A 56014-nucleotide genomic window follows, 5' to 3' on the forward strand; every position below is an offset into this window, starting at 1 on the left:
GGGCGACCCTGCCCCAGCCCGTGGCGACGGCGCTGTCGGCCGCGGCGGTCCGGTACGGCGTGCACCCCGCGGCGGGGCCGGTGTTCGGCACCGACGGCACTCTGGAGCGCTATCTGCGCCTGGCCTACACCCAGCCGCCCGACGTGCTGACCGACGCCGTGGACCGGCTGGCCCGCGCCTACGCCGAGACCCTGGCCCACCCGGCCCAGCCGCGCGGCCAGCTCTACGTCTGAGCCGTCGCTCGGCACACCCGGGTCAGCCGCGCGGTCCGCTCCACGTTTGAGCGGGCGCACGGCCCCCTGGGCCCAGCCGCGCGGTCCGCTCCACGTCTGAGCAGTCGCTCGGCCCGCCGGGCCCGCCGGGCGACCGGTCCTCCGTCCGACCGGGTTCTGGAGCCGCCAGAACCGTCGGACGTGCCGCACCGCCCGGTCCCGCTGGTCCCGCCGGACCCGGCCGTCCGGCCCACGCCGTCCTCGGGACGTCCGCGTGCCCGCTCTCCGTTCCGACCGGACTGCGGCCCTACGAGGTGACGCGGTAGGCGAAGCGGACGACCTCCGCCAGGACCTCGTCGCGGTTGGTCTCGTTGAAGATCTCGTGCCGGGCTCCGGGGAAGACCCGTGCGGCGAAGTCACGGCCCGCGAGGTGCTCGATACCCGTCCTGGTCCCGCTGATCGGCACGAGCGCGTCGTCCGAGCCGTGCAGCCACAGCAGCGGCAGCGACTCCAGGCTCCCCGCCTCGCGGACGCGGTCCAGCTCCCGGAGCATGGCCAGCACGGTGGGCCGCCGGAACGGGCCGTGCCACACGAGGGGGTCGGCCACGTAGGCCGCGCCCACGGCCGGATCGCGCGACAGGGTGTCGGGGTCGATGGGGACGTCGGGGATCTCCTCGGCGGCGGCCAGGTCCTCCAGGGCCTGCCAGTGCCCCAGCACGGGGCCCGACAGCGCCAGCCCGGCCAGGTCCCCCGGATGGGTCTGTGCGTAGCGGGAGGCGATGAGGCCGCCCATGGAGTGGCCGACCAGGACCAGGGGCAGCGTCCGGTAGGCCGTGCGCGCCTGGGTGATGACCCGGTGCACGTCCTCGACCACGCCCGCGAAGTCGTCGATGAGCACCCGCTCACCGGAGGAGCGCCCGTGCCCGCGGTGGTCGGCGCCGTAGACGACCGCTCCCGCGGCGACCAGGTCCGCCGCCACCTGCTCGTAGCGGCCCAGGTGCTCGCCGTACCCGTGGACGAGGACGGCCAGCCAGGTCGGTTCGACGTCGGGGGAGACCCAGGCGCGCGCCGCGAGCCGTTCCGATCCGTCCGGTCCGCCCGCCAGGGCCCACTCACGAGTCGTGATCACCGTGTCCCGCCTCCGCTTCCGTGCCGCCGCCGCGACGGCGTCGAGGGTCCGCTTGTTCCAGGACGGTCACCCTACGGGGCGGCGGCCGCCTCGCGCATGTGTGATGGGTGCGTCAGCCGGGACTCCTGGTCATCGAGGTGCGATCGTCGAACCCGTGCATCGGTGGCATAACGATCACGTGGGAGGTTCGTGCAGGTCGTCCAGACACCACGGCCAACTCTCGTGTTTAGCCACGAAATACGGCATAAGGTGTGATTAAGGCTACTCATTGTGAAAGGGGATCTTTTACGCTTACCAGTGGGTATCCCTCGGGTGGGAACCTCGCGTACAACCCACCCGGCAACTCGGACTGGAGAGGGTGACGCCCGTGCTGGCCGACTCCTATGGGCGACGTGCGACCGACCTGCGTGTGTCGCTCACGGACCGCTGCAACCTCAGATGCACCTACTGCATGCCCCCCGAAGGGTTGGAGTGGCTGCCCAAGCCGGAACTCCTCACCGACGAGGAACTCCTCCGCCTCATCGGTGTGGGCGTGACCCGCCTCGGCATCACCGAGGTCCGCTTCACCGGCGGCGAACCGCTCCTGCGCCGGGGCCTGCCGGGCCTCATCGCCGGTACCACCGCGCTCGAACCCCGGCCCCACACCGCCCTGACCACGAACGGGATCGGGCTCGCCCGCATGGCGCCCGCGCTCGCCGAGGCCGGGCTGGACCGCGTGAACGTCTCCCTCGACACCCTGCGCCACGACGTGTTCGAGAAGCTCGCCCGCCGCCGCAGGCTCGACGACGTCCTCGAAGGGCTCGAAGGAGCCGCCCGGGCCGGGCTCACCCCGGTCAAGGTGAACGCCGTCCTGATGCGCGACACCAACGAGCACGAGGCCGCCGACCTCCTGCGCTACTGCGTCGAGCGCGGCTACGAGCTGCGGTTCATCGAGCAGATGCCGCTGGACGCCCAGCACGGGTGGCGGCGCGACACCATGATCACCGCCGACGAGATCCTCGCGCTGCTGGAGACGGAGTTCGAACTGGACCCCGCCGACGCCGACACGCGTGGCAGCGCGCCCGCCGAACTGTTCCACCTCCGCGGTACGCGTTTCCCGAACGGGGAGCAGGCCACCGTGGGCGTCATCGGCTCGGTCACCAGGCCCTTCTGCGGGGCGTGCGACCGCGTGCGGCTCACCGCCGACGGCCAGGTGCGCAACTGCCTGTTCGCCCGGGAGGAGTCCGACCTGCGCACCCTGCTGCGGGAGGGCGCCGACGACGACGCGCTCGTGGCGCAGTGGGAGGCGGCGGTGGCGAGCAAGCTGCCGGGCCACGGGATCAACGACCCCTCGTTCCTGCAGCCCGCCCGCCCGATGTCGGCGATCGGCGGCTGAGGGGCCGGGCGGCCGAACGGCAGAGCGACCCGGGGACCGAAAACCCGTTGCCACCGCCGATCGGGATCTGGGTTCATGTAGCGCGACGAGCCGGGATCACGGAGCAGGGAGGTGGCTCGACATGCCGTACACCGAAGTGGCGGGGGACCGCGTACCGATCCGGATGTGGGCCGACCCGGAGCGGGTCGAGGGCGCCGCGATGGAGCAGCTGCGCAACGTCACCCGCGTCCCGTGGGTGCACGGCCTGGCCGTGATGCCCGACGTCCACTTCGGCAAGGGCGCCACGGTCGGGTCGGTGATCGCCATGCGCGACGCCGTCAGCCCGGCGGCGGTGGGAGTGGACATCGGCTGCGGCATGACCGCGGTGCGCACCGACCTGACGGCGTCCCGTCTGCCCGATGACCTGCGCGGCCTGCGCCACGCGCTGGAGGCGGCGATCCCCGTCGGCTTCCACGCCCACGACGAGCCGGTCGACCCCGCGCGCGTCCCCGGTCTGCGCAGCCGGAGGTGGGACGCGTTCTGGCGGGGGTTCGACGACCTCGCCGACGCCGTCCACCCGCGCCGGGAGCGGGCCCTGCGCCAGATGGGCACCCTCGGGGGAGGCAACCACTTCCTGGAGGTGTGCCTGGACGACGAGGGGACCGTGTGGCTCGTCCTGCACTCGGGCTCGCGCAACATCGGCAAGGAACTCGCCGACCACCACATCGGCCGGGCCAGGGACCTGCCGCACAACCAGGACCTGCCCGACCGGGACCTCGCCGTCTTCCTCAGCGGTACTCCGGAGATGGACGCCTACCGCCGCGACCTGTTCTGGGCCCAGGACTACGCGCGGCGCAACCGCGACGTCATGATGGGGCTGGCGTGCGCGGCCGTGGCCGAGCGGATCCCCGGCACGGGTTTCGTGCAGTGGATCTCCTGCCACCACAACTACGTGGCGGAGGAGACCTACGACGGCGTCGACGTGCTCGTCACCCGCAAGGGCGCCATCCGCGCGGGCCGCGGCGAGTGGGGGATCATCCCCGGCTCCATGGCGACGGGGACCTACATCGTCAAGGGGCTGGGCAACCCGGAGTCGTTCAACTCCGCCTCGCACGGGGCTGGTCGGCGGATGAGCCGGAACAAGGCCCGCAGGACCTTCACCAAGGCGGACCTGGAGGAGCAGACCAAGGGCGTGGAGTGCCGCAAGGACCTGGGCGTCGTGGACGAGATCCCCGGCGCCTACAAGGATCTGGAGTCGGTGATCGAGGCCCAGACGGACCTGGTCGAGGTGGCCGCCCACCTGCGCCAGGTGATCTGCGTCAAGGGCTGAGCGGAGCCGTTCGCCCGCCGCCCCCCGGGCGGCGGGCGCCACCGTGGTCCATGCTGGGGACGTGAACGAGCGAGAGAACAGCACGCGCCCCGGCCTGGACGCGGTGATCCTGGCCGGCGGTGAGGGGCGCCGGATGGGCGGCGTCGACAAGCCCGGCCTGGCGGTGGGCGGGAGCACGCTGGTGGAGCGGGTCGCCGACGTGGTCAGGGCCCACAGTCCGGACGCCGGTGTGACGGTCGTCGGGCCGCCGCGCGAGAGCCCCCGCGCGCGCTACGTCCGTGAGGATCCGCCCGGCTCGGGCCCCGTCCCGGCTCTGCGCGCGGGTCTCCCGCACGTGGAGCGCGCCTGTTTCGCGCTGCTGGCCGCCGACCTGCCGCACCTGACCGTGGGGCATTTCGACGCCCTGGCCGACGCCCTCCGGGACGGGGACGCGGGCGCGGTGTTCGTGGACGCCGACGGGCGTGAGCAGTGGCTGACCGGGATCTGGCGCACCGCGGCCGTGCGGGAGGCCCTGGCGGACTACCAGGGGAGGTCGCTGTACGGCCTGCTCGGCCCGCTCTCACCTCGACGCGTCCCGCTGGCCGAAGACCACGCCGCGTTCGACGTCGACACCCCCGACGACCTCGCCCGCGCCCGCCGCGATGTCGAAGGGGATTAGCGGAAGACACCTGACACCCGCCCCTCGAAGGGACTCGGAGCGCTAGGTCCCGCGTCGGCGCCGGTCGGAGTTGCGGCGCGGCAGCCGTGGCGGGACGGGCGGGGCCGGTCGCGGGGGTTCCGGCGAGCGAGGACGTACGAGCCGGGCGAACTCTTCGAGGGTCAGCACGCGAGGTACTCCGCCGCGTGGGGCCTGGCGGTCGTCGTCACGGCCGGTCACGTCGCACCCCTCCCGAGGTGCAGCCCGGCGTACTGGTCGATGACCTGGTCGACGGTCGGCCCGGGAGCGTGGATGTCGCTGTGCCGGGGTGTGCCGTCCGGGCCGGTCCACCGGTACCAGTGGCCGTACGCGGTGATCTCGACGGGTTGGCGAAGGTAGGGATCGTTGACGACGAGCGTGTCGCCCCGCCGGTAGTTGAGTAGCTGCCGGTGCGCGAACGCCGCGCCGAGGTTCCTGAGAGCTTCCATGGTCACCACGGTGCGCTCTGCCTGGGGGTTTCCTCTACTCGTCGTTGGTTTTCCGGATTCGTGGGACAAGGAGGGGAACGCTGCTGGATGATGCTTCCATGAGTTTCCCCCGGCACCTCCGGAAGTCCCTCGACCTGTCCGGGCTCACCCAGTCCGCTCTGTCCCGCCGCACGGGCATATCTCAGGCGTCGCTTTCCCGATACCTGAACGGGCATGTGATGCCCAGCCGCGATGTGGTGGTGGCGCTGGGTGAGGCGTTGGGGGTGGGTGAGGACGTTGTGACGGCGTGGGAGAACCACATCAACGGCGGCGAGTTGCCACATTTCCTCAGGGACATCGGACGTCTGGAGGAGATGGCCGCGCGTGTGGACCTGATCGGGCCTGTCGCCGTTCCCGGGCTGCTGTGGTGCTTGGAATACGCGCGCCTGGTCTTCCGGAGTGGTCAGCCCCTGCTGAGTGAAGATCATGTGGAGCGCCTCGCGCGCCTGAGGAGCGCACGGCTGGAACAGTTGACCGCCCACGTCTCGGCAGTGTTCCCCATGACGGCGCTGACGGGTGTGCCCGACGACGTGGGCAGGGCGCAGGCGCAACACCTTCTGGACCTTCCGGAACGCGTCAGCCTGCACTTGGTGCCAGAGGGGTCCATCCTTTTGGGCGTGACGTCGCCGCTGATGATGTTCCGGTTGGTGGACGGCCGTCAGGTGGCGACTTCGGACCATGTCGACGGGAACGCCATCTACTCCGACTCGGTGCTTCCCCGCATCTCAGAGCTGGTGCGCAACGCGCTCGCGCTATCCTTGCCGCACATGGCCACGCGTGATGTTCTGGAAGGTCTCGCCCGATGATTTCCGATTGGCACAAGAGCAGTTACAGCGCGAACGGTGCCAACTGCGTCGAGGTGCGGGAACACGTCCACGGCGCTGACGTGCGCGACACCGTGAACCGTGACGCCGGGCACCTGTCCGTGCCCGGTGGTGAGTGGGTGGCCCTGCTCGCCGGGGTGCGCGACCACGGCTGACACCCGCCTCGCAGTCGCTGGCGATCCTGGAAGGTCTCCAATGAAGTCGGATTGGTCCAAGAGCTCGTACTCCCCGAATGGCGGCAACTGCGTGGAAGCTCGAAGTGTCACCGGTGGTGCGCAGCTGCGCGACTCCAAGCACCCCCACCACGCGATTTTGGCGCTCTCGGCCTCAGAGTGGACGTCCCTCCTGGCCACGGTCGCCCCCCGCGATCGGAGCTGACCGCCTCACTGCAGTCCCTCGCGATCCTGGAAGGGTCTCGCTCGATGATGTCCGATTGGCACAAGTCCAGCTACAGCCCGAACGGGTCGAATTGCGTCGAGGTGCGGGAACACGTCCACGGCGCTGACGTGCGCGACACCGTGAACCGTGACGCCGGGCACCTGTCCGTACCCGGTGGTGAGTGGGTGGCCCTGCTCGCCGGGGTCCGCAACCAGGTGTGACACCCCGTGAGCGCCTCACAATCCCTCTAGGCTGACACGAACCCCGGGCCGATGGTCCGGGGTTCGGTGTGCGCCGAACGACCGGACGGCCCCTGACGTCCGGCTTGCGGAATACCGGGCCGTGGGCCATGATGTCCGCCATGACGATCAGGAAGGGCGGAATCCGCCCGGGCCGTTGAGCCCCACCGCGCCGACGCACGCGTCGGCCACCCAGCTCCTGTCCTCCCTCGCCGACCTCTCCTCCGCCCAGCGGATGACACGTCTGGCGCTCTACGCCCGCGACCACGCGGGAACACCCCACCTCGCCGGGATCCTCCGGCAGCTCGAAACCGGCGGCCACGGGTACCTCGCCGTGCACATGGCCACGGCCGCGCGCGACACCGCCGCCCTCACCCGCTACCTGGCCGGACCCGATACGGCCCTGCGCCGGTGCGCCCTGCGCGGGGTCCGCCTGGTCCCCGACGACGCCGTCACACCCCTGCTCGCGGACGCCCCGACCGGTCTGCGGCGCGCCCTGTACCGGACGCTCTACCACTGCGGGCGTACAGCGCTCGCCGACGGCCTCCTGGCCCGTGTCCGCGACGAGTACGGCGACGCCGAGGCCGCCGCACTGCTGCCCGCCTGCTCGACCGAGCGGGTCGCCGACCACCTGCCCGGCCTCGCGCACGCCGTGCGCTCCTGGCGCCGGCTCGCCCGGCGCCACCCGGACGCGGTCCTCGACCACGTCCGCCGTCAGGACGCGGACGAGAGGAGGCGGTTCCCGCTGTGCCGGGCGCTCCAGGCCCTTGACCCGGTGCGCCCCCAGGAGGTGGCCGGGGCGCTGAGCGAGCGCGACTTCAACCGGGTCACGTTCCCGCACGCGCACCGCGTCCGGCACGGTGAGGGCGGACCCCACCACTACCCCGTGCGCTACCCCGCGTTGCGCGGCGGCGACCGGTCGCTGCGGTTCCTGCGCCGATCGATGCGCTTCGACATGGCGTCGGCGCTGAGGGTCCTGCGCGCCATGCCGCCCGAAACGCGACAGGAGCACATCGACCGGTTCCGCAGGACGGCGGGAGCGCGGTCGGCGACCGCGCTCCTGCCCTTCCTGGAACTCCTGCCGCCCGAGGAGGCCGCCCGCGAGGCGCGGCGCGCGCTGGACTGGATGGGCGGCTTCCAGGTGCGCTCCACCCGCGCGGACCCGAACACGGACCTCGACGCGGTCGCCTTCCTGCCCTACGCCGAGGCGGCGCCCCGACTGGAGGAGGCGGCCTCCTCCGGGGACACCGACCGCCGGGCCCGAGGGCTGAGCCGACTGGTGGAGGCCACCGCCCGGACCGGCGACGCCGACCGGCTCGCACGCGTGCTCACCGAACGTGTCGAACGCACCCGGGCCGAACGCGACCCGGTCCGCCGGGCCCTGATCCGGGCCCTGTGCGGAGTGCACCCGGTCCTGCTGGCCAGAGCGGGCCTGGCCACCCCGGACGGCTCCGGTTCCACGCCTGACGGCGGCGGGCCCCTCGTGCGCCTGCTCACCGCCGCCGTCGAGGCGCGCGACTGCTCGGCGGACACCCGCCGCGCCCTGCGCGACCTGGCCGCCCGGCTCCTGCGCCATCCGCGCACGGCGGCCGACGCGGCCGCCTCGGACTGGGGGCTGGACGTGTACGTCCGCCTCATGGAGCGGTTCGGCGTCCAGGGGCTGGGGAAGTGGGGGCGCCCCGAGCACGCACCCCCGTGGTGGAGCCTGCGCGGGCGGCGGCGCCAGGACATCGCCGAACGCTACCTGGACCAGGTCGTGCCGCCCGGACGCGAACACGACCTGTACCGGCGCCTGCGCCCGGCGCTCGACGCGGACAAGGCCCGGGGCGCCCACGCGCTCGCGGTCCGGCTGGCCTGGGAGTTGGGCGACCGCGCCGAACACGTGCGCGGCCTGGCCGACGACCATGTGATCCCGGCGGTCCTGCACGACCCCGAGTCCGGCACGGCGCACTGGGCCGCGCGCTGGTACCTCGCCCACCCGGACCGGGCCCGGCGCGCGCACGAGCTGTTCGACGCCGACCCCGCCACCGCGCGGATCCCGGCGGTCTGGGAGGTCCTGGCCCGCGACGCCGCGCCCAGCGTCCTGGAACGCGTCCTGGACACGGCCGAGGAGTACCAGCGCGCCGAGGGCCGTGTGTGGGTGCCTCCGGTCCCGCCGCGCGCGGCACGCGCCTGGCCGGACCGGGTGCGCGACCGTGTCGCGGCCCACCTGGAGACGATCGCCGCCGACCGCGACCGCGCACCGGACGAGCGCGAGTCGGCCATCGCCGAACTGGCGGCCCTCCCCGGCACCCTGGACCGGCTGGCCCCCTTCGCGGCGAGCCCGGACGTCGTCCTCCGCGAGGCCGCCCTGCGCGCCCTCGGCCGCTGCGACGCACCCGAGCGCGCGCTGGACCGCATCCTGGAGCACGCCGACGGCCCCCAGTCCCGGGCCGCCGGACCCGCCCTGGGCAGGTGCGCCCAAGGGGTGCCCCCGTCCCGGCTGGGCCCCGTACTGGGACGGGTCCTCGACGGCCCCGCCAAGATCACGCTCCGCAAGAGCGCGGCCCGGCTACTGGAGCACCACCGTCCGCCCGGCGGCGTCGGGCACCTGGCCCGCGTGCTGGCCGTGCCGGGGCTGCACCGGGACGTGCGCGCCGCCGTGGCGGGATCCCTCATGCGCGCGGCCGACCATCCGGAGGCACTGCGGGCACTGGCGGCCCACGCGGACGGGTTCACGGACCTGGAGACGCAGACCGCCGTCCTCCAGGTCCCGCCGCGCCTGTGCCCGCCGGACCGCCGCCGGCAGGCGGCCTCGGTGGTGAGCGCCCTGCCCGCCCCCGACCGCCACCACTGGCGGCTGGCCGGCTGGACCGCCCGCTGGGCTCCCTGGTCCGACCGGAACGTGGACGAGATCGTCGACGCCGTCTGCGACCTGGACGTCCCCGGCCTCCAGGCGGTCAGCGCGTTCGAGGCCCTCGTGCACTCGGGGTTCGCCCGCGACCGGATCGCGGAGGTGGCCGTCCGGCTGATCGACGCCGTTCCCGGACCCGACGGGGGCGTCCCCCGCCGACTGCCCGTCGGAGAGCGCGGCGAGGCCGCCGCGCGGTTGGCGCGCGTCCTCGACCTGATCGAGGCCGTGACGGCCCGCCAGGACTCGGACGGTGACGAAGGGGTCCCCCTGCAGGCCGGGCGGGTCCTGGACCACCTCGCGGCCCGTCCCGAACTCGCGCCCGAGGCGTTGCGGGTCGTCGCCAACGGGATCCACCACCGAGTGCGCGCGGGGGGCGGCGAGGAGGAGGCCGCCCCCACGTGGCAGTGGCTGTCGGTGCGGTTCCTGCTCGGTGCGCGCCTGCTCGCCCGCTGTCCGCACCGGACGGAGGCCTCCGTGAACCTCCTGGTCGATCCCGTGCACGGGCGCTACGGCGGTGACGAACGCGTGCCCATGGACGTCCTGGAGAGGACCGTGTCCCGCCTGCTGCAGAGGTCGAGGGCGGGCAGCGGCGGCGAGGGAGTGATGAGGGGCCTGGTCGCGCTGGAGATCATCGAGCGCTGCGGCCGGACCGCCGACTGGGCCGGTCCCTGGCCGGACCTGCTCACCAGGGCCGGGGAGACCGGGCACGAGGCCGTCTGGCTGGCCGCGTGGCGCCTGGCGGTGATGTGAGGGCCGCGACCCTCGGCCGGGGCGCGTCCTGTAGCGGGCGCGCGCCCCGGTCAGCCCTCGAACTCCGCCATGGGCGTGACCTCGCGCAGGAAGCCGCGCGCGTCCAGGAACGAGGTCAGGTACTCGCGGTGTTCGTCACAGGCGACCCACACCTTGCGGCGGTCGGGCGTGTGGACCTTGGGGTTGTTCCACACCAGGGCCCAGGTCGCCGACGCGCGGCAGTCGCGCCGTGAGCACCGTGTCTCGGCGGGTCCGGAGTCAGCCAAAGCAGACCGTTCCTCGTTCGGGGCTGGGGCGGGTCGTGCACCCGCGCCACCACCCTACGTGCGCCTCGGCGCGGCCCCGGACGCGTCCCGCTCCCGTGGGGCCCGGTCGGTGTCGGTTCCGGTCGGCTCGGCTCAGGAGGGGCCGGGGAGCGGGGACCTGCGGTCGGGCGAATCGGGGCGGGTCAAAACCCCATGGGGAAATCGGGGCCGTGGGTCAAGGAGTGGCAACAGTCGGGTATTCACCGATCGGCCGGGAGAATAGGCGACGCCGGGTGGTTACGGGGGCAAACCACCCGGCGTCGTGCGCGATGTTTCAACGGGGGCTCGAAACATCGCTCCGCGCTCCGACGGGGGACCGAAGCGCTAGAACCCAATGTACACCGACGCCCCCCGGGGTACGTCAAGAGTCAGTTACGACGTTGTCTCGGGAGAGTCCCACCGTTGAAGGGCCCTTAGTCCCAGGTCAGGACTAATCTGACAGTTCGCCCATCCCCTCCGTGCGATTTCCTCTGGGGGAAGGCGGATTCCTCGGGTCAAAGGCGCCCCAAGCCTCGGCAATCACGTCTTCCGGAAAAGGTCAAGGGGTGCACGCGCGCGCGTGCGACCGGACCGACCGGGATGCGCGTCTCCCGTGTGGCCGAGGCGCTTTCCGGGGAGGCAGGTGACGGAGGGTCGCCTCGCCGCGACCGTGCAACCGACTACGCAGGGGGTCACTGATGTCCCACCACACGTACCGCGTCACGGAGATCGTCGGAACCTCGCCGCAGGGAATCGATCAGGCCATCCGCAACGGCATCGACCGTGCCGCCGCGACGCTGCGCGAACTCGACTGGTTCGAGGTCACGCAGGTCCGCGGCCACATCGAGGACGGCGCCATCGCGCACTACCAGGTGGGTCTCAAGGTCGGTTTCCGGCTCGACGACTGAGCCGTGGCGGTCGGGGCCGGGCCGTCCACCGTGGTCGGTCCGGCCCCGACCGTCAGCCGGCGTCGGCGCTCTCCTCGCCCCTCTGGACGTCCACGTGCACGTGGTCCAGGTGGCGCAGGATCTCGTTGTCGGGGTCGGCCTCGTAGTCGCGCCAGCCCAGCGACGGGAAGGTCGTGCTCCAGATGCGGTCGTCGAAGATGATCACGGCGACCTCGTAGTCGGGGGCGTGCGCGATCAGCCAGTGCGCCATGATCCACCCCGCCCGCCGGTTGTCCTCGTTGACCGGCCGGTAGAAGATGTCGATCGCCCGGCCCTCGTAGTGCGCCGAGTTCTCGCCGTGGCCCGTGTCGTAGCCGCCGGGCTCATAGCCGCCCAGGCTCAGGTCGGAGAAGTGCCTCACCAGGCCGCCGTGGAGGTTCTGGGCGCGCGGCGTCAGCCCGGAGGGCTCCAGCTCGTCCTCCACCCCCAGGTCGGGGTTGTTGGTGGAACGGCAGGTCAGCGACGGGCCGGCGTCGTCCTCGGGCCCCTCCACCAGGCGCGTCATCACCTCGTCGGGGATGTCGTCGGTGTCGGGCGCCTCCACGGGTGCCGAGTCCCCCTGGACGGTGACGGCGGCCGCGGTGGTCGCCCGCTGCGCCTGGTCGCGGTCCAGGCGGACCTGGCCGTCGTCGGTCGTGACGGCGCAGTCGGGCCCCCAGGGCATCGATATCGAAGGCGCGGTGTTGCGCACCACCCAGCGGGTCCCCAGGGCCGCGATCACACCGATCACCACGAGGATGGCCACGGACAACAGGAGTCCGTTCCATCGACGCCCGTAGTTCGCCGGTCTGTGTGCCATGCGCATGCCCCCTGTGTGTGCTGGCCGACGGGTCGTGACCGCGCGGCATTGCTCCCGGACACATAACGACTGGAGGACTCACCAGATTTCGGACATGGCCTGCTTCTGCCCCGGAAGAGCGTGTGGCTACCGTCACATCGTGTGGCGGAGGTGACCCGGCGCGGTGCTCACCAGACCGACCACAGGACGAAGAGGCCGCCCAGGACCAGGGTCACGGCCCAGACGCGGTCCATCGTGACCCCGCGCCAGCGCAGGGCGTGCACACCCAGGAAGTCGTAGGCGATCAGCGCCGCGACGCCCGCCGCCGCCAGCATCGCCAACGAGTGGACGGTGGTCGCCCCCACACCCAGCAGGGTCGCGTCCCACAGGCTCCACGCGTCCCCGGTCGCACCTGAGCCCCCGGGTACCCCGGTCGCTTCAGGCCCCTCGGCGGCACCGAACCCTCCACCGGTCCCGGTCTGCTCGGCTTCCCCGCTCGTTTCGCCAGTACCGGGCGCCCCGTCGACCTCGCCTTCCTCGTCCGCCCCACCGGTCTCAGTGGCACCAGCGGCACCGGACGAGCCGCCTTCCTCACTCGACCCGGCGGCTCCCTGCGCCTCGGCGGCGCCGACTGCCTCATCGGTCCCGGCCGCACCGGCTGCCCCATCGCTTCCGGCGCTCGCGGTGCTCCCGACGTCCCCACCGGTTCCGGCCTCCTCCGGGGCCGGAACGGTCCCGCCGTGATGGCCGTGTCCGCCGCCGTGCGCCTGCCCGAGCCGACCGGCCAGGACCGGCATCAGCATCAGCCCCGCCCCGTGCGCCGATGACATCAGGAACGCCCACGCCGTCAGCTGCCACAGCGACAGCCGGACCTCGCGCCAGTGGAAGTGCCGTCGCGACAGCAGCATGAACAGGCCCACCCCGACGATCACGGCGCCCCCGGCCACCGGGAAGAGCACCGAGGCCGTCGCCGAACCGGTGAGCGTGATGGCCACCGCGGCCACCCCCACGCTGGCGGCGTGGCCCAGGGCGATCGCCGGAAGGGAGCGCAGCACCTCGCGGCGTCCGCCCTCCTGGAGGCCGCGGGACACGGCCAGCAACCAGCCCATGCCGGGGTGCAGTCCGTGGAAGGCGCCGAGGGCCACGAGTGTCCAGAGCTGCGCGGTGGTCACCGGGACAGGGTCACACCGACGGTGTCCGCTCCACAACGCCGCGTCCCCGCCTGACCGGAGGTGGTCAGACGGGGACGCGGCGGTTTCGCCTCACACCCTCAGGGGCACAGCGTGTTCAGATCCATGGGGTCGCTGCCGACCTGGCGGCCCGGGTCGGCCGGCTCGGGCTCGTCCAGACCGGTGTACTCCTGCCACTCCGTCTGGTCGTCCCCGGTGCCCGGCTCCTCCGGCGCGGTCGGCTCCGCCTCCGGCTCGGTTCCGTCGGAGGCCTCCTCGGACGGGCTCTCCGGCAGCTCGTCGCCGCCGGGCTCCCCGCCCGCGATCGCCGTGGCGACCAGGGACCGGACGTGCTCCCAGTCCGGGGCGGCGGTGTTGACCTGCGGCGGCGAGAGCTGGAGCGCCTCCATGTCGCCCTCGTCGGTGACCCTGTCGGCCAGCTCGATGAACGCCGGGACCTTGGTCTGCGGGATGTCGGTGGTCAGCGTGCGGGCGGTGGCGCCGGCCAGTTCACGGTAGCTCGTGAGAACGGTGGTGGGCTCCACCTGGTCGGCGACGTACTTGATCAGGCAGCCCTGGCGGCCCATCCGCCCGTAGTCGTCCGAGGCGACCCGGGAGCGTCCGTACCACAGCGCCTCATGGCCGTCCAGGCGCTGCAGGCCCTCCTCCAGCACGCCGCCGTGCACGCCGTAGGGGATCGGCTCCTCGATCTCCACCTCGATCCCCCCGACCGCGTCGATGAGGTCGCGGAACCCCATCATGTCGACCATGGCGTAGTACTCGACCTCCAGGCCGATGTTGTGGCCGATCACCTGCTTGAGGGTGTCGGCGGCCGGGTCGGGCGCGGTGGGGTTGAACGCGAGCTCCCCGGGTTCCTCGGAGACGGCCTGGTAGACGTCGTTGAGCAGGCCGTCGAAGCCGTAGGGGGCCGGGTAGCGCTCGGCGAGGGCGCTCCCCTCGGGGAACTGGGCGTTCTCCAGGTTGCGCGGCAGGCCGATGAGCACCGTGTCACCCGTGTCCGGGTCGACGCTCGCCACCATCATCGAGTCGGTGCGCACGCCGTAGCGGTTGTCCGCCGAGTCCGAGCCGATCAGCAGGACGTTGACCCGCTCGTTCCCGTTCCAGGGGTCGGCGTCGTCGTGCGGTGGCAGGTCCGCGCGCTCGGGTCCGCCGAAGACGTCGGAGATCGTCGTGTAGGCCGTGTAGCCGCCGTGCAGCGCCAGCGCCGAGGGCACCGCCACCGTCAGGCACAGCACCAGGACGACGGCGCCGCCGACCACGCGCCGGCCGAGCGTCGACCCCTCGGGCCGGGTGATCGCCCACGAGTGCACGATGACGGCCATCCACAGCACCGTCACCGCGAACACCGCGGCCATCGCGCCCAGCAGCCAGCGGCTCTGGACGGCCATGCCGGCCACCACGGTCAGCGTGTCGCCGTCACGGCCCCAGAGGCTGACCGCCCACACCGCCAGCGCGACGAGGCCGAGGAGGTAGGTCCCCAGGATCACCCATCCGGCCAGGCGCCGCCGCATGCGCAGGTGGGCGACCCCCGGGAGCGGGACCGAGGCGGCGGTCCACAACAGGGCCCGCCCCGTGCTCGGACGCGGGGGCGCCCCGTCCCGTTGCTCGTCCTCCGCTGTCACCGACGTGTCCTCTCCACTCACGGGGCGCGTGTGCGATCCCCGCCGACATCTCACTGCTTCGCCACCGCGCGGCGGCCGGGCACGATCGAACGCTACCCCTGTCCTGATCACGCACCGAGCGTGCGTTCCGGTTCCCGGTCCGGTGAGCGTGCGGCCCCAGATCATCAGTGTGGCGGTTTGTCGCGGTTCTACGTACGGACGTCCCCGTCATAGGGACGTTCTATACAAGTCTGTTATGTGCTCTGTAGGTACCGGATGGGGGATTGGGCGACCTGTTCGCCCCGCTCAAAGGGGTGAATCAACCGATTTCTTTCGCGATCAGTAGTGAACCGGCGCGACAGCTGCGATGATCTGGCCGCAGGAGGGGGCGCTGTCCGGGGGAAGGGCGGCGTCATGGGAACGAAAGGCACCATAGTGCTGGATGCGGTTGACGCGGCGCTGATGCGCGCGTTGCAGGGGGATGGCAGAGCGACGTTCCAGGCCCTGGCGGACGGGGTCGGGCTGTCACGGACGGCGGTGCGTGCCAGAGTGCGCCAGCTCGTGCAGTCGGGGGCGATCCGGATCGTCGGTGTGCTGCACGCCGGCGTGGTCGGCATGGAGGTCCTCGGTCACGTGTCGTTCCGCGTCGCGGGCCCGGTGGGTCCGCTGATGGAGGAGCTGGGGGAGCGCGAGGCCGTGACCTTCGCCGCGCAGTCGGCGGGGCGGTTCCCGGCCGTCGCGCAGGTGCGGGTGGCCGACGACGCCGCCCTCACCAAGGAGCTCGCCGACCTCAGATCGCTGCCGGGCGTGGAGGGCGCGGAGGTCTTCCGCGCCACGTCGGTGTTCAAGGACGCCCACAGCAGTGTGCGGGAGCTGCGCGACATCGAGCTGGACGCGTTGGACTGGCGTCTGGTGCGCCGACTACTCAAGGACGGCCGGTCCTCGTACGCGGACCTGGCGCGCCAGGTCGGCCTGTCGCAGGCCGCGGCGCGCTCGCGCGTGGTGCGCCTGCTGAACGCGGGCGTCGTGCACGTCACGGCGCTGGTGGAGCCCTCGGCGGTGGGTGCCAACGAGCAGCTGGGGTTCGGGCTGAGGTGTCGGGGCGACGCCGGTGCGCTGGGCGCCGCTCTGGCCAATCTGACCAGGGTCTCCTTCCTGGCCAGCGGTTTCGGGCGCTATGACGTCGTCGGCACGCTGACCGCGCCGGATCGCCACCGGCTGGTGGAGGCTCTGGAATCGGTCCGCTCGACCCCCGGTGTCTCCTACGTGGAGACCTGGGACCACCTGTCGGTGCGCAAGGAGCGCAGGGGCGGCGAGCGGCCGATGGGGTGGCCGCCGGGGTGACGGGCGGGGCGACCGTCCGTGCGCGCCCGGTGGCCTCCGGTGAGGAATCGCGGATGCCCGGGCCTTGTCTGTAACCACCGGTAGCATTTTTACGTGTTTCCGCGACGTATGCCTTGCGTCACGCTTAAGTTACCCGTGAGTATAGAGGAGGTCGGTGCGAGTCGGCCGCACCAGGCGCGGGTGTAGTGGGAGGCAGACGTGGCGCTTGCTAAGACGTTGACGGCGGTGGGAACGGCGGGGCTCGCCCGGTGCGGCGGCCGCCCCTTCGGCACGCACCTGTTCTCGGTCTGGCCGGGGGCGGCGCTGGCCGCGACCGCGTTCCCGGTCCGCTGTACACCGGGCGACAACCTCGCCCTGCACGTGGCGGTGGCCCAGGCGCCCCCCGGGTCGGCCCTGGTCGTGGACGTGGCCGGTGACTCCGAGTACGGCTACGTCGACGAGGTCCTCGCCGTCGCCGCGCGGACCCGGGGCGTGGCGGGGATCGTCCTGGACGGGTGCGTGCGCGACATCGCCGCCATCGCCCGCTGCCAGCTGCCCGTCTTCAGCGCCGGTGTGGCCGTGCGCGAGGCCGGACACGACGCGGGTGGAGCGGTCGGCCAGCAGATCAGCATGACGGCCAACGGGCCCGCGCCGCTGCCGGTGCGTCGGGGCGACTGGATCGTCGCCGACGACGACGGTGTGGTCTGCCTGCCGCGGGGCCAGGTCAGCACCATCATCACCGAGGCGATGAGCAGCCTCACCCGCGAGCGCGCACTCGTCGACGCAGTGGCGGCGGGGGAGAGCACGCTGGACCTGCTGGGCCTGGACCCCTCGCGGGTCGCGGGCTGGGAGGGGTCGACCGAGGAGCGCCCGCGGCCGGGACTCGGCCGGATGCACCGCCTGGGGCGCCGTGACCCCGCCGCACGCGTGGTCGAGGGCCTGACGGCGCTCCGCGCGCGCGGCGGGCACCTGCCCGCCCTCGGCGACGCCTACGGGACCGACTGAGGGCCGCGGGCGGTCGGGGCCCGGTTCCTGAGGGGACGTGGGCCCCGACCGGCGGGCGCGGCCCGGAGGGGAGCGGGTGCGGCTCGGGCCGTGGCGAGTCGCTCAGTCCTCGGTGAGGGAGAGCAGCTCGTCGATGTAGCAGGTGGCCTCACGGGCCGCCGCGGCGGCGTCGGCGGCGCGGATCGCCTCCGTCAGGCCCGAGTGGTCGATGCCCTCGGTCGCCGAGGACGGCCGGTCGGCGGCCTCCGCGCTCTGCCCGTAGGCGGTGTGCGCGATGCTCGCGTAGACCACCTGGGCGATGTCGTCGTACAGGTCGATGAGCAGGGTGTTGTGCGTGGCGTTGACGACCGCCCGGTGGAAGGTGAAGTCGGCCTCCACGAACGCGCCCATGTCGCGCTCGCGCCAGGCCTCCTCGCGCAGGCCCATCGCACGGTCGATCCCCGCCATGTCCTCGTCGCTGTGGCGCAGAGCCGCCAGTCGCGCGGCCTCCACCTCCAGCGCGCGCCGCACCTCCAGGTTCTCCCGCAGGCGCGAGCGCTCCAGACGGCGGCGCAGGGCGCCGCCGAGCTCGCTGGAGGCGCGCACGAAGGTCCCCGCGCCCTGCCGGATCTCCAGCAGCCCGGCGTGGGCGAGGGCGCGGACGGCCTCGCGGACGGTGTTACGGCCCACCTCGAGCTGGTCGGACAGCTCCGACTCGGTGGGGATGCGGTCGCCGACGCCCCATTCACCCGAGTCGATCTGGGCTCGTAACTGACTGATGACCTGGTCGACGAGACCGGTCCGGCGTGTCGAGGCGAGGGGCACGCGTAACCTCCTAGGGGCGGGTCGCCGGATGACAGGGCCAGCGCACGGGTACGGATCGGTTAGGCCGGAGCTTAGACCAGTTGCGGGCTCGAAATGACGGCGAACGGCAATGCGTTATCCTCATGAAGTACATCGGGTCATCCTATGAATATGTGAGCCGCCTCCCATGAGCGTCACCTCCGCAGCGAACACCGGCGAACAGAGCGGTTCCCCGTACGGGGGGACCGCTTCGTCCCGTCCCCGGCGCGGTGTGCTCCTGCTGGTGGCGGTGGGCATCGCCCTGGCCGCCCTCAACCTGCGGACCGCCATCACCAGTGTAGGCCCGGTCCTCGGGGAGGTCACGGACGGTCTGGGCATGACCGCCGTCGGTGCCGGAGTGCTCACGACGCTGCCCGTGCTGTGCTTCGCCCTCTTCGGCGGGCTCACCCCCGCCCTGGGCCGGCGCCTGGGCGAGCACCACCTCCTGGTGTACGCCCTCGGCGCGCTCTTCGTCGGGCTCGTCGCCCGCGCGTTCGCCCCCTACCCCTGGCTCTTCCTTGTCCTGAGCGTCGTGGCACTCTCCGGTGGAGCGATCGGTAATGTCATCCTCCCCGCGTTGGTCAAGGAGCACTTCCCCGACCGCGTGGGCCTGATGACGACCGTCTACACCACGGCCCTGGCGGCGGGGACCGCCATCGCGGCCGCGGCGACGGTGCCCGTGGAACAGGCGACGGGCGAGTGGCGCGTCGCGCTGGGCTCCTACGCCCTCTTCGCGCTCGTGGCGGCCCTGCCCTGGCTCCTGGCACTGCGCGCCGAACCGCGCCGCGGCGGCAGCGGGCGCCACCTGCTCCTGCGCCAGGTGCTGGGCACCGGCATCGGCCGGCAGGCCGTGTTCTACTTCGGCACCCAGTCCTCCATCGCCTACATCATGTTCGGCTGGTACGCGCAGATGCTGCGGGACCAGGGGATGGACGCGCAGTCCGCGGGACTGGCCCTGTCCTACCTCACACTGCTGGGCGTGTCGGTGTCGCTGGTCCTGCCCACCCTGGCGACCCGGATGCGCAACACGAGCCCGATCGTGGTCATGTTCGCGGCGGCCTACCTGACCGGCTTCGCCGGGATGTGGTTCGCGCCCCTGTCGGGTGTGTGGGTGTGGACGACGCTTGTCGGCGTGGGCATGGGCAGCTTCGTCTTCGCCCTGACCGTCTTCGCCCTGCGCACCCGCACGGGCCCGGGGACCGCCGCCATGTCGGCCACCAGCCAGAGCCTGGGCTACCTCATGGGCGGCGCGGGCCCCTTCCTCTTCGGGCTGCTGCACGAGCTCAGCGGCGGCTGGCACGCGCCCCTGGCCCTGCTGGTGGCCCTGACGGCGGTCAACCTCGTCTTCGGGCTCCTGCTGTCGCGCCCCCGCTACCTGGAGGACGCGATCGCCGCCCGGGAGGCCACGCGGGTCACACGGGAAGCCAGTCGAGCCGGCCGATGAGGTACACCGACCCCACGAAGGCCACGACGTCGATGAGGGTGTGCGCCACCACCAGCGGCATCACCCGGCCGTAACGCAGGTAGAACCAGCCGAACACCAGCCCCATCACCAGGTTGCCGAAGAACATCCCCACGCCCTGGTAGAGGTGGTAGAAGGCCCGCAGCACGGAGCTCACCAGCACCGACTTCCACGGCGACCAGCCCAGCTGTCCGAACCGGTGCAGCAGGTAGCCCACCACGATGACCTCCTCCAGGAGGCCGTTCTTGGCGGCCTGGAGCACCAGCACGAGGGAGTCCCACCAGTTGCCGTCCAGGGTGCTGGGCGCGATCGTGCGGGTCAGCCCGAGCTGCCAGGACACGACGTAGACGACCAGGCCGCCCAGGCCGATCAGGGCCGCCAGCGCGGCGCCGCCGCCCAGGTCCAGGCCGGGACGGCGCACGTCGAAGCCGATCGTGCGCGCCGAGTCGCCGGTCCGGTGCAGCAGGTACAGCACGAGCGCCACCGGTGCCAGCGCGAAGACGACCGCGTAGAGCTGGTAGGACAGGTCCAGCCACGGCCGTTCGACGGCGCGCGGGTTCACCAGGCTCGCGGTCTGTTCGGCGAGGCTCTCGGTGGCGGTCAGGGCGCCGACGAAGGAGATGGTCGACGACACCGCCGCGGCGCCCAGGGACAGGGCCAGGACGCACAGGATCTCCCAGCGCAGCACACTCGGGGTGAGGTGCGGGGCCAGGTCGGAGTCGGCGGCGCCGGTCGCGTGCGCCTCGTGGTGGGTCTTGTCGCTCACGCGTCGAATCTACGTGCTGCCCGGGCGGGAGTGCGACGGCCCCCGACCAGGAATGAGGCGGTGAACGCGCCGAGGCCGCCGCGAGCGTCCGCCGCGCGCTAGTAGCCGCCCGGCGCGTCGTCCTCGTCGTCCTCTTCCTCGCCCTCGGCGTCCTCCTCGCCCTCGCCCTCGTCCTCCTGCTCCACGGCGGGGTCGTCGTCGCCGGTGTCCTCACAGGCCGCGGTGCCGAAGACGGCGAGGGCGGCGATCGCGCCGCCGACGAGGAGGCGGCGGGCGGTGACGAGGGACTCCCTGGTGAGGTCGTCGAGCTGCATCGGGGCTCCATCCGGTCGGACGCGGGTTCGTACGGTCGAACTACGTACCCGCCACCCTAGGAAGGGTTCCTCCGGCGCGGCCGGGGACGCGCCGCGGAGCCACGGATCCGCGGGCGCGGGCGCGGGTCCTGGCCCCGGCCCGCCGACGCGTGGCTCCCCGGACATGGGACAAGCCGCCGGCCATGCGCGTGTGACACGGACCGCGCATGGCCGACGGCTAGGGGGTGACGGTCGTCCCGCCCCGCCCCAGCCACGAAAGCGGGGTGGGACGACCGTCGGGGAACGAAGACCAGTGTCAGTGAGCCGCTGAGAACTGGTCTTCCTCGGTGGAGCCGGTGAGTGCCGTGGTGCTGGCCTCAGGGGAGATGGTCGTGCTGATGGCGTCGAAGTAGCCGGTGCCGACCTCGCGCTGGTGGCGGGTGGCGGTGTAACCGCGCTCCTCCGCCGCGAACTCGGCCTCCTGCAGCTCGACGTACGAGGTCATCCCGTTGTGGGCGTAGCCCTTGGCGAGGTTGAACATCGAGTAGTTGAGCGAGTGGAAGCCGGCCAGCGTGATGAACTGGAACTTGTAGCCCATGTGGCCCAGCTCGCGCTGGAACTTCGCGATGGTCGCGTCGTCCAGGTGCCGCTTCCAGTTGAAGGACGGCGAGCAGTTGTAGGCCAGCATCTGGTCCGGGTACTGGGCCTTGATGCGCTCGGCGAAGTCGCGGGCGACCTCCAGGTCGGGCGTCGCGGTCTCCATCCAGAGCAGGTCGGAGTGCGGGGCGTAGGCCAGACCGCGGGCGACGCAGGCGTCCACGCCGTTGCGGAAGCGGTAGAAGCCCTCCGCGGTGCGCTCGCCGGTGATGTAGGGCTGGTCGCGCTCGTCGATGTCGCTGGTGATCAGGGTCGCGGCCTGGGCGTCGGTCCGCGCGATGACCAGGGACGGGACGCCGGCCACGTCGGCCGCCAGGCGGGCCGCGTTGAGCGTCTTGACGTGCTGGCCCGTCGGGATGAGGACCTTGCCGCCCAGGTGGCCGCACTTCTTCTCGGAGGCCAGCTGGTCCTCCCAGTGCACGCCGGCCGCGCCGGAGGCGATCATGCCCTTCATCAGCTCGTAGGCGTTGAGGACACCGCCGAAGCCGGCCTCGGCGTCGGCGACGATCGGGGCGAGCCACTCGGGAGCGCTGTCGTCGCCCTCGGCCCAGGTGATCTGGTCGGCGCGCATCAGGGCGTTGTTGATGCGGCGGACCACGGCCGGGACGGAGTTGGCCGGGTAGAGGCTCTGGTCCGGGTAGGTGCTGCCGGACAGGTTGGCGTCGGCCGCGACCTGCCATCCGGAGAGGTAGATCGCCTTGAGACCGGCGCGGACCTGCTGGACGGCCTGGTTGCCGGTGAGGGCGCCGAGGCTGTTGACGTAGTCCTCAGTGTGCAGCAGGTCCCAGAGACGCTCGGCGCCGCGGCGGGCCAGGGTGTGCTCCTCGGTGACCGAACCGCGGAGCTTGACCACGTCGTCGGCGGAGTAGGTGCGCTCGATCCCGGCCCACCGGGAGTTGGTCTCCCAGTCCCGCTGGAGTTCGGCGCTGGCTTCCTGACGTCGAGCGCTGGTGCCCATGTTCGTTCCCGCCTTACGTGTAGTCCCCAAGGTGTTCTCACCGGTCGAGGGAGGCCGAACCAGAGCCAGGGGGTGAGCCCTGGGCGGTATGTTCCCCGCCGGTAACTATGATTCTTGGGCAAGATCCAAGACTTTTCCACCCGAAATCGTGTGAAGATCTTGGATTCTTTCCGTACTATGAACGCATGGCGTACTTTGGTGCTGAAGAAATACCGTCTTTGACGGGTGACCTAGATCTCGTTACCTTCGGGCAGCGGCTCCGTCATCTGCGCCGTGCGCGCGGTCTGACCCTCTCTGACCTGGGGGAACGCGTGGGGCGGGCACCCTCGCAGCTGTCCCTGCTGGAGAACGGCAAACGTGAACCGAAGCTCTCCCTGCTCACGTCCCTTGCCTCCGCCCTCGGCGTCTCGGTCGAGGAACTTCTCTCGAAGCAGCCCCCGAGCCGGCGCGCCCAGCTGGAGATCACCGTCGAGGAGGCCCAGCGCGACCCCCTCTACCAGGCGCTGAACCTGCCGCACCTGAAGGTCGGCAAGCGGGTCCCCAACGACGTGCTCGAACACATCGTGGGCCTGTACGACGAACTCAAGCGGCGCCACGCCAAGCCGACGGCCACCCCGGAGGAGGCCCGGCGGGCCAACGCCGACCTGCGCCGCCAGATGCGCGAGCGCGGCAACTACTTCGAGAACATCGAGAAGGCCGCGGCCGAGACCCTCGCCGCCGTCAACTACACCGCGGGGGCGCTGTCGCAGGGGCAGATCCTCGCGATCGCCACCCACCACGGTTTCGCGCTGAAGTACGTGCAGGACCTGCCCCGCTCCGTGCGCTCGCTGACCGACCACATCAACCGGCGCATCTACCTCAAGCGCGAGACGACCCTGGGCATGCACAGCCCCCGCACGATCCTGCTGCAGACCCTGGGCCACGTCATCCTCGGGCACGGCCAGCCCCGCGACTTCGGCGACTTCCTGCGCCAGCGGGTGGAGGCCAACTACTTCGCGGCGGCCGTCCTCATCCCCGAGTCCACCGCCGTCACCTACCTCCAGGAGGCCAAGCAGGCCCGCGACCTGTCCGTGGAGGACCTGCGCGACGTCTACTCCGTCTCCTACGAGATGGCCGCCCACCGGTTCACGAACCTGGCCCACCGCCACCTGGACCTGGTCTGCCACTTCATCCGCAACGACGAGACCGGCATCATCTACAAGGCCTACGAGAACGACGGGCTGGTCTTCCCGACCGACGACACCGGCGCCATCGAGGGCCAGCGCATGTGCCGCCAGTGGTCGGGCCGCCAGGTGTTCGCCTCCCCGGACCGCTACTCGATCTACTACCAGTACACGGACAAGCCCAACGGCACGCACTGGTGCGTGGCGCACGTGGACCCCAGCCGCGAGCGCAACTTCGCCATCACCCTGGGCGTGCCCTACAAGGAGTCCCGCTGGTTCCGCGGCCGGGAGACGACCAACCGGACCAAGTCCAACTGCCCCAACGGCGAGTGCTGCGTGCGGCCGCCCGCCGATCTGGCCGCCCGCTGGGAGGGCAACGTGTGGCCGTCCGCGCGAGCCCACTCCCACGTGCTGTCGGCCCTGCCCTCGGGCACGTTCCCCGGCGTGGACGAGCACGATGTGTACACCTTCCTGGAGAACCACAGCCGCGAGCCCTGAGCGGCGCTGGACCGGCGCCAGGGCGGCGGCGGGACGCGGGAGGAGAGGGACGGGCCGGAGCCGAGGGCTCCGGCCCGTCGCTGTGTGCGCCCCGGGTTGCGCGCGGTAGGCGATATCCCGGTCCTGACCTCGTAAATCTCTGATCAACGGGCTTTCGGGGCCAGGGCCCGGTCCGGGACCATCACCCGTGTGGGGTGAGGCTGATGGGCTTCGATCCGATGTACGTCATCACGGTGACCGCCGCCACGGCCGTGGTCGCCGTCGCGGCCACGGTCGCGGTCATCGTGTGGCTGATGCGCCACGCGCAGCGGCCGGCGGCCGCCGTGAACCGCAAGCTCGACGACGTGCGCCGCAGTGTCGAGCGGACCCACGCCACGCGCGCGGCGGACGCCGCCCGGCGGAGGACCCGGGAACGGTACGCCGCACGCGGGAGGCGCGCCCGGGACGGTGCAGCGGCCTTCGCGGCGGCGGTGCGCGGGCGGGGCCGCCGGACCGCCCTGCGGGTCCGGTCGGCGGCGGCGCTGCCCGCGGCCGTCCGGCCGGACGGTTCGCGGTGGGTGGCGAGTTGCCGCCGGGTCGCCCGGTCGCGACGGCCGCGGTGGGTGGCGAGCGCCCACAGGGGTGTTGGACCGGAGCGTTCGCGGCGGGTGGTGAGTGATCACCGGGTTGCCAGGTCGAGGGGTTCGTCGCGTATCGCGAGTGCCAGCCGGGCCGCCCGGTCGGGGGGTTCGCGGCGCGCGCCGTCCGACCACACGGTCGCCGTCGTGGGAGCGCTCGGTGCGGCCGCGGCGGTGGCGTTCGGTCTGCTCTACGCGGGCTCGGAGGCGGCGCCGGGTTCCGACGAATCCGCTTCCCCGGCGGCCGGGACCGTGCCCCTGGCCGACCCCGACCCACTGGTGCCCGCGCCCACGACCGATCCGGACGACGCCGTTCCGGGCGTTCCCCGGCTGAGCGCGGTGACGGGGACGGTGTCCGGTTCCCCCGTTCCGGACGTGTCCGCCGAGCCGACCGGGAACGGCGACCCGCCGTCCGCGGAGGCCGGGGGAGCCGCGCCGGGGACGGACGCGCCACCCTCGGACCCCGAGACCCCGCCGACCGGGGACGGCACCGGGACGGATCCCGGCTCCGGTGAGGGGTCGCAGGGCGCCCCGCCGACCCCGGAGCCGGAGCCCTCGGAGCCATCCCAGCCCTCGGAACCCTCGGCGCCGCCGTCGTCCGGGCAGCCCTCGCCGCCCGGCTCGGAGCCACCGGACGAGCCCGCTCCGCCCGAGGACCCCGCGCCCGAGGACCCCGCGCCGCCTGAGGAGACCTCTCCGGGCACGGGGCCGTCCCAGAGCGCGGAGCCCGCGCCCGATCGGTCCGGATCGCCCAGCGCGGACCCCGCGCCGTCGACGCCTTCGGGCGATGACGGTTCCGGGTTCTGACCGGTCCGAGCGCGGTCCGGGGCGCGTGGGCGGTGTGCGCCCCTCGTTCATCCGGTGGTCGACTCCGGAGGAGCCGTCCGTGTTACCGTTGGTAACACGCATTGGCCGCCCTTCCCCCCGGAGGGGCCGACAAAGGATGTAGCGCATGAGTGAGGCCACCGCGCCCGCCTTCAGCCTGGAACTCAGCGAGGATGTTCGCGACGTCCGGGACTGGGCCCACGGGTTCGCCGCCGACGTCATCCGCCCCGCCGCCGCCGAATGGGACGAGCGGGAGCAGACCCCCTGGCCGATCATCCAGGAGGCCGCCAAGATCGGCCTGTACTCCCTCGACTTCTTCGCCAACCAGTGGCTGGAGCCCAGCGGGCTCGGCATCCCCGTCGCCTTCGAGGAGCTGTACTGGGGCGACCCGGGCATCGCCCTCTCGCTGACCGGCACCGGTCTGGCGGCCGTGTCGGTGGCGGCCAACGGCACCCAGGAACAGCTGCTGGAGTGGACGCCGCAGATGTTCGGCACCGCCGACGACGTCAAGCTCGCGGCCTTCTGTTCCTCGGAACCCGACGCGGGCAGCGACGTCTCGGCGATCCGCACCCGCGCCGTGTACGACCAGGCCAAGGACGAGTGGGTGATCAACGGGACCAAGACGTGGGCCACCAACGGCGGTATCGCCGACGTGCACGTGGTCGTGGCCTCCGTCGAGCCCGAGTTCGGCTCACGGGGCCAGGCGACGTTCATCGTGCCGCCGCACACCCCGGGGCTGAGCCAGGGGCAGAAGTTCGCCAAGCACGGCATCCGCGCCTCGCACACGGCCGAGGTCGTGCTCAAGGACGTCCGGGTGCCGGGTTCGTGCCTGCTCGGCGGCAAGGAGAAGCTGGACGAGCGCCTCGCCCGTGTCCGCGAGGGCAAGCGCTCCAACGGCCAGGCCGCGATGAAGACCTTCGAGGCCTCCCGCCCGAGCGTCGGCGCCATGGCGGTCGGCTGCGCCCGCGCCGCCTACGAGTACGCGCTGGAGTACTCGACCCAGCGCGAGCAGTTCGGCAGACCCATCGGCGACAACCAGGGCGTGGCGTTCCTGCTCGCCGAGATGGCCACCCGCATCGACGCCGCCCGCCTGCTGGTCTGGCGCGCCGCGTGGATGGCCCGCAACAACAAGGACTTCGACCGGGCGCAGGGCTCCATGAGCAAGCTCTACGCCAGCGAGACCGCCACGTTCGTCACCCAGAACGCCGTGCGCATCCTGGGCGGCAACGGCTACACGCGCGAGTACCCGGTGGAGCGCTGGCACCGCGACGCGACGATCTTCACGATCTTCGAGGGCGCGAGCGAGATCCAGAAGCTCATCATCGGCCGCCAGATCACCGGCCTGCCCGTGCGGTGATGTTCGTGCAGGTGAGAGCATCGGTTTCGTAAGTGTGTTCTAGATCTCGAACGGGTCGTGTGCGTTTGGTGAACGAGGAATAGTTACCGCTCATTACCGGCATTTTACCGCCCGTTCCCGCACGGGTGTTGCCGATCCTGTTACCGGCAACACTGGCAACAGGCCAGTTCACAGAAGGTACGAAGAACAGGACGCGCCGAACACGCTGACGCAGGCACCACGGCGGTGGAGGGCTGTGCCGCTCAACACCAGACGAAGGGATGTGGGGGCCGGGTGGGGAAGCGCCCGGCCTCTCTCACAGGTCGTTGATGAACGCGCTTTCCAGATGAGTGGGGAGCCGGTGCTCGGGCTGGACCTGGCGGGGGTGGAGCAGTGTGTCGGGGGAGACGTGGTCTCACACGTTTCCGCCGGGCGGGCAGCCGAAGGGCACGAACCAGGCGTCGCGCTCGGAGAGATGAGGAAACCCATCGTTCACAGGACATCTCATCCTTGTTCAAGCTCCCTGAACCTGGAAGACCTTCTGTTCGCCTCGTCAGGCAAAATATCCAAAAAGTCGATATTCGGGCTACCCGAAACCGACATGCCCCTGAGCTGCAGAATCCAGCCTCATGCAAATAGATGACACTCGACTCTTACCTGCAATTACGCACGACTTTGCTGGCCAGGCCCAGCATGTCCTAAATACAGGAAATCGAACATGCCATTGACATGCCAACACCAAATGTTATGGTGCTCAGGGTTCGAAAGAATATTCCCCTGCAGAGAGCGACCTTCGTGAGCAATATCCCCCCTATTTGGCAAAGTCGGATAGTGTCTGCCGTCTCATTGATCTCAGCCACGGCGATCCTGGCCTCCTCGGCGCCTGCGATGGCCCAGGAGAGATCACCAGAAGAGCCAGAGATCACAGCTGAGAGAATCCCCATCTCCGAACTGGACATCAATAGCTCCCCGTCCGAGAACATCGAAGCCGTGTCCCTCGCCCTGGACAATGATGACCGCGCCGCTCGCGGCGTTGAAGCGGATGAGCTGAATTATGCGGTTATCGACGACCCCACGAGACCTGAAGGGGAGATTGAGGTCGTCTGGGACGATGGAATCATCCCAGCTTCTGTGGATATCGCTCATGCGGACTTCGGAGAGTACGGCGGCCAGCGCGGTGTCGGTGTCCTGATCGAGGAAGATCCCGAGAACGCCCCAAGTGGGGTTACCCGCAGCAGCGACAACCCCATCGCGGTTCCGGATAACATGTACCTGGACCACATGTTCTGTCTCGATTTCTTTTACGAACCGGACTACCCCGCAGACGAGGACGAACCCTCGACGAATCAAGAACACCACCTGACTACGTGCTACGAGAAGTACGCTGAAGCGGGCACCGACCTGTGGGGCTACTACAGGAGAGCCACGTGGACGAATGCCATCGGCAGCGAGGTGCTGTACAAGCCTCGACTGGTCGATTTCTCCGCTCGTACTCAACCTTGGGAGGGCACCGAGGGACACGTGCAGCGGATGGTGGACTGGGCACCGGTCGCCCCCGAGAGCTCGTGCACCGCTGGCGCATCGGTGACCATCGGTGCTGGCGGAACAGGTCTCACTTTCCCAACATCTAACTGCCAGGATACGTGGGTCGACGCCATTCCGAGCCAGGGAAAAATGGGTCAGATCTTCGAAGGTGAGGTGAGGAGGCAGAAGACCTTGGACTACGGCATGCTCTTCGAAGCCGATAACACCTCGGTGGTCCCGACTCTGTCCGACTACGCTTGGGCCGAGGTGAACTACCGCGGCCCGCAGGGAACGACAGGCGAGGACTTCACACTGTGGACGGATCTCGGTTGGGTTCCGTGGTAGACACGTAGTTCCATAGAATCCAACCATGGAGGGCTTCCGGATTCGGGAGCCCTCTCTTGGTTCGTTCCGAAACCGGCGGACATGAAAACGAGAACACAGTATTCGGCGCTCCTGTCTTCGCTCCTCCTGATCACCGCCTGCTCTGACGAACCGTCTCCGCAGCAAGCATCATGGGAGATCATCCAGGAAGCTCCGATCCAGGGGCGAGAGGGCCATTCCGTCGTCTGGACCGGAGACGAAGTCATCGTCTGGGGTGGCCGCGCGGGCGACGAACTCGCCGACGGTGCTGCCTACGATCCTCACGCGGACACGTGGCGGACCATCGCCACGCCCTCTGGATTTACCAGCCGCTACGGGCACACCGCTGTTTGGACCGGCGAGGAAATGCTCGTTACTCAGGGACGGAACGCGGCGGGCGCTGAGTCTGACGGCATGCTCTACTCTCCCGACTCCGACACCTGGCGGGCCGCTGCCGCTGCCCCCGACATCACCGATACCGTCGACCACTTCGCGTTCGATGGGGGTGCCGTGGTGCTGTCAGAGGATGCGGTTCACCAATACGACGCCGACGCCGACGACTGGTCCTGGACAGAGACCGGATTTCCGGTGGTAGACGGCGCACTGATGGCGTCAGGACAGGTCGCCTTTGTCGGTATCGACGAAGGGCGAAGTCTGAGCTTTGGGGCAGCCGACCCAGTGTCGGGGGAGTATCAGCGCCTACCGTCGCAAGGGATCCAGGAAGGGCCATGGGATCGGGCCGCTCTCGTCGCCTCTGAACAGAACGAACTCTGGTTGGTCTCGGCCCGCAGCGAGAGTGATCGCACCTATCTCCACTCACTCAGGGAAGGAGACGAAGCCTGGACCCTGGAATACGAGGACGAATCCCAATATCTCCAAGCCTCCGAAGGCCTGGGCAATCCCGCCGATACGGTGCTCCTCATCTGGGACCAGGGCGACCTCGTGTCGGTCCGGGCTGGAGCGATCGGGATCTTCGATACCGAAACCAGCACGCTCAGCACGTACCAGGCCGACAACGACGTAGCCCCCTGCCTCCTAGGGGGCTACACTGTGCTCGCCGACACGCAGCTAGTTTCCTGGTCGGGGCCGAGTTGCCGCAGTGACGCTCCGCTCAGCTATCCGGCGGAAGGACTCTCTGTGGAGCTTCCAAACTGAACCGTCCTGGGGTGCGGCAGCACATCGTGCCACGGTCACCCAACTGACACCGGTCAAGTGGGATCGGGCGCAGACCACGCACCCCTTGGAATTACTCATCCAGTGCTGTGGCCGGCAACGTTCACCTGGGTGCCCTCACACCGCGATGGGTAGCGGTCGGCCTCCCCAACGAACACCCTTCTCGCTGCGCACCCGGGCGCGTTCTCGGCGTTGGGCCGCGAGCACGTCCGGGGCGCGGGCGTTGGCGTTGCGCCACCGCAGATAGGCGTGCAGGACCCGCGACTGGACCGTGTGGTTGGGATGGTGGGAGTTGGCGATGGTGAACTGGCGCAGCGGCCCGAAGTGCGCCTCCATCGGGTTGGCCCAGGAGGCGTAGGTCGGGGTGAAGCACAACTCGACCTTGTTGCGGCGGGCCCAAGCTCGGATCTTGGGGCCTTTGTGCGCGGACAGGTTGTCCATGATCACGTAGACGGGGGCGCCGTCCGGGCGGGCGGTGCGGATCGACTTGAGCGCGGTGAGCGTGTTCGCTCCGCCCTTGCGCTGGTGGTTGATGCCCCACAGGGTGTCGGAGCCCACCGAGTAGCAGCCGTGGAAGTAGGTGATGCCGTGTGTGCGCCGGTAGGTGGCCGGTATCCGGTGCGGGCGGCGGGCCCGGGACCAGCCCGAGCCCGCGGTGGGGCGGATGCCCAGGGGGCCGAACTCGTCGAAGGCGAAGACCCGGTCGGCGAAGTGTTCCATGACGTGCTCGATGTGGTCGAGCTTGGCATCGGCCTCGGGGTCAGGCGAGTCCTTCCAGGTCGTGGTGCGCTGGAAGGTGATGCCGTGGCGGTGGAGCAGAGTCCGCAGGGTCTCGCGGCCGATGCGCAGGCCCGGCCCGGGCCGGTGGGCCAGGTAGGCGGCAAGCTTGCGCAGCGACCAGCGGGTGAAGGGCCGGCCCAGCTTGGCCGGTCGGGTCGTGGCCGTCTGGGTGACGAGTTCTTCCTCATCGGGGGTGAGCAGGCGGGGGCGGCTTCCCGCCCACTTAGGGTCCAGGCAGCCCAGTCCTTGGGTGTTGAAAGCGTGGATGACCTCGCGCACGGTCTTTTCGTCAGCGGCGACCAGGCGGGCGATGACCGGGACGGTGTTGCCGCTGGAGGAGGCCAGGATGATCATCGCCCGCCGGTAGCGGACCGTGTTGGTACTGCCCCGGCGGACGATGCGTTGCAGTTTCTGGCCCTCGGGGTCGGTGAGTCTGCGGGCTTTGAGGGGTGCGGACACCGCGGCTCCCAGGGTTGACTGCTGGTGTTGCGGTCAACCCTGGCACCGATCACTCACCCGGGTGAACTTTTCGGGCCACAGCACTAGGGCCTTCTTCAACGGCCCGACGAACCCGCCCACCTTGGAGGCCCGTTCGAGATCTTCGCGCATGCTTCGGCCCTTCCGGCGAATCGGGGGACACCAGGCCCCCATGATCCACCCCCCGCCCCTGACGCAGACAGGAGGCCCATAGTGGCCAACCCGGACACCCCACCCGATGGGTTCCCCGAGGACCCGACCGCCGCGGTGATGTTCGAGGCCCAGGAGGACTGGGCGCACACCCTGAACACGCTCGGCGGGATGGTCGAGCAGGCCCGGCGGGTCGGGTTCACCGACCCGCAGGCTCACGCGATGGTCGCGGCGACGTTCGTCCGGCAGGTCGCCCTGTCGGTGTTCGTGGGCGCCCCGGAGGACGGCGAGGAGTGAGCCCCGCCCAGACGCTCGGCCGGGCTGTTGCCGCCTGAGGAGTGCGCCGTGTTGGAGGACACCATCCACCGCGCCAACGCCAAGGTGTAACCGAACGTAGCCGGACTCCCCGTTCGGGCCTCCGATGTCGGGTCTAACCCCGCAAATCCGGAGCCCCAACCCCCCAGCGCCCCGAATCTGGTCACCCACAGCAACGAATCCCCTGGAGTCATACCCATGAGTCCCGCGCGTTCAGCCCTGTAAGCCCCAAGGCAACCCTGTGACCGTCGAGAGCCCAGTCATCAGCGGCTACGCCCGATGTGCCGGAGTGCGCTGCTGGGAACGAGCAACCGTCATCATCGCGGACGTCATGCTCTGCAACTCCCACAAGCAGACGCTACGAGCCGCGTTCGAGGGCCTTCCCGCCCCTGAACCCGCACCCCAAGAGCCCACCGCCGCACACGTCGTCTACTACATCACCTGGCGCGGCGCCGACCACATCAAGATCGGCACTTCCCAGAACCTCTGCAACCGCCTCCACCAGCTGAAGCAGAACGGGCACCGCCCCCGGCTGCTCGCGGTGGAGGAAGGCGACCACCAGCTCGAAGCGAAACGGCACCGCCAGTTCAGGGCACTCCGAAAGCCCGGCACGGAGCTGTTCCGCCCTTCGCAGGTCCTCATCGACCACATCGACAATCTGAAGCGGCACAACCCCCACTGGCGCGGAATGGCAACGTCGGCCGCGAGTGGGAGTAGCCCCAATCCCTGAGGGAGAGACCCCCATGCGCCCCGCCGACATCGACCACCGGTACAAGTACCACCCCTCCAACACCCCCGACGCCATCACCGCCCACGAGACCGTGCGCGGCGGCGCCCTCGGGTTCGCGCACCTCATCAACACCCACGTCCCGGACGGAGCGGACAAAAACCTCGCCTTCAACGCCCTGGACGATGTCCTGTTCCGCGCGAACTCCGGGATCGCCCGAGGAGGACGGCCGGACCTGTGCAGCCCCCGCATCCGCACCAAGACCTGCGGCCTAGACGAGGCCAACGACGGGTGACATCTCGGCCTGACAGTGGTTCGTCGTGGCCCGCTCGGGCTACCGGGACTTGCGCGAATTCCGCTCCAAGACCCAGACGTAGTACCACTTGTCATGGCGCAGTGACTTGGGATGGTTCTCAGCAGCGGCCTGGATGATGCCCCAGATTCCACCCGCTCCGGCAGCGACACCGACAAGCTTCAGCACCTCCTCCAACGCCGGTCCGTAGACCGCCGCCAGGGAAGCCCCCACTGTTCCGAGCGTGGCTCCGGTGACGGCGAGAGCTTGCTTGCGTCGTGCCGTCACGATTTGTGCCTCGATTGACCGTACACCGTCCGCAATTTGCTCGCCGATCTTTGCGATCTCGCGTTCGGATTGGACGGCGTTGATTGCGCTGTCCACGTCGATCAGGCTCTGTCGCAGGAACCCGCGGAAACCTGTGTAGGACTCGAATTCCTCGACTGTGATCTTGCTGAAGTCCCGCAGCCGGGTCGTCTGAAGGAAAGGTAGTTCAATGCGGAGTATTTCCCGAACTAAGTGTGACTTGAGGGGCTCTGTGTCCGACTCGCCGACTGCTCTGCCATTTTTGACGAGTAGATCGACAAGGGATGGGATGCGTTGCAGGGGGCTCACGGAGGAAGATGTTCTATTTTCGACGCCGAAGTGTTCGTAGTCGTCATAAATATCTTCTTCACGAGTCAGATATGTAGGGAGGTACCAGGCGATGCCTGCTTTGAGTAGGGGCTCGCTTTCTAATATCCAGCCTCCGAGCAGGTCCATGTCTGGGCATTGAATAAGAAGCTGGGTTCTTTCATCTATTCTTCCGCCGTAGCCCATAACATCTGTGTTTACTGAGTGCGGTAGAAATTTGCTTCTTGACTTGATTATTCCTACGGGCTGAGGATTTCTTGTTTGATGTGAGAGTAGGAGTGTGTCAGTTACGAGTGTGCTCCGCATGGTTAAGGTCGCCAGGGAAGCGTCAGAAGTGCCAAGGCCCACATGGAACTTCGACCGCGTGAAACGTTTTTGGTCCACAAGTGCTCTCTGTCGCTTGTTGAACAGATGGAGTGCATAGTGGCGCGCGGCCACGGCGGGGTTGTCTTTCGCGCCTTGCGGGAGTGTCTGGAAGTAACTTCGCATGTGCTTGGCGACAACATGGTTCTGTGTTGCGCTATGGCTGCGGAACATGACCCAACCCTACCCAATGTTCTAATTAAGCGGAGACTGTCTAGATATCCGTTCATCCTCTCAGGAGACGGTTGGGACTAGGGATCCTTGTGTTGGTTCACCCAGGCGTTCACGGCCTCCACCCCCGGAAGGACACCCCGTGACCGACCACCCCACGGTGCCCGCCGCGTGGCGCACCCCCGGACTCCCCGCTGAACAGGTGCCGCTCGGCCCTCGGTTTCCCATGATCAGAGTCCAACAGGCGGACGGCATCACCAGGTATTGGCACGTCGATCCCACCAGCGTCGAGTGCACCCCCGAGAACGGGCTCCGTATCACCGCCTACGACGCCGCCCCGCAACCAGACGGTGTGGGAGAGGGAGGCGCCCCGGCGTGGGCCCCGACCAGGCCCCGGCCGAGGTCGGCCCGAAGGTCACCGTGATCCTCCCGAACACCCCGAGCATCGGCCCGTTCGTCCTCACCGAGAGAGACGGCTGATGGCCGAGGTGTTCATCGCCCCGCTGGGCGCCGACCCCGAGGAGCCTGGGTGGTCATGGCTCGGCACCACCAACGGCGCTGTCTCGGAGGTGGCCGAGCCCGCGGACACGACCCCGCTCGCCGACTTTGGCACGCTCACCGCCGAGTTCAAGGGCGACCCGGTGGCCTTGGTCTTTCCGGAGCCCGAACCCCGACAGAAGTACCGGGTCCGCTACGAACGCCCCGGGCGGCCACCCCTGTACGGCACCCTCGCCGCTCACACCTTCGACTCGGCCACCGGCCGGTGCGAAGTGGAGGTGGAGCTGGCCCCGGAGTGCATGCGCGACGAGCTGGCGAAGCTGTGGGGCGACCCGGCAACCGAGCCCCCCGACGCGCCGAGCGTCCAGCAGGCGCCGGCGTTCACCCCTCAACGGATCGCCGACATGTTCGACATCCCCCTGCACCTCATCACCCTGAGGAGACCAACCCCTGATGGCCCGACTCCGAACCCTCAACGTGGACACAAAGAGCGGCCGGGAAGACATCCTGGTCCTCGACCACCTAACCGAGGAAGAACTGGCTGGACGCCTCGACCTGGTGACCACGGTCCGGAAGGCTGTGACAACCCCGGCAATCATCGCGTTCCCGTTCCCTGTGACCCTGCCCGACGACGACCCGCCGCCCGCGAACCCGCCCACGGACAACCCCACCCGCGGAGAAGTGCTGTCCGGACGGGCCCTGGCGTGGAAGACCCTTGCCCTGCGTCTCCTCGAGGTCCGGCACGCCCCATCGGGTACCTGGTGCAGGTGGGCCGGGCGCTCCCCGCCCACACGATGACCATCGTTGGTGACGTGGCGACCCTCCGCTTGACGGGAGGCGACTCCTGATGGGCAAGCTCACCGCCCCCATGACCGTGTACGTCAAGGTTGGCCGGGGCCGCCGCCACAAGCTCGGCACCGCCACCATCGACCTGCCCGTGAAGCTCGACCCGGAAGGGCTGGGTACGCTCGGCCCTCTGGCCGGTCCGATCGCGGACGGGTTGCGTGGTGCCGCGTCGGAGCTGACGGGGGAGCCGGATTGGAAGCATCTGGCGCTTACCCTCGCATGGTCCATGGCGTTGAAGGGCCCGCAGGCGTACACGACCGATGAGGACGACTACCCGGACGTGCCCGTCAGGTGACGGACAACGGCGACGGGTCGGTCACCTACGAGTGGGGGGTGCGTGAGCCGCCGCGAAGACGCCCAATTCGGCCTCACCATGGCAACTTGCTACCTCGGGGCCTTCACTGCGATCTCTCTCCTCAGCGGCGACTGGATGTACCTTGTGCTCGGGCTCCTCCGGGCTCTGGTCGCGGCCCCGCTGATGTTCGGCGTCGGCTTCGTGGTGTACAAGCTCTCTTCAGCTGGGTGTTTCGGGTAGACCGATCAACGCCCCCGGGCTCCTCGCATGCGGTCCCTGCCGGGAAGCTACGGCAGGGGCGGAAGTTGGTTCACGAAGTAGCCGATAAGACCTCCTAGTATGCAGCCGAAGATCGTCCAGAACAGGGCTACTCCGTGGTCCTCAAACAGGCGCTCACGGAACGGCGGGTCCTCGGCATAGGTGGCATTTACTATCTTGGTTTTTGTTTCCTGGTAGACCAAGGGAATCCAGGAGGTGAGCCCCAAGGACGCGAGGGCTGCGAGCAAGGTGCTCAGTAGTGCCACGCGGCCGTCTGTGCCTGCGATAATCATCCATGTGGCGACCGTGGCTGCTACCACGAGGTTAAAGAGCTGAGAGATGACCATCCGCATCCAGAAAGGGATGTTGCGCCTTCTATGCTCGCCCAGCTCGCTTTTTAGGGTTGCGGCTAACCCTCGGAGTTCGTTGTTAGCGCCGTGGATGCGTATGTAGCTGATATATTTCGTAGAAAGTGAGAGCCCGATACTTGGAAAGGGGCGTTCATTGCTCGCGTTGATGTCCACCGATGTGATTGGCTCTCGAACGGTTCGGGCTACCTCTTCCCAGCCGCTTGCATCAGTGAACTTGAACTTGTCGTTGACCTTCACTTCGACAGGGCCATGCTGGGACAGGATTTCGCTCGCCCTTACAAGGTCTTCGCGATGCAGTGAAAGTGGATCTAGCTCGATTCTCTCGAAGCTCGATTCAACTCGTTCAAGTGGCATGTCAGAAGTATGCACCACGACGCGGACACAACAGACAGAACAAGGTGACCGGGTGGCCGCTACTGGCCAACCTGCTCCACCAACCACATCGGTCCCGCTACCTTCCTCCAGGTGGACCTCACCCTCACCGACGCCTGGGCCCTGTGGTGGTCCGGCCAGCAGCTCACCGCCACACCCTGTACGGGGCGCCTGTGTGGTGGCTCGGCCGCGCCGGAAGACTCCTGGCGTTCCTGGCCGGGTGCACCATCGTCTTGGACATCATCGGGTCCGAGCGCATCACTGCGTGGGGGGTGAGTCTCCAAGGCAAGACAGCGGAGGTCAGGCTCTACGCAGTTGGACTTGCTAGTGGTGGCTCCTTCGCCGTCTTTGAGGTGAGCGGACTCAACGATGTGGTAGCGCGAGCATGGCCGTGGCCGGGTGACCTTGTTGTTGCTCGGGTCCTCTTCTTCATCGTGGCGGTCGCTCTTGCGCTGGGGATCGAACGCTTCGCAGGGCCGGCCGTTGTGGGGGTTGGCCGCCTACTCGCCCGGCCTCGGTTCGAGTGGTGGCTGCGGGTCATCGCGGCCCCGTTGTTCTTCATCGGGTTCGTCCTGGACTACCTCGCGTCGTGACCAACCGGCCCACTCCGCAGTGCGCATTCGAGAGCGTTAGTCCCGCTCCCAAATCACCTGCACCTGTCCGCGCTTCTTTGAGACAGAAGCGCCATACGCACCACCGACCACAGTACCGATGGGGCCCCAGAAGAGGGTTCCGAGAAGAGCACCGTTGACCACCGGGGTCGCCGACGTGCGATCCGCATCCTTCTCCTGCTGCTGGATACGCCACCCCTGCGCGATCATCCTCTTTGCGTCCTTCTCGAACGCACGCCGGTCCTTGTACACCGAAACCCGCAGAGTCTCCCGTGGCGGAACCAGCCCAGCAGGATCGAACCCCACCGCTTCCTCAGCAGCCGTCACCGACCCGTGCTCAGCGATAAGGCCCACCAGCTTCTTGCCAGCAGCCCCGGACTCCAACGGGTCCTGTAGCTCGCCCGCAGCAATTGACTCTTCCAGTTTCGGCTTTGGGCTTGCCGGCGTCTCCAGGAGAGGCTTCCACCGGAACCCGGTGTAGTACCACTTCTCGTCGTCGGATATCACGGCTTTGCCGATGGTCATTCGTGCCATGACAGCCCCCTAAGCGTGCCCCTACTTGGTAAGACGCTGTAGGCGCACCAGCGGTTGTGTGGAGGTGAATGTGCCTGCCCGCCCCTCTCAACCATGCAAGACCCCCGGGTGCTCGGGGAAGGCCCGCCCCGGCAAACCCACCTGCCCGAACTGCCGCACCCGAGCGAACCGCGATCTGAGACAGCGCCGCGGCCACTCCACCGTGCAGGGGTACGGGCACGCCCACCGGACACGGTTCCGGCCCGGGGTGCTCAAGCGTGACCGCCAGTGCCGCATCTGTAAGAAGGCTGAGGCGGAGGAAGCCGACCACTGGCCGCTGGACCGTAAGACGCTGATCGCGATGGGGTTGGACCCCAACGACCCCTCATACGGCCGCGGTCTCTGCCACACCTGCCACTCGTCGGAGACCGCCCGGTTCCAGCCGGGGGGTTGGTACAGGGACGCCCCCTGGTAGGGGCACCCCCACCGCCCCCAGGGGCACTTGCCCCCCCGGCCCCACCCCTGGGGAACACCACCCCAACCCCCACCGGGGGAGCATTCACCGGAGGGAGGCACCGTGCGCTACCCCTGCCCCACACCCGGCTGCCCCCGACACACCACCTCCCGCACCACCCGATGCGACCAGTGCACCCGCCGCAACAGCAAGGCGCACCGCATCACGCTGGTGTGCGGCCCACCATGCGCAGGCAAGAACACCTGGGTGGCAGAGCACGCCCAACCCGGCGACCTGGTCGTGGACCTCGACGCCCTCTACCACGCGATCAACGCCCACCCCACCCGGGACGACCACGACCAACCCCCAGCCCTGACCCCGTTCGCCCTCGACGCACGGGACGCCATCCTCCACCGACTCCTGCACGGTGACCACAACCTGCGCGCCGCCTGGATCATCCACTCCGCACCCAACCCAGCGACGCGAGGCGAGTGGAAGCAACGCGGAGCGCGAATAGTGATGATCAACGCCGACCAGGACACGCTCACCCGCAGGGCACAGGCACACCGACCCGCCGCATGGGCCGACCACATCCGGGATTGGCACCGCCTCTACCGGCCCGGCCACGTCGACCAGCACATCACCACCGGGTGAACCCCTTCCACCACCCCGACCGCCTCCCGCATACGCACAGGTCAGAGCCCGCACACCCCTATGGCCCCCACCAGGGGGTAGGGGCGTCGCAATCCCCTGACCTGCGGTTATGCGCGGGCGCGCGGGTGACTCGCCGTTGACGCCGCAGAGTTTTCCGAACTGTTCCCATCGCCGCAGGTCAGCGCGTTCCCGCCCCTGCGCTATCGGCTTGCCCTGAGACGGCCCTGGACGGAGCGGAGGTGAACACATGGGAGACCGTGGCCCCCGCCCCAAACCCTCAGCCCAGAAGGCCCTCGAAGGCGACACGCGCGGCCTCAACGAAGACGAGCCGGCGCCCTCCGCCCAACCCGTCGAAGCCCCCGCCTGGCTCGTCGCCCTCGACGTCGACCCCGAGCCCGGCACCGAAACCGCCCTCGACGTCTGGCGGCAACTCGCCCCCGACCTGGAGAAGACCGGCGTCCTCACCCCCTGGGACGTGGACGAGTTCGCCGTGTTCTGCGACGCGGTCATCAACCACCGCCGGGCCTCGGAAGAAGTCCAGCGGCACGGCCTACTCGTGTACGGCGCGAAGGGCAACCTGGTCAAGAACCCGGCAGCCCAGATGGCACGCGACTACGCCGACCTCATGGTCAAGATCGGCGCCCGGTTCGGTCTCAGTCCCAGCGACCGCGCCGGCCTGAAGGTCGAGCGGGGGTCCGAGAGCGGTGACGACTACTTCTGACCCCGGCGTCGAGCAGGACCAGGAGCGCACCGAACCCGGGGTGTGCGGGTGGACTCACCGCGGCCACTCGTGCGAGGAGGTCGGCGACCACTTCTGTGTGCCGCGCGCCGACCACGCCGAAGGGTTCTTCGCGAACATCCTCGTGCACACGAAGGGCCGGTACGCGCGCAAGCCGTTCGTCCTCACCCCGTGGCAGCGCGACGACATCGTTCGGTCGCTGTTCGGCGAGGTGGTGTGGTCCGACGAGATCGATGAGTACGTGCGCCGGTACCGGATCGCGTGGATCGAGCTGGGCCGGAAGAACGGCAAGTCGGAGATCCTGGCGGGGATCATGCTGTACCTGCTCGTTGCTGACGGGGAGGAGTCCGCGGAGCTGTACGGTGCGGCCCGTGACCGCGATCAGGCGGCTCTGGTGTTCGACGTCGCCGCGCAGATGGTCAGGCTCAGCCCGAAGCTGTCGCGGCGTGTGCAGGTCAAGGACGCCAACAAGCGGCTCGTCTACAAGAAGACCAACAGCTACTACCAGGTGATCGCCGCTGACGCTCAGGGTGCCCTCGGCTCCAACCCTCACGGTGTGGCAGCCGACGAGATCCTGGCGTGGCGCAACCGGTCCATGTGGGACGCGCTCCGCACCGGCATGGGCTCGGGCGCGCGCAAGCAGCCGCTCATGGCCGCGGCCACCACCGCAGGCGACAACCCCAACTCGTTCGCGGCGAACATGCACAACGAGATGGTGCGCGTCCAGGACGACCCGGCCCGTGCCCCGCACATCTTCACGTTCATCCGCAACGCCCCGGCCGACGCGGACCCGTGGGACGAGAAGCACTGGTTCCACGCCAACCCTGCCCTGGGCGACTTCCTCAGCTTGAAGTCCATGCGCGAGGAAGCGCTGGAAGCCCGCAACGACCCGACCGCCGAGCAGGCGTTCAAGCAGTTCCGCCTCAACATGTGGGTGCGGGCCGCCACGCGGTGGATGCCCATGCCCCTGTATGTGGCGTCGGCGGGGGAGCTTTGGTCCAGCCCCGAGGACGGGCGGGCTGTGCTGCTCGGCCGCACTGCCTATGGCGGCCTCGACCTCAGCGCGAAGTTCGACCTGACCGCCTGGTGTCTGCTGTTCGAGCCCGAAGAGGCCGGCGGGCCGGTGGACGTCATGTGGCGGTTCTGGGCCACTGAGGAATCGTTGGTGCGGTTGGACAAGGCCAATGACAACCTGCCTTCCCAGTGGGCGGCTGGCGGGTGGCTGTCCGTGCACGACGGCGGCCTGCTCGACTACGAACGCATCTACGACGACATCGGGGAAGACGGCAACGACTTCGCCATCCGTGCGGTGCATGCCGACGAGTTCAGCATGTGGCCGGTGCTCAACAAGGTCGGCGACCTCACCGGGCTCGACCCGGAGGAGGGCGAGATCACCGCGTACAAGAACACCTACGACCGCATGACCCCAGGGTTGAACGAGGTCATGGCGCTCGTGAAAACGGCACGGTTCGCCACCCACGGCAACCCGGTCGCGGCGTGGTGCTTCGACGCCGTCGAGGTCCGCCACGCCTCCTATAACGTCGACCTGATCCGCCCGAATAAACCCGACCGGGGCCGTGCCGGGTACCGCATCGACGGTGTCCCCACGGCAGCGATGGCCGCGAACGCGATGGTTCTCAACGCCGACACCGACACCGGCGTGGTGTCCGCCTACGAAAACCGCGGCCTCACCATCGCATGATGTTCCATGTTCGTCCAAATCTCTTTCCTTCTACCTTGACTCGGCTGCTCGGGAGAGTGACGAGAACTGATTCTTCAAGGTCTGTGTCCACCAATGAGTTCACAATAGATATCTTTGGTCGGCCTGAGGTAAGAATATTGAACGTCAATGATGCTCCAACTTGAAGAAGTATCGGTCCAACGGTCATTTCGGCGGTTCCCGGTTTGATCTTTCCGGTGCCTGCCTCGCCAGCGATAGTCATGCTGGCTTTAATTTCCTCCGTGTTGTCTCTCTGTCCGTCCATTACAACATCACGTGCGTAGTCCACTTTGTCAAAAACAAACCTGAGGGGCTTTCCACTGTCGAAGTGGGAGCTGGTGATATCGCGTGGGCCAACGTTGGATAGCTGTAAAGTGACAATGTGGGGTTCGTGGATGGTCCTCCCGTTTACTCTTACTTCGATGTTTCCTCCGCTTGGTGTTCGGATTTCCTCTACGGAAATAAGGGGGGTCAAAGAATATTGGAAGGCTAGTTTGTTTCTCCTGGTGCCCCAGTGGCGTGCTGCAAAAACGGATACCGGGATGGCCACGGTTGCCGCCGCTGCACTAACGCACGCAAGCCAGTTCTGAACGATCCACTCACCCATGTCCCGATTCTGGCGCATCGCTGCCGTGGGCGCACCCCCTTCAACCGAGAAAGGAGGTGGCCCGCGTGTTCGCATGGCTTCGCCTGCTCCTCCGCCGTGAGGTCGTCATCAACCTGCACGACGGCACCGGCTTCCGAGGGGTCCTCTACCGCAAGGCCGGGCACCTCGTGGAACTCCGCAACGCCGAACGCCTCGAACCCGGCCGTAACCCGGTCGGCTGCGACGGCGCGGTCATCATCGAACGCCGCGAGATCCAGTTCTGGCAGGTGATCCGCCCGTGAGCCTCATCGTGTCCGGCGGCCAGCTCGAACACATCCGCGACCACGGCGGGTACACGCTCCCCCCGGCGATGCAGCTCGGCAACACCTGGGTGGAGTACGGGCACATCTTCGACGCCCAACCGCAGGTGCAGACCGTCATCACGTTCCTGGCCCGCAATATCGCGTCCCTGACGTTGCATGCCTACGAGCGCCGGTCCGACACCGACCGGGGGCGTCTCACCGATCACCCACTCCCGCGCCTGCTACGCACCCCGCTGCCCGGCCGGAAGCTCACCCGCTACCAGCTCCTCTTCCGGATCGTCGCGGACCGAGCCATCTACGACGACGCTTTCATCGCCAAGATCCGCGACACCAACGGGAAGGTCATCGGTCTGCTGCCGGTACCCCGCCCATGGGTCACCGCCGACCAGGGGTCATGGATCGAACCCGGCGGGTACTGGGTGGCCGGGTCCGTGTGGGTGCCCGCTGAGGACATGATCCACCTGCACGGGTACGCCGTCGAGTCCCTGTGGCACGGCACCTCACCCATGGCCGCGTTGAAGGGCATCCTCCAAGAGGAGTACGAAGCCAACAAGCACCGGCAGCAGATGTGGCGCAACGGCGCCCGCATCTCGGGTGTCATCGAACGCCCCGCCCCGAAGAACCCCCGCGACGGCTGGTCAGACACCGCCCGCGAGCGGTTCAAGCGGGAGTTCCGCGACCTGTACGGCGGCGACGGGGCCGACGCCGGCGGGGTGCCGATCCTCGAGGACGGCATGAAGTACGTCCCGGCCGGGTTGGACCCCAAGTCGGCGCAGTACATCGAGGCCCGGAAGTTGACCAGGGAAGAGGTCGCGGCGGCCTACCACATCCCGCCGCCGCTGGTCGGCATCCTCGACCACGCCACGTTCTCCAACATCCGCGAGCAGCACAAACAGCTGTACCAGGACACGTTGGGCCCGTGGCTGGTCGACATTGACGAGTCCTTCGAGATCCAGCTCGTGCCCGAACTCGCGGACCCCGACCTGGTGTACCTCGAGTTCGACATCCGGGAGAAGATCCAGGGCAGCTTCGAGGAGCGCGCCGCCGCCGGGTCGACCGCTGTGGGCGGCCCGTGGATGACCCGCAACGAACAGCGCGCCCTGGACAACCTGCCCGCGATCGAGGGCGGCGACGAGCTGATCACCCCGCTCAACGTCACCCAGGGCGGACAGGCTTCCCCCCGCGCTTCGGCTCCGCCCCCGTACCCGGCCAAGGCCCTCACGAAGACCCGAACGGTGCACCTCAAGGCCGCACCACCGGAGCGGGCCGTGGACCAGGCCGGTAAGGAACTCGCCCGGTTCTTCGACCGGCAGGGCCGCGCCCTCTCCTCTCTCCTCGGCGCGGCGAAGGCCCGCGGTGCCCTCACCAAGGAGTCCGCGGCCTCGGTGAACTGGGACCGGTGGGAAGGCGAACTAGCCATGGTCCTGACCCAGGTCAACCTGTCCACCGCCGCATCCTCGGCGCGCGCCGCCCTGGAGGAGATGGGCGAAGACCCCGCCGACTACGACCCGGCCGACACCGCCGAGTGGCTGATGGACAACGCGGCCGGCCAGGCGCGCGCGGCCACGGACACCTCCCGGGTCCAGGTCGAGGAAGCGTTGGACGCCGACGACCCACCGGAGGCGTTGAAGGCCCTGTTCGCGACGTGGGCTGCCTCCCGCGCCGCCGAGCTGGCGTCCCGTCAGGCCCACCACGTGGCCGGTTACACGTCGGTCGTGGAAGCCCGGAAGGTGTTCGGTGACTCCGCCCGCAAAACCTGGCGGACCACGTCCCGTAACCCCAGGTCAACGCACGCGCGCATGAACGGTCAGACCGTGCCGATCGACGGCAAGTTCTCCAACGGTGGCCGGTGGCCGGGCGACTCGATCCTGCCCGCGCGCGAGTCCGCGAAGTGCAAATGCATGTTGTCGATCACCGGCGTCCCCGAATCAGTAGACGACCCCGGCGCGACGCCGGATGAGGAGTGACCCATGACGATGCGCACGAAGAGTGTGCCCGTCCAGATCAAGGCCGCGGGGGAGCACGAAGGCACCGACGACGGTGTCGTTGAAGCCATCGTCGCGAGCTACGACAAGGACAGCGTCGGCGACAAGATCGCCCCCGGCGCGTTCGAGAAGACTCTGGGGGAGTGGGCGGAGTCCAAGGACCCGATCCCGTTCATCTGGTCGCATGACTGGTCGAACCCCGACGCGCACATCGGTGTGATCGAGGAGGCCAAGGAGACCCCGGAGGGGCTGTGGATCAAGGCCCGCGTGGACCTGGAGGAGCCGTTCGCCGCGAAGGTGTACAGGCTGTTGAAGGGCCGCAGGGTCAAGCAGTTCTCGTTCGGCTACGAGGTCGGTGAGGGCGCCTACGTCGACCTGAAGAACGACGACGGTTCCCGCACGGGCTACTACGAGCTGCGGGAGCTGAAGCTGTTCGAGGCGGGTCCGTGCCTGGTCGGCGCGAACCAGGCGACGTCTCTGGAGCCGGTGAAGACCACCCCGGCAAGTCTGTCGGAGGAGCGGGTCCGCGCGATCGTCGCTGAGGCCCCTGGCCGAGAAGCCCACCGTCCCGGAGCCCGCGGCCACTCCCGCCCCGGAACCCGAGCCCGCCCCGGAGGTCACCACGGGCCTGGAGTTGGCGGATGAGCTGGTCATCGACACCCGTTCCCGCCGCAAGTCGGTCCGGTTGAACGGGGTCCGCGCCTATCAGCACCTTGCGGATCCGGGGTCGACGCTGTGGCCGCTTCCGACGGGGGAGAACACGGGGGATGTGACGCCGTTCGGGATGGGGGAGGAGTCCCGGCTGATCCTGCGGTACACGCCGCTCGCTGCGACTGTGTGAGCTCTGGCGTTCAAAAAGGTGGGCACATGGAGCAGTCATGATCGAGGGGTGTGCTCACGAATGTCCGCCCTTCATTAGTGATTCGTGTGGTTCCTGGCATGCCATGGAAGAACCAATCCACGTGTATTTCCCATTCCACGGCGTGGCCTATAGGAGGGCGGAGGGTGTCCAACTGAAGGCGAGTTGCTGTCTCGTTCTCTACTTCGATTGGAATGAGTACATTCTCGGTGGGGATGAATTTCTCCTTTCCTGGATCTAGTTGTACCTCGAACAGCAGATGTGTGTAGCTGTAGAAGTGTGGTGCGCAGCCTTCGGCTGGGTGCTCCGTGTGCCTGGAAATGATCCGAGGTTTGAGCGACTGAATGTAAACAGGAGTGCCAAGCCTGCTTTTTAGAGAGATATCTACGGAGTTATTAACAAAACCGTATTTTCTTTGGACTTCTATTAAGAATGGATTTCCCTCTTCCCTCTTGGTGGTGTTGTGGAAGTGTATGCTCTGAATCGTGTGCGCCTGGACGCTTGCGCCTTCGATTGTTCCATTGATGTTATTTGATGTGTCGGGAGTGTGGGGTTCATTCAAAGTAGCTTCTCCGCTCATGGATGCCTGAAAGTGAGGATACCGTGAATGCGTGGACGATCAGAGTGCGGGACTCGAACCGGCGCATGATCGGCGAGATCGATGACGAGCAAGAGCTGGAGATCCGCGCCACCTCGCCCACGGGGCCTGGAAGATCTTTGTGGACGCCGACACCGACAGCGCCGCCGCCCTCCTCCAAGAAGGCAACGGCATCGTCTTCGACATCAACGGCCGCACCGTGTTCTCCGGCCCCACCATCACCTCAGCGGAGCGGTTCACCGACCTGCACGAGCACACGTTCTCCCTCGGCGCCGACGCGAACCTGGGGTGGCGGGTGTTGCAGAACGGCACCGTGTTGGAGTTCGGGATGCACGAGCCCCGTGGCCTCACCCAGGAGATGGGGTTCTCCGTAGAGCTCGGCAACCTGGACACCTACACCTACGAGCTGACCCCACCGGAGGTCACCCACCTGGTCATCGGCGCTGGCGGGGACCCGCCAGATCACCGGCCTGCCCGTGCGGTGAGGAAGGGGGCCGTCGCGGCGCCCCATCCGTCCGGTGCGCGGGCATGGAGCGAGTCCGTGCCGCGTACCGGGCGCAGACCCTGCGGTGACGGAGCGGAGCCGACCCGGTCGGGTCCCGTGCCGCCGTTGTGAACAGGAAGGACGCGGGTCGGCGGGGGCGCCGTGTGTGGGATCCTGGGGCGACGACTTCTGGTGATCGGGCCGCGTGACGACGTCCGGCCCGGCCGGACGCCGCTCCCGCCCGGGAACAGGGCCGTCGCACGCCGGACGGGAACGGTCCCGTCCGACCGATGCCTCAGGAGCACCATCCGTGAACGGAAGACGCCGCCGCCAGTTCCTGGCCGCCCTCGAACCCATGCTCGAACCCGGGGAGCGGGTCGAGGTGACGACCATCATCAACCTCAGCACGGTGTCCGTGGGACGCACGGCCGCCTTCGCCGCGGCTTCGACGATCATGAGCGGCGGGATGGCCGTGATCCCGGTCCCGACCCCGATGTACCTGGCGATGACCGACCGCCGCCTGTCGATCTTCGAGGCCGACCCCATGTTCTCCAAGCCGCGCGGGCACGTCGTGACGCTGGCCCGGGCGGGCCTGGTCCGCTCGTCGATCAGGGAACGCGTGATCAACTCGTCCTTCGTCGTCTCCGCGCCGGGTGAGGAGCAGGGCCTGCGGCTCGTCTTCCCGCTCCTGGGCCGCAAGGAGCGCGACCTCGTGGCCGCCGCCCTGCCCGAGGCCGTCTGACGGCACCGGCCGCCGCGGCCGTGCCTGCCCGAACGCCGGGGCGGGCGCGGCCACGGCCCGCCCGCCCGCCCGTCCCGGTGCCCTGCTTCTGCGCCCGGGGCGGGCGCTAGGCCGTTCGGGGGGAGAGCAGGCGCAGGGCCGCGTCGGCGGCCAGGTCCTCGGCCTCGGCGGGGACGCCGCCGCCCTGGAGCAGGTGGCGCCGGACCAGGGCGAGGGGCAGGTCGACCACGGCCGTCCGGACGCGTTCCAGCGCGGCCTCCGCCGTCTCCTGCGGTTCGCGCAGCTCTCGTGCGAGCCGTGCCAGCAGTGTCCCGACCTCGGCGTTGGCCGTGCGCAGCAGCTCACGGTCGGCCTCGGGCCAGTGGGCCTCGTCGAAGTCCGCCGGGCGGTGCAGCAGGACCCGTGCGGCGTCCGGGCGGGCACGGCTCCAGGCCAGGACGTGGCGCGCGGTCGCCTCGGCCGCGGCCGCCGGGGGACCGGCGGTCAGCGTTCGGCGGCACCCGGCCTGGAAGTCGGTGACGGCGTGCGTCCACACGGCCGCCAGCAGGGCGGGGCGCCCGCTGAAGCGGTGGTAGAGCGATCCGCTGGGTGCCCCGGTCGCACGGGCCAGCGCGGCCATCGTCACCGCGGGCGGGCCGCCCTCCGCGGCCAGGCCGATCGCGGCCGTCACCAGGTCCTCGGTCCGAAACCGTGCGGGTCTTCCCATGTTCTGGAGACTATGCTCTACTTTGTTTTAGAGAGAAGCCTCTAAAAATGGAGCAGCCATGCCCGTGTACAACACGCACGAACGCCGCCTGGACGCCTCTCCCGACGAGGTGGGGGCCCTGCTCGACACCCTGGCCACGGACGACGACCGGCTCTGGCCGCACGGCTCCTGGCCCGCCGTGTTCCTGGACGGCCCGATCGCGGTCGGCGCCGCCGGCGGGCACGGGCCCGTCCGCTACACGGTGGAGGAGTACGTCCCCGGCCGCAGGCTGCGCCTGCGCTTCGGAGCCCCGAGGGGCTTCGACGGCTTCCACGAGTTCACCGTCCGCCCCGATCCCTCCGGCGGTACCGTTCTGGCGCACCTGCTGGCCATGCGCACGCACGGACCGGCCGTGGTGAGCTGGCCCCTGGTCTTCCGCCCGCTGCACGACGCCCTGCTGGAGGACCTGCTGGACCGGGCCGAGCACGCGGTCGGGGCGCGAGTGCGCACGCCCGCGCGCTGGAACGCCTGGGTCCGCCTGCTCCGAGTCGTACTGAGGCGCGTCCCGCGGACCTCCGCTGCGGCCCGGACCTCCCCGGCGCCGCGATCGCCCTCGGCCGGTTGACCCGCCCGCCGCCCGCGGTTCGCTGCCGCCGGTCCCTGACCGCGGATCGTCGGCCCTGTCCGGGGACCACCGACCAAGCTCAGTCGTCGGGGCGGGCGTCCGCCGCCCGCCCGGAGATCCGCCGTCCGCCGGTCGGCCCCGCCCGCCATCCGCCGTCCGCCCGGCCGGACGGGAGCCGTTCCGAGGCGCCCCCTAGGCTGGACGCATGGACCTCGAACCGGGCAACGGCGCCCCCACGATCACCATCCCCACCGGCTACAACGGACCCGACGGGTCGGGCAACGGCGGCTACAGCGCCGGACTGCTCGCGGCCCGCCTGAGCACGGTGGGCGGGCCCGCCGTGCGGGTCACCCTGCGGACCCCGCCGCCCCTGGACCACCCGTTGACCGTCGAGCAAGGCCCCGGTTCCGGGCTGCGCCTGACCGACCCCGCCCTCACCGACAAGGGCCACCTGGTCGCCGAGGCGGAGACGGCCGACCTCCCCGAGGAACCGGCCGTGCCCGGCGGCCCGGTCGGGGCGGCCGAGGCCCGCGAGGCCGAGACCCGCTACCCCGGACTGGTCGAGCACCCCTTCCCGCGCTGCTACAGCTGCGGCCCCGAACGCGCCGAGGGCGACGGGCTGCGCCTGTTCGCGGGGCAGGTGCGCCCCGGGCACGGGCCCGACGCGGTGGGCCGCACCGTGGCCTGCACCTGGACACCGACCCCCTCGGTGGACGACGGGTCCGGCAACGCCGCCTTCCCCGAGATCTGGGCCGCGCTGGACTGCCCCGGCGGCTGGTCCTCCGACGTCATCGGCCGCCCCTCCGTCCTGGGCCGGTTCACCGCCCAGGTCCTCGCCGCGCCGCGCGTGGGCCGCGCCCACGTGGTGATGGGGCACCTGCACGGGATCGAGGGCCGCAAGGTCCGCACCGGCACCACCCTGCACGACGAGGACGGGAACCTGCTGGCGCGGGCCTGGGCCACCTGGATCACGATCCAGCGCTGACCACCGCGCTCCTGGCCCGAACCGCTACCGTGGACCCTTGTGGCCATGGAGAACTCGCACCCAGTCGCCCCGACCGACAGCGGACCCCCGCGACCGGACTCCGCCCTGACCCGCAGGGGTCGGGGCGGTCGCGGGCGCGACCCCGAACGGCGCCGTGCCATCCTCGACGCCGCCGACCGGGTGATCCAGCGCGACGGCCCCGACGCCTCGATGCTGGCGATCGCCGCCGAGGCGGGCATCAGCAAGCCCATCCTCTACCGCCACTTCGGCGACAAGGGCGGGCTCTACCGCGCCCTGGCCGGGCGGCACGTCGACCCCCTCATCGAGCGCATCCGCGCGGAGCTGCACGAGCACACCGAGTTCGAGGTGCGTGCCCGGGCCACCGTCGGCGCCTACCTGTCGATGATCTCGCAGAACCTCAACCTGTACCGCTTCCTCATGGACCGCGCCACGTCCGAGGACTCCCGCACCCGCAGCGACCTGGGCATGATGGTGCGGCGCCTGGGCGAGGAACTGGCCGACCAACTCGTCACCGAACAGCGGATCACCGCGCGCGTGCGCGCCCAGATCGTCGCCCACGCGGTGGTGGGCATGGTCCAGGCCGCGGGGGAGTGGTGGCTGGAGCACCCCGAGGTCGACGAGGCGGAGATCATCGACGACCTCACCCTCGCTGTCGTGGGCGCCATCCGCGGCACGGGCTGAATCGGCGGATTCCCCACCGAAACGACTTGACCTGGAGCGCACTCCAGGTCCCATGCTTACGGACATGGACTACTACACGCCCGGTCAGATGGCCGAGCGGTTCGACCTCACCCTGGACACCCTGCGCTACTACGAGAAGGCGGGGCTGCTGCGCCAGGTGGAGCGCGCTCCCAGCGGCCACCGGCGCTACAGGGCCGACGACGCCGAACTGCTCCACCTCATCCGCTGCCTGCGTGACACGGACATGCCCATCGCCCGGCTCCGCGAGTTCGCCGAACTCGTCCGCGCCGGCGACCACACCATCCCCGAGCGCGTCGAGGTGCTCCAGAGCCACCAGCGGCGGCTCGACGAGCACATCGCCGAGCTGCGCGTCCGCCAGGCGGCGATCCAGCACAAGATCGAGTACTACCTCGGCGTGCTCGCCGAGAACGGCCACCGCGCGCCCGAGGACGACTCCCCCATCGGCCACACCCACCCCACCGACCACACCTCCCGATCCGTAGAGGAAGCCCTCTGATGCGTTACACCACCATCGGCGACCGCCGTGTCAGCGCCCTGTGCCTGGGCGCGATGAAGTTCGGCAGCGAGACCGACGACGCCACCTCCGCCGCCCTCCTCGACCGCTTCGTCGAGGCCGGGGGCACCTTCGTGGACACCGCCGACTGCTACCAGTTCTGGGTGGAGGGCTTCGAGGGGCACGAGAGCGAGACCTTCCTCGGCCGCTGGCGCCGCGAGCGCGGCGTCACCGACGAGGTGTTCGTCGCGACCAAGCTCGGTGCCCAGCCGACCGTGCCCGGGACCGGCCTGGAGACCAAGGAGGGGCTCTCGGCGGCGACCGTGGCCCTGGCCGCCGAGCGCAGCCGCGACCGCCTGGGCATGGACCGGCTCGACGCCCTCTACGCCCACCAGGAGGACCGCACGGTCCTGCTGGAGGAGACCATGGGCGCCTTCGCCAAACTCGTCGCCGAGGGCACGCTGGGCGAGGTGGGGCTGAGCAACCACCGCACCTGGCGCCTGGAGCGGGCCCGCGCCATCGCCGCCGACCACGCCTGGCCGCGCCCGCGGCTCCTCCAGTACCGATACAGCTACCTGCAGCCGCGCCTGGACGTCCCGCTCCAGTCGATGGGCCACATGCACATCACCCCGGAGCTGCTCGACTTCGTGCGTGCCGAGGCGGTCGAGGGCCGCGAGCACACCGTGGTGGCCTACACGTCGCTGCTGTGGGGTGCCTACACCCGCGACGACAAGGAGCTGGACCCGGCCTACGACCACCCCGGCACCCCGGCCCGGCTGGCCGTCCTGGACGAGGTCGTCAAGGAGACCGGCGCCACCCGCAACCAGGTGGTCCTGGCCTGGCTGATGGACAGCGACCCGCGCATCGTGCCCCTGGTCGGGGTGAGCCGGATCGAGCAGCTGGACGAGGCGATCGAGGCCACCGACCTCACCCTCACCCACGACCAGTGGCAGCGCCTGGCCGACGCCGGATAGGTCCGGTGGACGGCACACGGCCGGGACAGGGACCGGTCGGGGCGGCACCCGGTCGGGGCGTGGCGGCGGGACGGGGGCGGCTGGACGGTACCGGGCGGGGCCGGTGGCCGCGTCGGCCGATGCGGCCACCGCCGATCGTGGCCGTGGCCACCCGCTGATCGGCCACGCGCGGGACGGGCGCGTGCAGGACGGGCGCGTGCAGGACGGGCGCGTGCAGGACGGGTGCGCGCCTGACGGCCACGCGCCGGGCTGGTGTACACCGGACGGGCGCGTGGCCGGGGCAGGCCATGGTTCTTCGCAAACACCCCAAACGGGCACGTATGTTCGAACCCGCTGTTTTCGCCACGCTTCGACCGGATACCTTCCCTAGGGCGTGCGCAGCGGAGGCAGCCCCGACGCACGCGAGGGGGTGTGCCCGCCGGGCACGCCCTCAAGGCGGCGGACGGCAGCGCCGCCTCGGCCCGCGTACCCGGGGAGGGGCGACTTGCCCGACAGCACGTACCACCAGATCCACTTCGCCTGGGCCGAGCCCACCCTGCTGGGGCGCACCGGACCGGGCCCGGCCGCGGCCTCCCTCCCCGAACGCGACCACCCCGTCCTGCGCTCCTGGCGCGACCGCCTGGTCCCCGCGCTCACGGCCGACTACCGCTCGGCCCTGCCCGACACCGACCCCGCCGACTTCCCCGAGACCCTGTGGGCGCACGACTACCCCGACGGCCAGTCCGCCCTCGTCTACCGGTGGCCCGGCGACGTCCGCGACGCGCACGCCTGGGCCATCGTGGGCCCCTCCTACGGGCTGACGCTGCCGCGCGTGCTGTCCCTACACGAGAACCCCAACACCCGCCCGGCCGCCCGTCGCCCGCCCGCGCCCGGCTGGGAGACGATGCGGTCCCTGGCGGCGCCGGAGCCCTGGGAGCGGACCGCCGCCCCGGGGGCCGTGCGCACCCGTGACCGCAAGGCCGCCGAGACCGCCGTCGGCGACGAACCGCTGCTCGTCGGAGCGGTGGCCGCCGCCCTCGCCCGCCCGGACCTGCCGGTGCACATCGCGCTGGAACCCGAACGGGCCGACCTGTGGCAGGCGGTCCAGATGCGCTTCCTGTGGGGCGCGCACCGCATCCTGCACGACGTCCTCACCCCGCCCCGGGCCATCCCGGCGGCCGGCTGGGCGTGGTCGTTCTCCACCTACGACCCCGTCCTGGGCGAGGACAACGGCCAGCACATCGCCTTCGGGCCGCCGGTGGGCGACCACGGCGGCTCGCCCTTCGTCAACCCCGTGCCACCGGACTTCCGTCGGGTGGCCGAGGGCCTGGTGGCGGTCCTGCGCGACGAGGGCGGCAACGCGCTCGCCGCACAACTGCGCGAGCGCGGGGTGCCCGACGCGGCGACCTTCGCCGACCGGCGCGACCTGCTGTGCGACTGGTTCGACCCCCGCGCCCGGCCCCTGACCGCCGACCCCGACGACCTCCCGGAGCCCGAACCCCTGCCGGGCGTCGGCCTCCGGGAGCCCGAGCCGGAGTCAGCGGACGAGTCCGGCGAGTCGGCGGCACCCGAGAAGATCACCGGCCCTGGGGAGGAGGCTGGGCCCGAGGACAGCACAGCCGGGACCGGGCCCGGTGCCGAGGAGAGTACGGCCACGGCCGAGCCCGAGGAGGTCGACGGCCTGCCGGAGCTGCTGGAGGTCGAGGAACCGGGTGAGGAGGACCCCGAGGAACCGGACTCGACGGGCCCGCACCGCCCGCGCCGGGCCTCCGACGACCTCATCCGCCGGGTGCCGTCCCGCCCGGTGCGCCCGCGCATCGCCGCGGCTCGCCCGCACAATGCCCCCCGCACGCGCACCCGGGCCGCCTCGGAACCACTGTGGCCGACCGGCCGCGCCGCCGACCGGACCGACGACGGCACCGGCCCGGAGGAACCCGCCTTCGGAGGAGACGACGCCCGTCCCCGGAACGCGGACGCCCCCGAGCCGCGGGACACCCGCTCCGCGCCCTCCCTCGGACTGGCCGAGCCCGGTGCGCGCTCCACCGACGACGCGTCCGCCGCGGACCGGGAGGCGCCGACCCCTCCGGCCGCACCGCCCGTGGACGACGCCCCGGACGCACCTCCGATCCCCGATCCGCCCGCCCGCACCCCCGGAGAGGCGCCGCCCCTCCCGCTGACCTCCGAACCCCCGATCGACTACGCCTCCGAGACCGAGCCGGACCAGGACGAGGCCGACGAGTCCGGCGACGACGACAACTGGCCGACCCAGTACGTCGACCTGCCCCTGTCCCGCCTGGAGCGCTGGCACGCCAAGCGCGGGCCGGAGGGGGCCCGGATCGACATCGTCGACGCCCGCGCCGCCGTCCGCGCCGAACGGGCCGAACTCCAGCGGGTCCGCGAGGAGCGCGACCTGTACCACACCGAGGTCCAGGACCTGCGCCGCGACATCGCCCGCCTGGACCGCTCCTGGCTCGACCCGGGCGGCGAGCCCTCCGAGCCCGACGCACCGCGCCTCCGCCGATGGCCCTCCCGGGCACTGGCCGCCCTGGTCATGCTCGCCCTCCTGGCCACCGGCCTGGAAGCGGGCGCCCGCTTCGGCCACGGCACCACCGACCTCCTCGCCGCCCTGTGGGGCGCCCTCCCCTGGGGCTGATCCCGCCCGAATCCGCCACGGCCGCGCGGTGACGGACGTAGCGTCGGAGCATGACGAGAGTGAACCCCTCAGGTGCGTCCCCGTCCCCTCAGAACCCGTCCGGTCTCCATCCCCGACTGTGGGAGGCCGTCCAGGACCTGAACCTGCCCGAGGAGGTCCTGGACGACCTGTGCCAGGACGCGGGGCGAGCCGGGGACACCCTGCTCGACACCGTCGAGCACCTGGAACACGTCGAGCGCCCCGACCTCGCCCGGCGTCTGCTGGAGTCGCTGCGCGCCCATCCCCCGACCACGGAGACCGGTCAGTACGCCTCGTACTCACTGATCCTCCGGCTCCGCTCGGACGGCGAGGTGAAAGAGGCCGCACGCATCCTCGACGGGTTCCTGCGCCCGGGACACCTCGACCCCGGCCCGGCCCTGTTGGTCGCCGAGGACTTCGAGGAGTCCGGCAGGCTGGACGAGGCGCTGCACTGCTACAACATCGCCTCCCGTGACGACCTCGCCCGTCCCGCCGCCGATCTCGTCGGCGCCGGCCACTTCGTGTTGATGCCGTTGCTGGGCCGCGCCCGGGTCCGGCAACGGCTCGGGATGGCGGAGGACGAGCACGACCGCGCCGCTCTCTCCGCGGCGAATGACCTGCCCGCGACCGATGACGAATTCGAGTCGGAGGAGGACTGGGACGAGTTCATTCACCTCGACGGTGCGTTTCCGGGCTGGGACGACGAGATCGCCGCCCCGCCGGCCGAAGTGCGCGGCCTCCGGGTCGTCTACTCCCGCGGATCCCTTGCCCACGCTCGCGAGCTCGGACTGATCGGTCCCGAGGTGACGGCGGACGACCACTACCGGGAGGCCGAACGCGAGCTGCGCGAGGCGGCCCGCCAGCACTCCAGCACCCTCTTCGCCGTGGTCACGGCCGACGCCGACGAGATCGCGTCCTTCGCCGCGGAACAGGCACTCGACCCCGCCGACGAGTTGACCCCCGGTGCGTGGGCCGAAGCCGTACTCCCCAGTGACTCCCCACGACTGCTGCCCTGGCCGCCCGAGCGCAACAGACCGTGCTGGTGCGGTTCGGGCCGCAAGTACAAGAAGTGCTGCGGCTCCCCGTCCCTGCGCTGACGGGACCCGGGACGCGCATCTGGTGTTCTCCTTCGGACACCGGCTCGTTCCGGGTGGCCTTCCCCGCGGTCTGTCCGAGGGAGTCCCCGACCCCGCCTCCTGACCCGCCACGGGAACCGGCCCAGGGGTCCTCAGACCGACCACGGACCGTACCGGTGTGGGAGGAGGCGCGTGCGCGCCGGTTGGACGAGTGCCGCATCGCCCCTGAGCAGTGGAGACGGCATGAAGCGTCGCCGCGTCCCGGTAGGGTCCTCACGACGTTCCCCCGACACGTGAAAGACCCAGCATGCCGTCCACCACACCCTGCCACGTCCTGTACTGCGAGGGCTGGGACCCTACACAGGCCCGTCCTGTCGGGATCCTGGCCCCCGCCACCGCACAGGAACGCGATGGCGCCGGAGAACAGTACGCCGTGCTCATCCGGGACACCGAAGGCGTCCCGCTGGTCCTGCTGGAGATCGCCTGGAAGCAGAACCACTGCGGTGTCTGGACGTTCGCCGACGACGGTGGGCGCAACGCCCGGCACCGCTACGCGCGCGGTGACGACGGCCGTCTCACCCTCACCCGCAGCCTCCTCCGCGGCGGTCTCTTCCCCGAGGACGATCTGAACCGGGGAGCGGTGGCGGCCGGCATCGCCCTGGCCGACAAGGACCGTGGCCTGTACCGCTACGAGTACGAGCTCGCCAACGGCGGGCGCGTCGATACCGGACCTCAGCCCCTCCATGACGACCTGGCCCCGTTCGCCACTCGGCGGACCCCCGCCTTCGGCCGCTGGGAGGAGCTCGCGGCCATGCACCCGGGGCTGCGCGGCACGTTCGTGGAACTGCGCGACGCCGACGTCGCCCCCGGCCCCGGTCCCGTGTCCGCCCCCTGGCGGCCGCCGGGCCCTCTGGCCCCGACCGGTGTCGACAGGCTCTTCGAGCCCGGCAGGCGTCTCGTGGGCGGCTGGTCCGGGCACACCGGTACCGTCGAGGTGCGTCCGATCGGGACCATCGACCTGCCCACGGGGCGGGTCCTGGCCTACGACCCAGGGAGTCTGGGGTCCGCCAAGGAGGACGACGTCCTCACGGTTCCCCTCCCACCGGGGGAGCACCCGGTGCGGTTGTCC

The 56014-nt window shown here is 70.0% G+C and carries 57 protein-coding genes (2 of these 57 only partly in view); 40 read left to right on the forward strand and 17 right to left on the reverse strand.

The window, feature by feature from the left end; genetic code table 11:
• Positions 1 to 233: the end of a PLP-dependent aminotransferase family protein gene (locus ADL05_RS21465; RefSeq protein ID WP_053618785.1), read on the forward strand. The gene continues 1234 nt to the left of window position 1, outside the view; the window shows 233 of its 1467 coding nt (coding positions 1235-1467); its start codon lies beyond the left edge, outside the window; its stop codon occupies positions 231 to 233.
• A gap of 286 nt (positions 234 to 519) precedes the next feature.
• Here ADL05_RS21465 and ADL05_RS21470 read toward each other — a convergent pair whose 3' ends face one another.
• A complete protein-coding gene (locus tag ADL05_RS21470; RefSeq protein ID WP_053618786.1) occupies positions 520 to 1341 on the reverse strand; it encodes an alpha/beta hydrolase in 822 nt (273 codons plus the stop codon).
• Positions 1342 to 1708: 367 nt separating this feature from the next.
• Here ADL05_RS21470 and moaA point away from each other — a divergent pair, with 367 nt between their 5' ends.
• The 3 genes from moaA to ADL05_RS21485 all read left to right on the forward strand — a co-directional run bounded on the left by moaA (position 1709) and on the right by ADL05_RS21485 (position 4683).
• Positions 1709 to 2716: a GTP 3',8-cyclase MoaA gene (gene moaA / locus ADL05_RS21475; protein ID WP_053618787.1), complete on the forward strand. Its 1008-nt coding sequence runs from the start codon at positions 1709 to 1711 to the stop codon at positions 2714 to 2716.
• Between the two features lie 121 nt (positions 2717 to 2837).
• Positions 2838 to 4025, forward strand: a complete 1188-nt coding sequence (locus ADL05_RS21480; RefSeq protein WP_053618788.1) for an RtcB family protein — start codon at positions 2838 to 2840, stop codon at positions 4023 to 4025.
• A 61-nt stretch (positions 4026 to 4086) separates the two neighbouring features.
• A complete protein-coding gene (locus tag ADL05_RS21485) occupies positions 4087 to 4683 on the forward strand; it encodes a molybdenum cofactor guanylyltransferase (protein ID WP_255351852.1) in 597 nt (198 codons plus the stop codon).
• 215 nt (positions 4684 to 4898) lie between these two features.
• Here the strand turns inward: ADL05_RS21485 and ADL05_RS21490 are convergent, their stop codons facing one another.
• Positions 4899 to 5150 carry a hypothetical protein gene (locus tag ADL05_RS21490; RefSeq protein ID WP_156365947.1) on the reverse strand — a complete coding sequence of 84 codons (252 nt, stop codon included), beginning with the start codon at positions 5148 to 5150 and terminating at the stop codon, positions 4899 to 4901.
• A 98-nt stretch (positions 5151 to 5248) separates the two neighbouring features.
• On the opposite strand from ADL05_RS21490, the gene ADL05_RS21495 reads away from it, so the two are divergent.
• The 5 genes from ADL05_RS21495 to ADL05_RS21500 all read left to right on the forward strand — a co-directional run bounded on the left by ADL05_RS21495 (position 5249) and on the right by ADL05_RS21500 (position 10273).
• Complete coding sequence (locus ADL05_RS21495) at positions 5249 to 5995, forward strand: helix-turn-helix transcriptional regulator (protein WP_082376679.1); 747 nt, start codon at positions 5249 to 5251, stop codon at positions 5993 to 5995.
• Complete coding sequence (locus tag ADL05_RS29925) at positions 5992 to 6168, forward strand: DUF397 domain-containing protein (RefSeq protein ID WP_082376681.1); 177 nt, start codon at positions 5992 to 5994, stop codon at positions 6166 to 6168. Before ADL05_RS21495 ends, ADL05_RS29925 begins: the two co-directional genes overlap by 4 nt.
• 40 nt (positions 6169 to 6208) lie before the next feature.
• The gene (locus ADL05_RS29930; RefSeq protein WP_082376682.1) at positions 6209 to 6391 is read left to right on the forward strand and encodes a DUF397 domain-containing protein; all 183 of its coding nucleotides are present in this window, start codon (positions 6209 to 6211) and stop codon (positions 6389 to 6391) included.
• 47 nt (positions 6392 to 6438) lie between these two features.
• Positions 6439 to 6612: a DUF397 domain-containing protein gene (locus ADL05_RS29935; RefSeq protein ID WP_082376725.1), complete on the forward strand. Its 174-nt coding sequence runs from the start codon at positions 6439 to 6441 to the stop codon at positions 6610 to 6612.
• Positions 6613 to 6787: 175 nt separating this feature from the next.
• Positions 6788 to 10273, forward strand: coding sequence for a hypothetical protein (locus ADL05_RS21500; RefSeq protein WP_053618790.1), 3486 nt, complete (start codon positions 6788 to 6790; stop codon positions 10271 to 10273).
• 50 nt (positions 10274 to 10323) lie between these two features.
• Here the strand turns inward: ADL05_RS21500 and ADL05_RS21505 are convergent, their stop codons facing one another.
• Positions 10324 to 10539 (reverse strand): hypothetical protein, encoded by a 216-nt coding sequence (locus ADL05_RS21505; protein ID WP_053618791.1) that lies wholly within the window; start codon positions 10537 to 10539, stop codon positions 10324 to 10326.
• Between the two features lie 716 nt (positions 10540 to 11255).
• On the opposite strand from ADL05_RS21505, the gene ADL05_RS21510 reads away from it, so the two are divergent.
• Positions 11256 to 11465: a dodecin gene (locus ADL05_RS21510; protein ID WP_053618792.1), complete on the forward strand. Its 210-nt coding sequence runs from the start codon at positions 11256 to 11258 to the stop codon at positions 11463 to 11465.
• A gap of 52 nt (positions 11466 to 11517) precedes the next feature.
• Here the strand turns inward: ADL05_RS21510 and ADL05_RS21515 are convergent, their stop codons facing one another.
• The 3 genes from ADL05_RS21515 to ADL05_RS21525 form a co-directional block, all read right to left on the reverse strand.
• The gene (locus ADL05_RS21515) at positions 11518 to 12303 is read right to left on the reverse strand and encodes a hypothetical protein (protein ID WP_053618864.1); all 786 of its coding nucleotides are present in this window, start codon (positions 12301 to 12303) and stop codon (positions 11518 to 11520) included.
• Positions 12304 to 12470: 167 nt separating this feature from the next.
• Positions 12471 to 13454 carry a hypothetical protein gene (locus ADL05_RS21520; protein WP_053618793.1) on the reverse strand — a complete coding sequence of 328 codons (984 nt, stop codon included), beginning with the start codon at positions 13452 to 13454 and terminating at the stop codon, positions 12471 to 12473.
• 98 nt (positions 13455 to 13552) lie between these two features.
• Positions 13553 to 15094, reverse strand: a complete 1542-nt coding sequence (locus tag ADL05_RS21525; RefSeq protein ID WP_053618794.1) for an LCP family protein — start codon at positions 15092 to 15094, stop codon at positions 13553 to 13555.
• A 414-nt stretch (positions 15095 to 15508) separates the two neighbouring features.
• Here ADL05_RS21525 and ADL05_RS21530 point away from each other — a divergent pair, with 414 nt between their 5' ends.
• Positions 15509 to 16417, forward strand: a complete 909-nt coding sequence (locus ADL05_RS21530) for an Lrp/AsnC family transcriptional regulator (RefSeq protein ID WP_053618795.1) — start codon at positions 15509 to 15511, stop codon at positions 16415 to 16417.
• A 225-nt stretch (positions 16418 to 16642) separates the two neighbouring features.
• Complete coding sequence (locus ADL05_RS21535) at positions 16643 to 17401, forward strand: RraA family protein (RefSeq protein WP_053618796.1); 759 nt, start codon at positions 16643 to 16645, stop codon at positions 17399 to 17401.
• A 102-nt stretch (positions 17402 to 17503) separates the two neighbouring features.
• On the opposite strand, the gene ADL05_RS21540 is transcribed toward ADL05_RS21535, so the two are convergent.
• Complete coding sequence (locus tag ADL05_RS21540) at positions 17504 to 18205, reverse strand: FadR/GntR family transcriptional regulator (protein ID WP_053618797.1); 702 nt, start codon at positions 18203 to 18205, stop codon at positions 17504 to 17506.
• 166 nt (positions 18206 to 18371) lie between these two features.
• Between ADL05_RS21540 and ADL05_RS21545 the strand changes: the two genes are divergently transcribed.
• Entirely contained in the window at positions 18372 to 19667 is a 1296-nt protein-coding gene (locus ADL05_RS21545) for an MFS transporter (protein WP_053618798.1), read from the forward strand.
• Here ADL05_RS21545 and ADL05_RS21550 read toward each other — a convergent pair.
• The 3 genes from ADL05_RS21550 to aceA all read right to left on the reverse strand — a co-directional run bounded on the left by ADL05_RS21550 (position 19636) and on the right by aceA (position 22359).
• On the reverse strand, positions 19636 to 20451 hold the full coding sequence (locus tag ADL05_RS21550) for a type II CAAX endopeptidase family protein (protein ID WP_053618799.1): 816 nt from the start codon (positions 20449 to 20451) through the stop codon (positions 19636 to 19638). The two genes, ADL05_RS21545 and ADL05_RS21550, sit on opposite strands and share 32 nt — an antisense overlap.
• A 98-nt stretch (positions 20452 to 20549) precedes the next feature.
• On the reverse strand, positions 20550 to 20765 hold the full coding sequence (locus ADL05_RS21555) for a hypothetical protein (protein ID WP_053618800.1): 216 nt from the start codon (positions 20763 to 20765) through the stop codon (positions 20550 to 20552).
• Positions 20766 to 21060: 295 nt separating this feature from the next.
• Positions 21061 to 22359 carry an isocitrate lyase gene (gene aceA, locus ADL05_RS21560; protein ID WP_053618801.1) on the reverse strand — a complete coding sequence of 433 codons (1299 nt, stop codon included), beginning with the start codon at positions 22357 to 22359 and terminating at the stop codon, positions 21061 to 21063.
• Between the two features lie 218 nt (positions 22360 to 22577).
• Between aceA and ADL05_RS21565 the strand changes: the two genes are divergently transcribed.
• From ADL05_RS21565 to ADL05_RS21585, 5 genes are all read left to right on the forward strand, one after another.
• On the forward strand, positions 22578 to 24020 hold the full coding sequence (locus ADL05_RS21565) for a helix-turn-helix domain-containing protein (RefSeq protein WP_082376688.1): 1443 nt from the start codon (positions 22578 to 22580) through the stop codon (positions 24018 to 24020).
• Positions 24021 to 24223: 203 nt separating this feature from the next.
• Entirely contained in the window at positions 24224 to 25444 is a 1221-nt protein-coding gene (locus ADL05_RS21570; protein ID WP_053618802.1) for a hypothetical protein, read from the forward strand.
• A gap of 145 nt (positions 25445 to 25589) precedes the next feature.
• Positions 25590 to 26819 (forward strand): acyl-CoA dehydrogenase family protein, encoded by a 1230-nt coding sequence (locus ADL05_RS21575; RefSeq protein WP_053618803.1) that lies wholly within the window; start codon positions 25590 to 25592, stop codon positions 26817 to 26819.
• An 810-nt stretch (positions 26820 to 27629) separates the two neighbouring features.
• The gene (locus ADL05_RS21580; RefSeq protein ID WP_156365949.1) at positions 27630 to 28667 is read left to right on the forward strand and encodes a hypothetical protein; all 1038 of its coding nucleotides are present in this window, start codon (positions 27630 to 27632) and stop codon (positions 28665 to 28667) included.
• An 81-nt stretch (positions 28668 to 28748) separates the two neighbouring features.
• Entirely contained in the window at positions 28749 to 29840 is a 1092-nt protein-coding gene (locus ADL05_RS21585; RefSeq protein WP_053618805.1) for a hypothetical protein, read from the forward strand.
• Between the two features lie 135 nt (positions 29841 to 29975).
• Here the strand turns inward: ADL05_RS21585 and ADL05_RS21590 are convergent, their stop codons facing one another.
• On the reverse strand, positions 29976 to 31097 hold the full coding sequence (locus ADL05_RS21590; protein WP_053618806.1) for an IS630 family transposase: 1122 nt from the start codon (positions 31095 to 31097) through the stop codon (positions 29976 to 29978).
• 231 nt (positions 31098 to 31328) lie between these two features.
• Here ADL05_RS21590 and ADL05_RS21595 point away from each other — a divergent pair, with 231 nt between their 5' ends.
• The 3 genes from ADL05_RS21595 (at position 31329) to ADL05_RS21605 (ending at position 32602) form a co-directional block, all read left to right on the forward strand.
• Positions 31329 to 31562: a hypothetical protein gene (locus ADL05_RS21595; protein ID WP_053618807.1), complete on the forward strand. Its 234-nt coding sequence runs from the start codon at positions 31329 to 31331 to the stop codon at positions 31560 to 31562.
• Positions 31563 to 31821: 259 nt separating this feature from the next.
• Positions 31822 to 32310: a GIY-YIG nuclease family protein gene (locus ADL05_RS21600; RefSeq protein WP_156365950.1), complete on the forward strand. Its 489-nt coding sequence runs from the start codon at positions 31822 to 31824 to the stop codon at positions 32308 to 32310.
• Between the two features lie 13 nt (positions 32311 to 32323).
• Entirely contained in the window at positions 32324 to 32602 is a 279-nt protein-coding gene (locus ADL05_RS21605) for a hypothetical protein (RefSeq protein WP_053618809.1), read from the forward strand.
• A gap of 39 nt (positions 32603 to 32641) precedes the next feature.
• On the opposite strand, the gene ADL05_RS21610 is transcribed toward ADL05_RS21605, so the two are convergent.
• Positions 32642 to 33361 (reverse strand): hypothetical protein, encoded by a 720-nt coding sequence (locus ADL05_RS21610; RefSeq protein ID WP_156365951.1) that lies wholly within the window; start codon positions 33359 to 33361, stop codon positions 32642 to 32644.
• A gap of 1356 nt (positions 33362 to 34717) precedes the next feature.
• Between ADL05_RS21610 and ADL05_RS21615 the strand changes: the two genes are divergently transcribed.
• Together ADL05_RS21615 and ADL05_RS21620 are read left to right on the forward strand one after the other, a co-directional pair.
• Complete coding sequence (locus tag ADL05_RS21615; protein WP_053618811.1) at positions 34718 to 35062, forward strand: hypothetical protein; 345 nt, start codon at positions 34718 to 34720, stop codon at positions 35060 to 35062.
• A gap of 49 nt (positions 35063 to 35111) precedes the next feature.
• Positions 35112 to 35405 carry a hypothetical protein gene (locus tag ADL05_RS21620; protein ID WP_053618812.1) on the forward strand — a complete coding sequence of 98 codons (294 nt, stop codon included), beginning with the start codon at positions 35112 to 35114 and terminating at the stop codon, positions 35403 to 35405.
• A 287-nt stretch (positions 35406 to 35692) separates the two neighbouring features.
• Here ADL05_RS21620 and ADL05_RS30670 read toward each other — a convergent pair whose 3' ends face one another.
• Complete coding sequence (locus ADL05_RS30670; protein WP_156365952.1) at positions 35693 to 36388, reverse strand: hypothetical protein; 696 nt, start codon at positions 36386 to 36388, stop codon at positions 35693 to 35695.
• A gap of 251 nt (positions 36389 to 36639) precedes the next feature.
• On the opposite strand from ADL05_RS30670, the gene ADL05_RS21635 reads away from it, so the two are divergent.
• A complete protein-coding gene (locus tag ADL05_RS21635) occupies positions 36640 to 36999 on the forward strand; it encodes a hypothetical protein (RefSeq protein ID WP_197285882.1) in 360 nt (119 codons plus the stop codon).
• Between the two features lie 36 nt (positions 37000 to 37035).
• Here the strand turns inward: ADL05_RS21635 and ADL05_RS21640 are convergent, their stop codons facing one another.
• Positions 37036 to 37542 (reverse strand): hypothetical protein, encoded by a 507-nt coding sequence (locus ADL05_RS21640; RefSeq protein WP_156365954.1) that lies wholly within the window; start codon positions 37540 to 37542, stop codon positions 37036 to 37038.
• A 673-nt stretch (positions 37543 to 38215) separates the two neighbouring features.
• On the opposite strand from ADL05_RS21640, the gene ADL05_RS21650 reads away from it, so the two are divergent.
• From ADL05_RS21650 to ADL05_RS21660, 3 genes are all read left to right on the forward strand, one after another.
• Positions 38216 to 38638 (forward strand): AAA family ATPase, encoded by a 423-nt coding sequence (locus tag ADL05_RS21650; RefSeq protein ID WP_369800987.1) that lies wholly within the window; start codon positions 38216 to 38218, stop codon positions 38636 to 38638.
• 247 nt (positions 38639 to 38885) lie between these two features.
• Entirely contained in the window at positions 38886 to 39359 is a 474-nt protein-coding gene (locus ADL05_RS21655) for a phage terminase small subunit P27 family (RefSeq protein WP_053618818.1), read from the forward strand.
• Positions 39343 to 41079, forward strand: coding sequence for a terminase large subunit (locus tag ADL05_RS21660; protein ID WP_082376690.1), 1737 nt, complete (start codon positions 39343 to 39345; stop codon positions 41077 to 41079). Before ADL05_RS21655 ends, ADL05_RS21660 begins: the two co-directional genes overlap by 17 nt.
• Here ADL05_RS21660 and ADL05_RS30675 read toward each other — a convergent pair.
• Positions 41066 to 41704 carry a hypothetical protein gene (locus ADL05_RS30675; protein WP_156365955.1) on the reverse strand — a complete coding sequence of 213 codons (639 nt, stop codon included), beginning with the start codon at positions 41702 to 41704 and terminating at the stop codon, positions 41066 to 41068. The two genes, ADL05_RS21660 and ADL05_RS30675, sit on opposite strands and share 14 nt — an antisense overlap.
• 65 nt (positions 41705 to 41769) lie before the next feature.
• On the opposite strand from ADL05_RS30675, the gene ADL05_RS21665 reads away from it, so the two are divergent.
• From ADL05_RS21665 to ADL05_RS21675, 3 genes are read left to right on the forward strand one after another with little or no spacing between them, the layout of a single operon-like run.
• Positions 41770 to 41985 (forward strand): hypothetical protein, encoded by a 216-nt coding sequence (locus ADL05_RS21665; protein ID WP_053618820.1) that lies wholly within the window; start codon positions 41770 to 41772, stop codon positions 41983 to 41985.
• Positions 41982 to 43973: a phage portal protein gene (locus tag ADL05_RS21670; RefSeq protein ID WP_053618821.1), complete on the forward strand. Its 1992-nt coding sequence runs from the start codon at positions 41982 to 41984 to the stop codon at positions 43971 to 43973. Before ADL05_RS21665 ends, ADL05_RS21670 begins: the two co-directional genes overlap by 4 nt.
• A 3-nt stretch (positions 43974 to 43976) precedes the next feature.
• Complete coding sequence (locus ADL05_RS21675; RefSeq protein WP_053618822.1) at positions 43977 to 44636, forward strand: HK97 family phage prohead protease; 660 nt, start codon at positions 43977 to 43979, stop codon at positions 44634 to 44636.
• Positions 44637 to 44842: 206 nt separating this feature from the next.
• On the opposite strand, the gene ADL05_RS30680 is transcribed toward ADL05_RS21675, so the two are convergent.
• Positions 44843 to 45430 carry a hypothetical protein gene (locus ADL05_RS30680; protein WP_156365956.1) on the reverse strand — a complete coding sequence of 196 codons (588 nt, stop codon included), beginning with the start codon at positions 45428 to 45430 and terminating at the stop codon, positions 44843 to 44845.
• Between the two features lie 139 nt (positions 45431 to 45569).
• On the opposite strand from ADL05_RS30680, the gene ADL05_RS21685 reads away from it, so the two are divergent.
• Positions 45570 to 46064 carry a hypothetical protein gene (locus tag ADL05_RS21685; RefSeq protein ID WP_053618824.1) on the forward strand — a complete coding sequence of 165 codons (495 nt, stop codon included), beginning with the start codon at positions 45570 to 45572 and terminating at the stop codon, positions 46062 to 46064.
• A 178-nt stretch (positions 46065 to 46242) separates the two neighbouring features.
• Positions 46243 to 46674: a hypothetical protein gene (locus ADL05_RS21690; protein ID WP_053618825.1), complete on the forward strand. Its 432-nt coding sequence runs from the start codon at positions 46243 to 46245 to the stop codon at positions 46672 to 46674.
• A 106-nt stretch (positions 46675 to 46780) separates the two neighbouring features.
• Here ADL05_RS21690 and ADL05_RS21695 read toward each other — a convergent pair whose 3' ends face one another.
• Positions 46781 to 47380 carry a TetR/AcrR family transcriptional regulator gene (locus ADL05_RS21695; RefSeq protein WP_053618826.1) on the reverse strand — a complete coding sequence of 200 codons (600 nt, stop codon included), beginning with the start codon at positions 47378 to 47380 and terminating at the stop codon, positions 46781 to 46783.
• 58 nt (positions 47381 to 47438) lie between these two features.
• On the opposite strand from ADL05_RS21695, the gene ADL05_RS21700 reads away from it, so the two are divergent.
• The 8 genes from ADL05_RS21700 to ADL05_RS21735 form a co-directional block, all read left to right on the forward strand.
• Positions 47439 to 47984, forward strand: coding sequence for a hypothetical protein (locus tag ADL05_RS21700; protein ID WP_053618827.1), 546 nt, complete (start codon positions 47439 to 47441; stop codon positions 47982 to 47984).
• 205 nt (positions 47985 to 48189) lie between these two features.
• Positions 48190 to 48969, forward strand: coding sequence for a hypothetical protein (locus tag ADL05_RS21705; protein ID WP_053618828.1), 780 nt, complete (start codon positions 48190 to 48192; stop codon positions 48967 to 48969).
• 45 nt (positions 48970 to 49014) lie between these two features.
• The gene (locus tag ADL05_RS21710; RefSeq protein ID WP_369800984.1) at positions 49015 to 49671 is read left to right on the forward strand and encodes a TetR/AcrR family transcriptional regulator; all 657 of its coding nucleotides are present in this window, start codon (positions 49015 to 49017) and stop codon (positions 49669 to 49671) included.
• Positions 49672 to 49735: 64 nt separating this feature from the next.
• On the forward strand, positions 49736 to 50188 hold the full coding sequence (locus tag ADL05_RS21715) for a MerR family transcriptional regulator (RefSeq protein WP_053618830.1): 453 nt from the start codon (positions 49736 to 49738) through the stop codon (positions 50186 to 50188).
• The gene (locus tag ADL05_RS21720) at positions 50188 to 51159 is read left to right on the forward strand and encodes an aldo/keto reductase (RefSeq protein ID WP_053618831.1); all 972 of its coding nucleotides are present in this window, start codon (positions 50188 to 50190) and stop codon (positions 51157 to 51159) included. The genes ADL05_RS21715 and ADL05_RS21720 overlap by 1 nt, the downstream gene beginning before the upstream one ends.
• Before the next feature lie 484 nt (positions 51160 to 51643).
• Positions 51644 to 53791: a hypothetical protein gene (locus ADL05_RS21725; RefSeq protein ID WP_053618832.1), complete on the forward strand. Its 2148-nt coding sequence runs from the start codon at positions 51644 to 51646 to the stop codon at positions 53789 to 53791.
• 50 nt (positions 53792 to 53841) lie between these two features.
• The gene (locus tag ADL05_RS31930; RefSeq protein WP_082376694.1) at positions 53842 to 54906 is read left to right on the forward strand and encodes a YecA family protein; all 1065 of its coding nucleotides are present in this window, start codon (positions 53842 to 53844) and stop codon (positions 54904 to 54906) included.
• Between the two features lie 286 nt (positions 54907 to 55192).
• A protein-coding gene (locus tag ADL05_RS21735) for a DUF4241 domain-containing protein (protein WP_082376696.1) crosses the window boundary here: on the forward strand, positions 55193 to 56014 show its 5' portion. The gene runs 513 nt beyond the window's last position; the window shows 822 of its 1335 coding nt (coding positions 1-822); it begins with the start codon at positions 55193 to 55195; its stop codon lies beyond the right edge, outside the window.

It is taken from the genome of Nocardiopsis sp. NRRL B-16309 (genome assembly GCF_001279585.1).
In the GTDB taxonomy this organism is placed as follows: Bacteria; Actinomycetota; Actinomycetes; order Streptosporangiales; family Streptosporangiaceae; genus Nocardiopsis.

What these genes read in the sequence shown, in the direction of transcription:
- ADL05_RS21480 (WP_053618788.1), top strand. Translation starts at nt 2,838, where the DNA reads ATGCCGTACACCGAAGTGGCGGGGGACCGCGTACCGATCCGGATGTGG.
- ADL05_RS21490 (WP_156365947.1), bottom strand. Translation starts at nt 5,150, where the DNA reads ATGGAAGCTCTCAGGAACCTCGGCGCGGCGTTCGCGCACCGGCAGCTA.
- ADL05_RS21495 (WP_082376679.1), top strand. Translation starts at nt 5,249, where the DNA reads ATGAGTTTCCCCCGGCACCTCCGGAAGTCCCTCGACCTGTCCGGGCTC.
- ADL05_RS29925 (WP_082376681.1), top strand. Translation starts at nt 5,992, where the DNA reads ATGATTTCCGATTGGCACAAGAGCAGTTACAGCGCGAACGGTGCCAAC.
- ADL05_RS29930 (WP_082376682.1), top strand. Translation starts at nt 6,209, where the DNA reads ATGAAGTCGGATTGGTCCAAGAGCTCGTACTCCCCGAATGGCGGCAAC.
- ADL05_RS29935 (WP_082376725.1), top strand. Translation starts at nt 6,439, where the DNA reads ATGTCCGATTGGCACAAGTCCAGCTACAGCCCGAACGGGTCGAATTGC.
- ADL05_RS21510 (WP_053618792.1), top strand. Translation starts at nt 11,256, where the DNA reads ATGTCCCACCACACGTACCGCGTCACGGAGATCGTCGGAACCTCGCCG.
- ADL05_RS21515 (WP_053618864.1), bottom strand. Translation starts at nt 12,303, where the DNA reads ATGGCACACAGACCGGCGAACTACGGGCGTCGATGGAACGGACTCCTG.
- ADL05_RS21545 (WP_053618798.1), top strand. Translation starts at nt 18,372, where the DNA reads ATGAGCGTCACCTCCGCAGCGAACACCGGCGAACAGAGCGGTTCCCCG.
- ADL05_RS21555 (WP_053618800.1), bottom strand. Translation starts at nt 20,765, where the DNA reads ATGCAGCTCGACGACCTCACCAGGGAGTCCCTCGTCACCGCCCGCCGC.
- aceA (WP_053618801.1), bottom strand. Translation starts at nt 22,359, where the DNA reads ATGGGCACCAGCGCTCGACGTCAGGAAGCCAGCGCCGAACTCCAGCGG.
- ADL05_RS21570 (WP_053618802.1), top strand. Translation starts at nt 24,224, where the DNA reads ATGGGCTTCGATCCGATGTACGTCATCACGGTGACCGCCGCCACGGCC.
- ADL05_RS21575 (WP_053618803.1), top strand. Translation starts at nt 25,590, where the DNA reads ATGAGTGAGGCCACCGCGCCCGCCTTCAGCCTGGAACTCAGCGAGGAT.
- ADL05_RS21585 (WP_053618805.1), top strand. Translation starts at nt 28,749, where the DNA reads ATGAAAACGAGAACACAGTATTCGGCGCTCCTGTCTTCGCTCCTCCTG.
- ADL05_RS21605 (WP_053618809.1), top strand. Translation starts at nt 32,324, where the DNA reads ATGCGCCCCGCCGACATCGACCACCGGTACAAGTACCACCCCTCCAAC.
- ADL05_RS21610 (WP_156365951.1), bottom strand. Translation starts at nt 33,361, where the DNA reads ATGGACCTGCTCGGAGGCTGGATATTAGAAAGCGAGCCCCTACTCAAA.
- ADL05_RS21615 (WP_053618811.1), top strand. Translation starts at nt 34,718, where the DNA reads ATGGCCCGACTCCGAACCCTCAACGTGGACACAAAGAGCGGCCGGGAA.
- ADL05_RS21620 (WP_053618812.1), top strand. Translation starts at nt 35,112, where the DNA reads ATGGGCAAGCTCACCGCCCCCATGACCGTGTACGTCAAGGTTGGCCGG.
- ADL05_RS30670 (WP_156365952.1), bottom strand. Translation starts at nt 36,388, where the DNA reads ATGCCACTTGAACGAGTTGAATCGAGCTTCGAGAGAATCGAGCTAGAT.
- ADL05_RS21640 (WP_156365954.1), bottom strand. Translation starts at nt 37,542, where the DNA reads ATGACCATCGGCAAAGCCGTGATATCCGACGACGAGAAGTGGTACTAC.
- ADL05_RS21655 (WP_053618818.1), top strand. Translation starts at nt 38,886, where the DNA reads ATGGGAGACCGTGGCCCCCGCCCCAAACCCTCAGCCCAGAAGGCCCTC.
- ADL05_RS30675 (WP_156365955.1), bottom strand. Translation starts at nt 41,704, where the DNA reads ATGGGTGAGTGGATCGTTCAGAACTGGCTTGCGTGCGTTAGTGCAGCG.
- ADL05_RS21675 (WP_053618822.1), top strand. Translation starts at nt 43,977, where the DNA reads ATGACGATGCGCACGAAGAGTGTGCCCGTCCAGATCAAGGCCGCGGGG.
- ADL05_RS30680 (WP_156365956.1), bottom strand. Translation starts at nt 45,430, where the DNA reads ATGAGCGGAGAAGCTACTTTGAATGAACCCCACACTCCCGACACATCA.
- ADL05_RS21695 (WP_053618826.1), bottom strand. Translation starts at nt 47,380, where the DNA reads ATGGGAAGACCCGCACGGTTTCGGACCGAGGACCTGGTGACGGCCGCG.
- ADL05_RS21700 (WP_053618827.1), top strand. Translation starts at nt 47,439, where the DNA reads ATGCCCGTGTACAACACGCACGAACGCCGCCTGGACGCCTCTCCCGAC.
- ADL05_RS21705 (WP_053618828.1), top strand. Translation starts at nt 48,190, where the DNA reads ATGGACCTCGAACCGGGCAACGGCGCCCCCACGATCACCATCCCCACC.
- ADL05_RS21710 (WP_369800984.1), top strand. Translation starts at nt 49,015, where the DNA reads ATGGAGAACTCGCACCCAGTCGCCCCGACCGACAGCGGACCCCCGCGA.
- ADL05_RS21715 (WP_053618830.1), top strand. Translation starts at nt 49,736, where the DNA reads ATGGACTACTACACGCCCGGTCAGATGGCCGAGCGGTTCGACCTCACC.
- ADL05_RS21720 (WP_053618831.1), top strand. Translation starts at nt 50,188, where the DNA reads ATGCGTTACACCACCATCGGCGACCGCCGTGTCAGCGCCCTGTGCCTG.
- ADL05_RS31930 (WP_082376694.1), top strand. Translation starts at nt 53,842, where the DNA reads ATGACGAGAGTGAACCCCTCAGGTGCGTCCCCGTCCCCTCAGAACCCG.